Annotated in this window: 55 protein-coding genes and 4 tRNA genes (1 of these 59 only partly in view); 32 read left to right on the top strand and 27 right to left on the bottom strand. The window is 48.2% G+C overall.

Features of this window, described 5'->3' with window-relative positions; all coding sequences use genetic code 11:
* From EAO38_RS01700 to EAO38_RS01645, 11 genes are all read left to right on the top strand, one after another.
* Positions 1 to 1,945, top strand: partial view of an ATP-dependent helicase gene (locus EAO38_RS01700; protein WP_121020517.1) — the 3' portion only. Its footprint begins 35 nt before the window's first position; the window shows 1,945 of its 1,980 coding nt (coding positions 36-1,980); its start codon lies beyond the left edge, outside the window; its stop codon occupies positions 1,943 to 1,945.
* A 57-nt stretch (positions 1,946 to 2,002) separates the two neighbouring features.
* The gene (gene gabT / locus EAO38_RS01695; RefSeq protein WP_121020516.1) at positions 2,003 to 3,271 is read left to right on the top strand and encodes a 4-aminobutyrate--2-oxoglutarate transaminase; all 1,269 of its coding nucleotides are present in this window, start codon (positions 2,003 to 2,005) and stop codon (positions 3,269 to 3,271) included.
* Positions 3,268 to 4,698 carry an NAD-dependent succinate-semialdehyde dehydrogenase gene (locus EAO38_RS01690; protein ID WP_121020513.1) on the top strand — a complete coding sequence of 477 codons (1,431 nt, stop codon included), beginning with the start codon at positions 3,268 to 3,270 and terminating at the stop codon, positions 4,696 to 4,698. Before gabT ends, EAO38_RS01690 begins: the two co-directional genes overlap by 4 nt.
* A gap of 229 nt (positions 4,699 to 4,927) precedes the next feature.
* Positions 4,928 to 5,887, top strand: a complete 960-nt coding sequence (gene glaH, locus EAO38_RS01680) for a glutarate dioxygenase GlaH (protein ID WP_121020510.1) — start codon at positions 4,928 to 4,930, stop codon at positions 5,885 to 5,887.
* A complete protein-coding gene (lhgO, locus tag EAO38_RS01675; protein ID WP_268877806.1) occupies positions 5,887 to 7,089 on the top strand; it encodes an L-2-hydroxyglutarate oxidase in 1,203 nt (400 codons plus the stop codon). Before glaH ends, lhgO begins: the two co-directional genes overlap by 1 nt.
* A 69-nt stretch (positions 7,090 to 7,158) precedes the next feature.
* The gene (locus EAO38_RS01670) at positions 7,159 to 7,650 is read left to right on the top strand and encodes a PAS domain-containing protein (protein WP_121020508.1); all 492 of its coding nucleotides are present in this window, start codon (positions 7,159 to 7,161) and stop codon (positions 7,648 to 7,650) included.
* A gap of 9 nt (positions 7,651 to 7,659) precedes the next feature.
* Positions 7,660 to 8,799, top strand: a complete 1,140-nt coding sequence (locus tag EAO38_RS09405) for a methyl-accepting chemotaxis protein (protein ID WP_121020506.1) — start codon at positions 7,660 to 7,662, stop codon at positions 8,797 to 8,799.
* 21 nt (positions 8,800 to 8,820) lie between these two features.
* Complete coding sequence (locus tag EAO38_RS01660) at positions 8,821 to 9,537, top strand: hypothetical protein (RefSeq protein WP_205588320.1); 717 nt, start codon at positions 8,821 to 8,823, stop codon at positions 9,535 to 9,537.
* Positions 9,538 to 9,619: 82 nt separating this feature from the next.
* The gene (gene petA, locus EAO38_RS01655; RefSeq protein WP_121020503.1) at positions 9,620 to 10,123 is read left to right on the top strand and encodes a ubiquinol-cytochrome c reductase iron-sulfur subunit; all 504 of its coding nucleotides are present in this window, start codon (positions 9,620 to 9,622) and stop codon (positions 10,121 to 10,123) included.
* Positions 10,124 to 10,133: 10 nt separating this feature from the next.
* Complete coding sequence (locus tag EAO38_RS01650) at positions 10,134 to 11,363, top strand: cytochrome b (RefSeq protein WP_121020501.1); 1,230 nt, start codon at positions 10,134 to 10,136, stop codon at positions 11,361 to 11,363.
* Positions 11,363 to 12,220 carry a c-type cytochrome gene (locus EAO38_RS01645; protein WP_121020499.1) on the top strand — a complete coding sequence of 286 codons (858 nt, stop codon included), beginning with the start codon at positions 11,363 to 11,365 and terminating at the stop codon, positions 12,218 to 12,220. Before EAO38_RS01650 ends, EAO38_RS01645 begins: the two co-directional genes overlap by 1 nt.
* Positions 12,221 to 12,251: 31 nt before the next feature.
* On the opposite strand, the gene thrC is transcribed toward EAO38_RS01645, so the two are convergent.
* Positions 12,252 to 13,700: a threonine synthase gene (thrC, locus tag EAO38_RS01640; protein ID WP_407927405.1), complete on the bottom strand. Its 1,449-nt coding sequence runs from the start codon at positions 13,698 to 13,700 to the stop codon at positions 12,252 to 12,254.
* Positions 13,701 to 13,784: 84 nt separating this feature from the next.
* Between thrC and EAO38_RS01635 the strand changes: the two genes are divergently transcribed.
* Positions 13,785 to 15,485, top strand: a complete 1,701-nt coding sequence (locus EAO38_RS01635; RefSeq protein WP_121020495.1) for an MBL fold metallo-hydrolase — start codon at positions 13,785 to 13,787, stop codon at positions 15,483 to 15,485.
* A gap of 56 nt (positions 15,486 to 15,541) precedes the next feature.
* On the opposite strand, the gene EAO38_RS01630 is transcribed toward EAO38_RS01635, so the two are convergent.
* The 9 genes from EAO38_RS01630 to EAO38_RS01590 form a co-directional block, all read right to left on the bottom strand.
* The gene (locus EAO38_RS01630) at positions 15,542 to 16,354 is read right to left on the bottom strand and encodes an energy transducer TonB (protein WP_121020493.1); all 813 of its coding nucleotides are present in this window, start codon (positions 16,352 to 16,354) and stop codon (positions 15,542 to 15,544) included.
* A complete protein-coding gene (exbD, locus tag EAO38_RS01625) occupies positions 16,320 to 16,709 on the bottom strand; it encodes a TonB system transport protein ExbD (protein ID WP_121020491.1) in 390 nt (129 codons plus the stop codon). The genes EAO38_RS01630 and exbD overlap by 35 nt, the downstream gene beginning before the upstream one ends.
* The gene (gene exbB, locus EAO38_RS01620) at positions 16,706 to 17,161 is read right to left on the bottom strand and encodes a TonB-system energizer ExbB (RefSeq protein WP_121020489.1); all 456 of its coding nucleotides are present in this window, start codon (positions 17,159 to 17,161) and stop codon (positions 16,706 to 16,708) included. The genes exbD and exbB overlap by 4 nt, the downstream gene beginning before the upstream one ends.
* Before the next feature lie 85 nt (positions 17,162 to 17,246).
* A complete protein-coding gene (locus tag EAO38_RS01615) occupies positions 17,247 to 18,251 on the bottom strand; it encodes an outer membrane beta-barrel protein (RefSeq protein ID WP_121020488.1) in 1,005 nt (334 codons plus the stop codon).
* Positions 18,251 to 19,240, bottom strand: a complete 990-nt coding sequence (locus tag EAO38_RS01610) for a tRNA dihydrouridine synthase (RefSeq protein WP_162982650.1) — start codon at positions 19,238 to 19,240, stop codon at positions 18,251 to 18,253. The genes EAO38_RS01615 and EAO38_RS01610 overlap by 1 nt, the downstream gene beginning before the upstream one ends.
* Before the next feature lie 77 nt (positions 19,241 to 19,317).
* A complete protein-coding gene (locus EAO38_RS01605) occupies positions 19,318 to 20,268 on the bottom strand; it encodes a CobW family GTP-binding protein (RefSeq protein ID WP_121020486.1) in 951 nt (316 codons plus the stop codon).
* Entirely contained in the window at positions 20,261 to 20,584 is a 324-nt protein-coding gene (locus EAO38_RS01600) for a hypothetical protein (protein WP_121020485.1), read from the bottom strand. The genes EAO38_RS01605 and EAO38_RS01600 overlap by 8 nt, the downstream gene beginning before the upstream one ends.
* Positions 20,584 to 21,465 carry a polysaccharide deacetylase family protein gene (locus EAO38_RS01595; RefSeq protein WP_104752264.1) on the bottom strand — a complete coding sequence of 294 codons (882 nt, stop codon included), beginning with the start codon at positions 21,463 to 21,465 and terminating at the stop codon, positions 20,584 to 20,586. The genes EAO38_RS01600 and EAO38_RS01595 overlap by 1 nt, the downstream gene beginning before the upstream one ends.
* A gap of 10 nt (positions 21,466 to 21,475) precedes the next feature.
* Entirely contained in the window at positions 21,476 to 22,333 is an 858-nt protein-coding gene (locus EAO38_RS01590) for a carbon-nitrogen hydrolase family protein (RefSeq protein ID WP_121020484.1), read from the bottom strand.
* 182 nt (positions 22,334 to 22,515) lie between these two features.
* Between EAO38_RS01590 and EAO38_RS01585 the strand changes: the two genes are divergently transcribed.
* The 5 genes from EAO38_RS01585 to EAO38_RS01565 are packed head-to-tail and all read left to right on the top strand — an operon-like array spanning position 22,516 to position 27,496.
* Positions 22,516 to 23,007 carry a KdsC family phosphatase gene (locus EAO38_RS01585; RefSeq protein WP_121020483.1) on the top strand — a complete coding sequence of 164 codons (492 nt, stop codon included), beginning with the start codon at positions 22,516 to 22,518 and terminating at the stop codon, positions 23,005 to 23,007.
* Positions 23,004 to 24,230, top strand: coding sequence for a glycosyltransferase (locus tag EAO38_RS01580; protein ID WP_121020482.1), 1,227 nt, complete (start codon positions 23,004 to 23,006; stop codon positions 24,228 to 24,230). Before EAO38_RS01585 ends, EAO38_RS01580 begins: the two co-directional genes overlap by 4 nt.
* Positions 24,224 to 25,246: a glycosyltransferase gene (locus EAO38_RS01575; RefSeq protein WP_121020481.1), complete on the top strand. Its 1,023-nt coding sequence runs from the start codon at positions 24,224 to 24,226 to the stop codon at positions 25,244 to 25,246. Before EAO38_RS01580 ends, EAO38_RS01575 begins: the two co-directional genes overlap by 7 nt.
* Positions 25,243 to 25,983, top strand: coding sequence for a glycosyltransferase family 2 protein (locus EAO38_RS01570; protein ID WP_121020480.1), 741 nt, complete (start codon positions 25,243 to 25,245; stop codon positions 25,981 to 25,983). The genes EAO38_RS01575 and EAO38_RS01570 overlap by 4 nt, the downstream gene beginning before the upstream one ends.
* Positions 25,984 to 26,041: 58 nt before the next feature.
* The gene (locus EAO38_RS01565) at positions 26,042 to 27,496 is read left to right on the top strand and encodes a DASS family sodium-coupled anion symporter (RefSeq protein ID WP_121020479.1); all 1,455 of its coding nucleotides are present in this window, start codon (positions 26,042 to 26,044) and stop codon (positions 27,494 to 27,496) included.
* 88 nt (positions 27,497 to 27,584) lie between these two features.
* On the opposite strand, the gene EAO38_RS01560 is transcribed toward EAO38_RS01565, so the two are convergent.
* The 10 genes from EAO38_RS01560 to EAO38_RS01515 form a co-directional block, all read right to left on the bottom strand.
* Complete coding sequence (locus EAO38_RS01560) at positions 27,585 to 28,487, bottom strand: PDC sensor domain-containing protein (RefSeq protein WP_121020478.1); 903 nt, start codon at positions 28,485 to 28,487, stop codon at positions 27,585 to 27,587.
* Between the two features lie 2 nt (positions 28,488 to 28,489).
* A complete protein-coding gene (locus EAO38_RS01555; RefSeq protein ID WP_121020477.1) occupies positions 28,490 to 29,122 on the bottom strand; it encodes a hypothetical protein in 633 nt (210 codons plus the stop codon).
* Complete coding sequence (locus EAO38_RS01550) at positions 29,122 to 30,786, bottom strand: ABC transporter ATP-binding protein (RefSeq protein ID WP_121020476.1); 1,665 nt, start codon at positions 30,784 to 30,786, stop codon at positions 29,122 to 29,124. The genes EAO38_RS01555 and EAO38_RS01550 overlap by 1 nt, the downstream gene beginning before the upstream one ends.
* A gap of 3 nt (positions 30,787 to 30,789) precedes the next feature.
* Complete coding sequence (locus EAO38_RS01545) at positions 30,790 to 30,990, bottom strand: copper ion binding protein (protein WP_121020475.1); 201 nt, start codon at positions 30,988 to 30,990, stop codon at positions 30,790 to 30,792.
* Positions 30,980 to 33,157, bottom strand: coding sequence for a heavy metal translocating P-type ATPase (locus EAO38_RS01540; protein WP_121020586.1), 2,178 nt, complete (start codon positions 33,155 to 33,157; stop codon positions 30,980 to 30,982). The genes EAO38_RS01545 and EAO38_RS01540 overlap by 11 nt, the downstream gene beginning before the upstream one ends.
* Positions 33,157 to 33,855 carry a CDP-diacylglycerol--serine O-phosphatidyltransferase gene (gene pssA, locus EAO38_RS01535; RefSeq protein WP_121020474.1) on the bottom strand — a complete coding sequence of 233 codons (699 nt, stop codon included), beginning with the start codon at positions 33,853 to 33,855 and terminating at the stop codon, positions 33,157 to 33,159. The genes EAO38_RS01540 and pssA overlap by 1 nt, the downstream gene beginning before the upstream one ends.
* Positions 33,856 to 33,864: 9 nt before the next feature.
* Positions 33,865 to 35,772, bottom strand: a complete 1,908-nt coding sequence (gene ftsH, locus EAO38_RS01530; RefSeq protein WP_121020473.1) for an ATP-dependent zinc metalloprotease FtsH — start codon at positions 35,770 to 35,772, stop codon at positions 33,865 to 33,867.
* An 8-nt stretch (positions 35,773 to 35,780) separates the two neighbouring features.
* Positions 35,781 to 36,689 (bottom strand): 50S ribosomal protein L11 methyltransferase, encoded by a 909-nt coding sequence (locus EAO38_RS01525; protein ID WP_121020472.1) that lies wholly within the window; start codon positions 36,687 to 36,689, stop codon positions 35,781 to 35,783.
* A gap of 20 nt (positions 36,690 to 36,709) precedes the next feature.
* Positions 36,710 to 37,084 (bottom strand): chemotaxis response regulator CheY, encoded by a 375-nt coding sequence (locus EAO38_RS01520; protein ID WP_104695791.1) that lies wholly within the window; start codon positions 37,082 to 37,084, stop codon positions 36,710 to 36,712.
* 81 nt (positions 37,085 to 37,165) lie between these two features.
* Positions 37,166 to 37,780: an XRE family transcriptional regulator gene (locus EAO38_RS01515; RefSeq protein ID WP_121020471.1), complete on the bottom strand. Its 615-nt coding sequence runs from the start codon at positions 37,778 to 37,780 to the stop codon at positions 37,166 to 37,168.
* A 169-nt stretch (positions 37,781 to 37,949) separates the two neighbouring features.
* Between EAO38_RS01515 and EAO38_RS01510 the strand changes: the two genes are divergently transcribed.
* The 6 genes from EAO38_RS01510 to putP all read left to right on the top strand — a co-directional run bounded on the left by EAO38_RS01510 (position 37,950) and on the right by putP (position 43,423).
* Positions 37,950 to 38,026, top strand: a tRNA-Pro gene (locus EAO38_RS01510).
* Between the two features lie 21 nt (positions 38,027 to 38,047).
* Positions 38,048 to 38,124, top strand: a tRNA-His gene (locus EAO38_RS01505).
* Between the two features lie 26 nt (positions 38,125 to 38,150).
* Positions 38,151 to 38,227, top strand: a tRNA-Arg gene (locus EAO38_RS01500).
* A gap of 1 nt (position 38,228) precedes the next feature.
* Positions 38,229 to 38,305, top strand: a tRNA-Arg gene (locus EAO38_RS01495).
* 101 nt (positions 38,306 to 38,406) lie between these two features.
* Positions 38,407 to 41,958, top strand: a complete 3,552-nt coding sequence (locus tag EAO38_RS01490; RefSeq protein ID WP_121020470.1) for a proline dehydrogenase family protein — start codon at positions 38,407 to 38,409, stop codon at positions 41,956 to 41,958.
* A complete protein-coding gene (putP, locus tag EAO38_RS01485; RefSeq protein WP_121020469.1) occupies positions 41,948 to 43,423 on the top strand; it encodes a sodium/proline symporter PutP in 1,476 nt (491 codons plus the stop codon). Before EAO38_RS01490 ends, putP begins: the two co-directional genes overlap by 11 nt.
* A 193-nt stretch (positions 43,424 to 43,616) precedes the next feature.
* Here putP and EAO38_RS01480 read toward each other — a convergent pair whose 3' ends face one another.
* From EAO38_RS01480 to EAO38_RS01465, 4 genes are read right to left on the bottom strand one after another with little or no spacing between them, the layout of a single operon-like run.
* Positions 43,617 to 45,836, bottom strand: coding sequence for an endonuclease MutS2 (locus EAO38_RS01480; protein WP_121020468.1), 2,220 nt, complete (start codon positions 45,834 to 45,836; stop codon positions 43,617 to 43,619).
* Positions 45,833 to 46,180, bottom strand: coding sequence for a hypothetical protein (locus EAO38_RS01475; RefSeq protein ID WP_121020467.1), 348 nt, complete (start codon positions 46,178 to 46,180; stop codon positions 45,833 to 45,835). The genes EAO38_RS01480 and EAO38_RS01475 overlap by 4 nt, the downstream gene beginning before the upstream one ends.
* The gene (gene murC / locus EAO38_RS01470; protein WP_121020466.1) at positions 46,180 to 47,514 is read right to left on the bottom strand and encodes a UDP-N-acetylmuramate--L-alanine ligase; all 1,335 of its coding nucleotides are present in this window, start codon (positions 47,512 to 47,514) and stop codon (positions 46,180 to 46,182) included. Before murC ends, EAO38_RS01475 begins: the two co-directional genes overlap by 1 nt.
* A complete protein-coding gene (locus EAO38_RS01465; protein ID WP_121020465.1) occupies positions 47,508 to 48,635 on the bottom strand; it encodes a succinyldiaminopimelate transaminase in 1,128 nt (375 codons plus the stop codon). Before EAO38_RS01465 ends, murC begins: the two co-directional genes overlap by 7 nt.
* Positions 48,636 to 48,776: 141 nt before the next feature.
* Here EAO38_RS01465 and EAO38_RS01460 point away from each other — a divergent pair, with 141 nt between their 5' ends.
* From EAO38_RS01460 to miaA, 6 genes are read left to right on the top strand one after another with little or no spacing between them, the layout of a single operon-like run.
* On the top strand, positions 48,777 to 49,229 hold the full coding sequence (locus EAO38_RS01460; protein WP_121020464.1) for a hypothetical protein: 453 nt from the start codon (positions 48,777 to 48,779) through the stop codon (positions 49,227 to 49,229).
* On the top strand, positions 49,180 to 50,457 hold the full coding sequence (locus EAO38_RS01455; RefSeq protein ID WP_235852461.1) for a GIY-YIG nuclease family protein: 1,278 nt from the start codon (positions 49,180 to 49,182) through the stop codon (positions 50,455 to 50,457). Before EAO38_RS01460 ends, EAO38_RS01455 begins: the two co-directional genes overlap by 50 nt.
* Positions 50,458 to 50,508: 51 nt before the next feature.
* Positions 50,509 to 50,961, top strand: coding sequence for a nickel-responsive transcriptional regulator NikR (nikR, locus tag EAO38_RS01450; protein ID WP_121020462.1), 453 nt, complete (start codon positions 50,509 to 50,511; stop codon positions 50,959 to 50,961).
* Positions 50,945 to 51,532, top strand: a complete 588-nt coding sequence (nadD, locus tag EAO38_RS01445) for a nicotinate (nicotinamide) nucleotide adenylyltransferase (RefSeq protein ID WP_121020461.1) — start codon at positions 50,945 to 50,947, stop codon at positions 51,530 to 51,532. The genes nikR and nadD overlap by 17 nt, the downstream gene beginning before the upstream one ends.
* Positions 51,519 to 51,845: a ribosome silencing factor gene (gene rsfS / locus EAO38_RS01440; protein WP_121020460.1), complete on the top strand. Its 327-nt coding sequence runs from the start codon at positions 51,519 to 51,521 to the stop codon at positions 51,843 to 51,845. The genes nadD and rsfS overlap by 14 nt, the downstream gene beginning before the upstream one ends.
* Entirely contained in the window at positions 51,845 to 52,735 is an 891-nt protein-coding gene (gene miaA, locus EAO38_RS01435) for a tRNA (adenosine(37)-N6)-dimethylallyltransferase MiaA (RefSeq protein ID WP_121020459.1), read from the top strand. The genes rsfS and miaA overlap by 1 nt, the downstream gene beginning before the upstream one ends.
* On the opposite strand, the gene EAO38_RS01430 is transcribed toward miaA, so the two are convergent.
* Positions 52,736 to 53,266, bottom strand: a complete 531-nt coding sequence (locus EAO38_RS01430) for a glycosyltransferase (RefSeq protein WP_235852460.1) — start codon at positions 53,264 to 53,266, stop codon at positions 52,736 to 52,738.
* A 4-nt stretch (positions 53,267 to 53,270) separates the two neighbouring features.
* Positions 53,271 to 54,008, bottom strand: coding sequence for a glycosyltransferase family protein (locus EAO38_RS01425; RefSeq protein ID WP_121020458.1), 738 nt, complete (start codon positions 54,006 to 54,008; stop codon positions 53,271 to 53,273).
* Between the two features lie 73 nt (positions 54,009 to 54,081).
* Here EAO38_RS01425 and EAO38_RS01420 point away from each other — a divergent pair, with 73 nt between their 5' ends.
* The 3 genes from EAO38_RS01420 (at position 54,082) to EAO38_RS09085 (ending at position 56,455) form a co-directional block, all read left to right on the top strand.
* Entirely contained in the window at positions 54,082 to 55,383 is a 1,302-nt protein-coding gene (locus EAO38_RS01420) for a glycosyltransferase family protein (RefSeq protein ID WP_121020457.1), read from the top strand.
* Between the two features lie 278 nt (positions 55,384 to 55,661).
* Positions 55,662 to 56,030 (top strand): hypothetical protein, encoded by a 369-nt coding sequence (locus EAO38_RS09090; protein ID WP_235852459.1) that lies wholly within the window; start codon positions 55,662 to 55,664, stop codon positions 56,028 to 56,030.
* A gap of 5 nt (positions 56,031 to 56,035) precedes the next feature.
* A complete protein-coding gene (locus EAO38_RS09085) occupies positions 56,036 to 56,455 on the top strand; it encodes a DUF268 domain-containing protein (RefSeq protein WP_235852458.1) in 420 nt (139 codons plus the stop codon).
* A gap of 123 nt (positions 56,456 to 56,578) precedes the next feature.
* Here EAO38_RS09085 and EAO38_RS01405 read toward each other — a convergent pair.
* Positions 56,579 to 57,318 (bottom strand): FkbM family methyltransferase (locus EAO38_RS01405; protein ID WP_328588082.1); only part of this gene is annotated, 740 nt, incomplete at its 5' end.

Here is a 57,318-nt window from a genome sequence, read left to right as displayed (position 1 = left end):
AGCCCCTTTGGGGCATAATTTGGTGATCGCCTCTGCGGGCACGGGCAAGACCTCTAGCATTGTGGGGCGAATCTTACACCTCTTAGAGCAGGGCGTGCGCCCTCAAGAGATTTTGCTTTTGACTTTCACTAACAAGGCCAGTCTAGAGATGAAGGCGCGCCTCTCCCACTACACCCCACACGCCCAATACATCCAGGCGGGTACTTTCCATGCCATCGCGTATCGCCACCTTAAGGAGGTGTATCCGCACTTGGGACTCAAACAGCCCAGAGAATTAGGCGTTCTGCTTAGGAGTGTGTTAGAAACCAGCACAGCCAGTCATGAAAATCATTTTTATAGCGCGGGGCATCTATATGACTTGCATTCCTTGTATATCAACGCCCAAAGCCCGGAGAGTTTTGGGGAATGGCTGTGTGCGCGCGCGCCCAAACAAGAACCCCACGCATTGATCTATGAAGAAATGTTGGCGCGGTTCCACGCCCTCAAACAAGAACACCACTACGTGGACTACAACGATTTGCTCTTGCTCTATCGTCAAGACATCGCGCCCACCCAGCATTTTACAGAAGTGCTCTGCGATGAATATCAAGACACCAACCCTCTGCAAGATTCGATCTTAGATGCCCTCAAACCCCCAAGTCTCTTTTGCGTGGGGGATTATGATCAAAGTATCTATGCCTTCAATGGGGCAGACATTTCTATTATTGGCAATTTCACACGCAAATATCCCCACGCGCGCCTTTTCACTCTGAAGAAAAACTATCGATCCTCCCCAGCGATCTTAGAATTAGCCAGCCGTGTCATCGCCTATAACCCGCGCCTGTATCCTAAGAGTTTAGAGGTGTGCAAAACCACCAACCCCTCTTTGCCTACTTTGTTAGAATATGACGAATTGCTCGCCCAATACAAGGGGATCGCGCGCCACATCGCCCGCCACAAGGGGGGGTATGAGGAGGTGGCGGTACTCTTTAGGAATAACGCGAGCGCGGATGGTTGCGAAGCGTCTTTACGCCAATTGGGCATCCCTTCTAAGCGCAAGGGAAGCCTAAGCTTCTTTGAGAGCAAGGAAGTAAAATTAGCCTTAGATGTGTGCGCGTTTTTAAGCCACCCTAAGGACATGGTCGCCACGATAGAGATTTTCAATTATGCCCCGGGGGTGGGCGCGTCCTTAGGTCAAGAATTTTACCACGCCTTACAAGTTATGGGTGATGGAGATAGTTTAAAGGGCTTGATCGCTCCCAATGATCAAAAACCCTTTAAAAACCCCCAAATGGGTTTGTTTGCCGCGCAATTTAGCGCAGAGAACAGCGCGCGCTTTGAAGTACCTGTGGGCTTTAAAACCCATGCCTTGCTCAACCACCCTAAGATCACCCCTCCTATGGCGCGCTTCTTGGGCGCGTTCTTTAGCCTTTGTGCCAGCGCACACGCGCTCGAGCCCAGCCAAAGCATCGCCCAAATCGCCAAGTCTACATGGTGGGAGGCCATTTTAGAGAAACTGGGCGCGCAACGCGCTAAGAATAAGGATGGGAGTTTGGATTTGCAACGCGCTCAAGAAGTTAAGGCGCAGATTCAAGCCAAAATAGCCCTGCTGGCCAATCTTGCCAAACCTTACCACAGCCTAAAAGACTTTATGAATGCGATGGTTTTGGGGGCTAGAGAGGCCTCTAGTGGGGAGGGGGTACATTTACTCAGCGTACATGCCAGCAAGGGTTTAGAGTTTAAAGAGGTGTATGTGATTGATCTCATGCAGGGGCGTTTCCCCAACACTAAATTAGCCAAACAAAGCGGGAGTTTAGAGGAGGAGAGGCGTTTATTTTATGTCGCTACCACGCGGGCTAAAGATCATCTTTATCTCTCCTATGCCAAGCAGGATAAGCAAAGGCGTATTGCTTACGAGCCTTCTTGTTTCTTAAGAGAGGCTGGACTCATCGCCTCTAAGCCTTAACATCTAGTTAGATTAATTTTTATACAATGGTGTTATGATTTCATGCAAAGGATGGATATGGGCGATTTATGCAGCCGTAGGGTGGCAGCCACCCCTAGGGGCATTGGCATTGTGTGCGATTGGTTTGTACAAGAAGCGCAAAACGCTACGCTTAAAAGCACGGATGGGCGTACTTTTATAGACTTTGCGGCCGGTATTGCGGTGCTAAATGTGGGGCATAGACACCCGCGCGTGATCGAGGCGGTTAAGGCGCAATTAGAGAAGTTCACCCACACCGCCTACCAAGTGAGCCCCTATGAAAGCTATATAGAACTGGCTGAGAAGATCAACGATCTAGCTCCCATTAGCGGGGTTAAGAAGGCATGTTTTTTCACCACAGGGGGGGAGGCTACAGAGAACGCCATCAAAATCGCCAAGGTACACACAAAACGCTATGGGGTGATCGCCTTTGGGGGGTCTTTCCATGGGCGTACTTCTATGGCACTGAGCATGACAGGTAAGGTAGTACCCTATAAGGCAGAGCTAGGCGTGGGCCATCCAGGGGTTTATCATGCCTATTATCCTAACCCCTTGCATGGAATTAGTACCAAGGATGCGCTGGAGAGCTTGGAGCACATCTGTAAAACGTCTATCTCCCCTTTGGATGTGGCCGCGCTGATCTTTGAACCCGTGCAGGGTGAGGGGGGGTTTAACCCGGCACCCCTTGAATTTGTGGAGGGGTTGCGCGCCTTTTGTAACACGCATGGAATCGTACTGATCGCTGATGAGGTACAAACGGGCTTTGCACGCACGGGCAAGACTTTCGCGATGGAACACTTCAACACGGAGGTAGACCTCATTTGCATGGCTAAGAGTTTAGGCGGAGGGTTTCCTATCTCTGGAATTGTGGGCAAGGCGCAGATCATGGACGCGCCCAGCCCAGGGGGGCTAGGAGGTACTTATGCGGGCAATCCTTTGGCCACTATTGCAGCCCTAGAGGTATTGGCTATCATCAAAGAGGAAAAGCTCAATGAGAGGGCGCAACAATTAGGCGCGCAACTCCAAAGCACCCTGCAAGCACTCAAAGAAAAAGAGGGTATCCAAGAGATCGCCCAAGTACGCGCTTTGGGCTCTATGGTGGCAGTAGAGTTTTTCAAAGACAACCAACCCAGCGCGCCTTTGGCTAAGGCTGTGCAAAAAGAGGCGATGGATCAAGGCCTACTGCTTTTGACATGTGGGGCTTATGGGAATGTGATTCGTTTTCTCTATCCCTTAACCATCCCCCAAGATCAATTTGATCGCGCTTTAAATATCATCTCTCAATCCATTAGAAAGGTCGTAGCATGAATTTCCAATTGTTAAAACATCCCTTTGTCAGTCAAAGCCCCAAGGAGGGCTTTATAGCAGTGGTCAATCCGGCCACATTGCAAGAGATCGCCTATGTTAAAGATGTGGGGCAGGAAGAATTAGAGCAAATTATCGCCAAATCACAGCGCGCCCAAAAAGCGTGGGCAAGCAAGCTAGCCCTAGAGCGCGCCAATATTTTGCTCAAGTGGCGGGAGTTATTGCTAGAAAATCTAGAGGACTTGGCGCGTATTCTGACTCAAGAGATGGGTAAACCCCTCAAAGAAGCCCGTTCAGAAATTGTTTATGGGGCTAATTACCTGCGCTGGTTTGCTGAGGAGGCGCGGCGCGTGGAGGGGGATATTCTGCCCAGTGTGGTGGATCAACAAAAGATTTTAGTACTCAAACAGCCCATCGGGGTCTGCGGGGCGATCACCCCTTGGAACTTTCCTAGCGGGATGATCGCGCGCAAGGTTGCGCCGGCTTTGGCCTGTGGGTGTTCTATGATCGCCAAGCCGGCCACGCAAACCCCTTTAAGTGCCTACGCTTTGATGTTATTAGGCCACAAGGCAGGCGTGCCTGAGGAGGTGTTTAGCGTGGTGAGTGGGAAAGCTAGCCTCATTTCTAAAGTGCTGTGTGAAAGTGAGGCGGTGCGTAAAATCAGTTTCACCGGGTCTACAGAGGTGGGGCGGATCTTGATGGCGCAGAGCGCGCCAAGCATCAAAAAACTCTCTTTAGAGTTGGGAGGCAACGCGCCCTTTATTGTCTTTGAGGACGCTAATTTAGAACACGCCGCAGAAGGGATTTTGCTTTCTAAGTTTAGAAATAGCGGGCAAACCTGCGTGTGCGCCAACCGCATTTATGTGCAAAAGAGTGTGTATGAGCCATTAAGCCGCATACTCAAGACCAAAGTGGAGGGTTTGAAGCTGGGCAATGGCTTAGAGGAGCACACCACGCAAGGCCCCCTAATCGACTCCAAAGCCGTACAGAAAGTACAAGAGCATATCAGCGATGCCACCTCCAAGGGCGCGCAGATTCTTAGCGGGGGCAAGCCCAGCGCGTTGGGCGCGAGCTTTTTTGAACCCACCATCTTAACCGGGGTGGATCAAAATATGTTGGTGGCTAAAGAGGAGACTTTTGGTCCCCTAGCCCCCCTATTTAGCTTTGAGAGCGAGGAGGAAGTCGTGGCTAAGGCTAATGACACGCAATATGGCCTAGCGGCCTATTTTTACACCAAAAATCTGGCGCGTGTCTTTAGAGTGGGTGAGGCCTTGGAATACGGCATGGTGGGGGTGAATTCCGGACATGTGTCCACTGAAACCGCGCCCTTTGGAGGGGTCAAGCAGAGCGGGCTAGGCCGGGAAGGGTCTAAGTATGGCTTGGAGGACTATTTAGAGATCAAATACATGGGTGTCAATCTCAAGGAATGAGCGGTGCGCGCGTGTCTCAAGTTTGGGCTTTGGTGTTAAGTTTATTCCCAGTTTCGAGCTTGAAACGCCCTAGAGGCAACCAAGAGAAACACGCTGGTGGTGTTTGTGCTACAATCCCCACAGGCTGGCTAATGGGAAGCCCCGCGCGCCGCGATTTGCTAGCTAGCCGGCTTGATTTTAGAACACTGGCGCGTGTCTTGGGCTTTTAAATCTAACATAAGGAGAACAGATGGCCTATTCCATTCAAACAGACGCGTTTAGCGTAAAACCCACCGCTTATTCCCAACGGCTTTTACAAGTAACTTTGTCTCAAGACACCATTGAAGCTTTCCTTAAATCTGTCGCCATTTATCCCGTGCAGGCGTTGGAATACAAGTCTTTTCTGCGCTTTAGGGTGGCACAAATGTTAGACACGCTCTGCGATCACCAACTCAAACCCTTTTTAGAAAACGCGTTAGGAGATCGCCAAACAGGGGCTTTATTAGTCAACCCACAAGGAATCGATCGCGCCGAGCAGGGCGATGAGATGGTGAAAATCGCCACCGCCTTTGTACATCTGATTGGGCGTTCTAATTTCGATCTGATGACCGGGCAGTTTTATGCGCGCTGGGCTGTGCTCAATACAGACAATTCAGACAGCTACCTAAGAAAACCAGACAAACCCCTAGAGTTGCATAACGATGGCACTTTCGTCAACGAAGTTACCGACTATGTGCTGATGTATAAGATCGATGAACAGAACATGGAAGGGGGCGATTCACAGCTCTTGCATTTGGACGATTGGGAGGAGTTAGACAAGTTTTACAACCACCACATGGCCAAAAGGGTGATGCGCTGGTCAGCCCCCCCTAGCAAGAATGTTACTACCGATGTCTACCACCCCGTTTTTGAAGCGGACAGCCACGCCAAACCCGTCATGCTCTACATTGACCAATTCGCCCAACCTAAGGATTATGAAGAAGGCGTGTACTTGGCCGATTTGGGCGATTCTTTGGAGAATTCGAAGGCCAAATTGTCCTTCCCAGTACCTGTGGGGCAGTTCTTGCTGATCAACAATCTCTTTTGGTTGCATGGGCGGGATAAATTCCAACCCCATAAGGGTTTGCGCCGTGAATTGATGCGCCAGAGGGGCTATTTTTCTTTTAGCACCAACCCTTTCAGCCGTTACAAAGACTTCAAAAACTTCTAATGGCGCGCATTTACGATTGTATTGTCGTAGGGGGGGGGATTTTGGGGCATTCGGTCGCGATGCAATTGTTGCAAAAATATCCCGACTTCAAAGTGATCTTATTAGAAAAAGAACATGGGAGTGCCCTGCACCAAACCGGGCGCAATAGCGGGGTAATTCACGCTGGAGTGTATTACACCCCGGGTACTCTTAAGGCGCAATTTTGCTATGAAGGCAATAAGGCCACTAAGGCTTTTTGTGCAGAGAATGGGATCGCCTATGAGGAGTGCGGGAAATTATTGGTCGCAAGCGATGCATTGGAGCTAGAGCGCATGGAGGTGCTTTTAGAGCGCACAAAGGAAAATGGCCTTGAGCGCACCCGTTTAGATGCGCAGGAACTCAGAGAGATGGAAAAAAACATCGTGGGTTTGGGGGGGCTCTTTTTCCCCACTAGCGCCATTGTGAGTTACCCTGCAATAACCCAAGCGATGGGCGCGCGCTTTAAACAGCAGGGGGGGGAAGTGGTGTACAACGCCCAAGTGGTCGGTTTGAGCGAACACGCTAGAGGGGTGAAGATCGACACCACTAGCGGGGTGTTTGAAAGCAATTATCTCATCACCTGCGCGGGTTTGCACGCAGACAGGCTAGTCAAAATGCTAGGGATCACCCCGGATTTTACGATCTGTCCCTTTAGAGGGGAATATTTCAAACTCGCCAGCCGACACAACCACATCGTCAAGCATCTTATTTACCCCATCCCTGACCCCAGCATGCCTTTTTTGGGGGTACATCTGACGCGCATGATCGATGGAAGTGTTACCGTGGGGCCCAACGCGGTGTTAGCGCTCAAACGCGAGGGCTATTTAAAAAGCGATGTGAGTTTGAAAGACATTAAGGAGATGATCACCCATAAGGGTGTGCGCAAAGTCATCGCCAAGTATTTTAAGCCCGGGTTGGCTGAATTCAAACATTCCTTTTGTAAAAAAAGTTATTTGGCTTTGGTGCAAAAGTATTGCCCTAGCCTGTGTTTAGAGGACTTAACCCCCCACCCCGCTGGGGTGCGCGCCCAAGCGGTGAGCGCAGGTGGGGAACTCATAGAAGATTTTCTCTTTTCTAACACGCCTAGAAGTGTCAATGTGTGTAACGCGCCCAGCCCGGCGGCCACTTCGGCCCTGCCCATAGGGGGGCACATTTTGCAACAATTAGAGAAAATCTTACAATGAGGCGCATGTCTTTGGTACATTTTATCAAAATGCGCTAGAATGCTATGATCTTAGTTTGAAAGGGTTCTGGTGGAAAAGTTTGTGGATCGCAATTACTTTTTGGTAACCAAAACGAACACGAAGGGTGTCATCACGTATGCCAATAAGCCTTTTATTGACATTGTGGGAGGAAATGGCGAGAAGGATTTACTACACAAACCCCATAGCGTGGTGCGCCACCCGGACATGCCCAAGTTGATCTTCAAAATGATGTGGTCGGCTATCAAGCAAAAGCAAGAGATCTTTGCCTATGTCAAGAATAAAACCTTTGATGGGGACTTTTACTGGGTCTTTGCCAATGTAACCGCTTCCGTGGACGCAAAGGGCATGGTGGTGGGCTATTACTCCGTGCGGCGCGCGCCCAATAGGAAGGCCATCAGCATCGTGAGCTCTTTGTACCAGAAGCTACTGGAGGCTGAAAAGCGCGGAGGGTTACAGGCCAGTACCACCTTGCTAGAGGAGACACTCCAAGAAGAGGGCTACACTTACGACGCTTGGGTCAATAAACTACAAAGACTATAAGGATCATGCATGTTAGATTGGTTGACAAAGAGTAAGGACGACTCTCTGCAAAAAATTGCGGAGTGCGTGGGGGCCGTGCGAGATGGGCATCTAGAACACCGCATTACAGAAATTGATGAGAAAAGCCCTTATGCCGGCATTGCGCATGGCTTAAATGACCTGTTGGATCAAATTGAATCGGTCTTTAGAGAGATGGACGCATGCGTGAAAGCCGCGCATGAGGGCAAGGATTACCGCAATATTTTTCATGAAGGCTATCGGGGGGTGTTCAAGCAATACGCTGAACATGTAGATGAGAGCGTTGCGGGGATCATTGTGGCTAACAATAGTGAAATTGTCTTCAAATTAGCCGAAATGGACGGGGGCGCAAGGGGGATTAGAGATGTGCTTGCTGATTTGGATGAGCGAGTCAAGCAATGTGTGCACAATAAAGAGCTCATGCAATCCATTGAGGACGACTCGTTGAACACCCAAGATCAAATTGAAACCATCCATAAGGATTTGTTGCACTTCAATGACAATTGTAATAATGTCAATGTAGTCATGGATGACTTGCGCAATAAAATGGATTTTGTCATGCAAGTAACTAATGTCATCAGCGACATTGCCGATCAAACCAATTTGCTCTCTTTAAACGCGGCCATTGAAGCGGCGCGCAGTGGAGAGCATGGGCGGGGCTTTGCGGTGGTGGCCGATGAGATTCGCAAACTTGCCGAGAAGGTTACCAAAGAAGTCAGCAGCATTAAAACCAGTTTTAGCCATTTTCAAGAGGACATTGTCAAACTGGGTAAGGAGTTTGGTGAAGTGAGTTCTTTGAGTTCAGAGATTCAGGGGCATTTTGAAGAGTTTTTAAAAGTCTTACGCATGTTTGTGGCCAATAGCCACAAGAGTTCGGACAGTTCCAAAGAGCTAGAGACGGGCCTAGGGCATGTCAAACGCCACATTGAGTGGATCGTATTAAAAATGAATGTTTATAGAAATGTGATAACCAATAGGACGGGTGATTTGGAGTTAGAAAAGGCCGTTGGATCAGAGAGTTTGGTCTTGATCCAAGAGATTCTAGATCACATCAAGGGGCACTACAATACGGAGGAAATCGGGGCGATGGTGGAGCGTTTGGCTAAACTGGATGCCACAGAAGTCCCTTAAGAGAAAGTAAAAGGATTTAGTATGGTGTATGTAAAACTCGTGCTGGGCGTGGCGGTGGCTTTGGGGGTCTTTATAGGGGGGTTGGCGTTTGAACGTTTCGTGCTGGGCAAGCATTTTAGAGGGCAGGCACTCCAAGTCGCCCTAGAACTTCAAGAAAGCCAGCAAGTGCCGCCTAAAACCTATAACGCGCATTTGCTTTTTAGCAGCACTAACACGTTGTTAAACGCTCCTGAGCTGAGTGCTTCTCAAGAGGAGAGCTTAAAAGAGGCTTTCGCCCAGATCAACCGCTTGGCTAGGGAGAGCCAATTATGCCAAGAAACTAGCTATAGCGTACGCCCCAATTATAGCTTTGTGGATCACAAGCAAACTCTAAGCGGGCATCGACTCTATGCAAGCATGGCTTGTAAATTCGGTGTGGCCAAGATCGCAGAGTATGAACAATTGCGCGACAAGATTGCCAAGATCGCTGCGGACAACGAACTGTTTGTGTTGAACACGCCCGCCTTGCACTTGCAAGCAGATAGTCAAGACCGCACCAATCTACAAAACGCCTTAGTGAGCCAAGCCCAAGCCAAGCGCGATCTCTTTTCTAAAACTCTTAAGAAGCAATGCCACATTAAAAATCTTAGTTTCTACACCCATGAAGACAGCTTCATGCGCTTTGCAAGCGCTCATGAAAGCGCTCCCCGTTCTATGCAACTCAATCTAAACGCCCGCCTCATCTTGCGCTGTTTTTAGCCGCCCCTTAGGGGAAAAGGAGAGTATTAAACTTTTTCATGTAAAATCGCGTTTTGCAATCAAACTTAAGTTAGGAGCAATGATGGCGGAGATGAATCGGCGCGATTTTTTGAGCATGGCTTTAGCTGGGGTGGCGGGCGCGGGCGCGATCGCTAGCTTGGTGGCCATGAAAAAAACTTGGGACCCCTTGCCTAGCGTGGTGTCCGCAGGCTTTACAAGCGTGGATGTGAGCAATATGAAAGATGGGGAGTTTTCTAGCGTGGAGTGGCGGGGCAAGCCGGTTTACATCATCAAAAAAGACCCCAAGGACGCTTTTGATCCCAAGCGCGATTTCAAGATTCAAGGCGGGGTGTTCACCGTGGGGATTCAAATTTGCACCCATTTAGGTTGTATCCCCAATTTCCAATCCATCCAGCAAGGCTTTTTATGCCCCTGCCATGGGGGGCGTTTTACCAGTAACGGGGTGAATATCCCAGGCACCCCCCCGCCTCGCCCCTTTGAAATCCCCCCCTTTAAATTAGAGGGCTCTAAGATCACCTTTGGCGAAGTGGGTCCAGAGTATAAAACCATGGTCGCGCACGCGTAAAGGATAGAGAATGGCAGAAATAAAGAAAGCAACAGGGCTACTAGATTGGCTCGATCAACGCTTGGGGGTGAAGAAACTTACCAAAGTGTTGATGACAGAGTACTGGATTCCTAAAAACATTAACTTCTTATGGGCGATGGGGGTGATCTTGCTCACCCTCTTTACCTTGCTCGTGATCTCGGGCATTTTCTTGTTGATGTATTACAAGCCGGACGCTAAACTCGCCTATGACAGCGTGAATTTCACCATCATGCAAGAGGTCGCCTATGGATGGTTGTGGCGGCATATCCATGCCACGGCCGCTAGTATGATCTTTGTGATCCTCTACATCCATATGTTTGTGGCGATCTACTATGGCTCTTATAAAAAGGGTCGTGAGATGATTTGGATCAGCGGGATGCTCTTGTTTGTGATCTTTAGTGCAGAAGCCTTTAGCGGGTATATGTTGCCTTGGGGGCAGATGAGCTATTGGGCAGCCTCAGTGATCACGGAGTTATTTGGCAAAATCCCCGTCATTGGTCCGGATCTACTCGTGTGGATTCGGGGGAACTATGTCGTGGCAGACGCGACACTCACGCGCTTTTTCATGTTGCATGTCTTTTTATTGCCTGTGGTGATCCTAACCATCGTGGGCATGCACTTTTATTCTTTGCGCATCCCCCATGTCAATAACCAAGAGGGCGAAGTGCTGGACTTTGAAGCCGAAGAACAGAAGTTCAAAGAGGGCAAAAAGAAAGAATCTAAGGTCATCCCCTTTTGGCCCGTCTTTCTCTCTAAGGATATTTTTGTGGTCTGTGCCTTCATGGTCTTTTTCTTCTATTTGGTGTGCTATCACTACGAATTTGCCATGGATCCGATTAACTTTGAGCGCGCCAATAGCCTTAAAACCCCCCACCATATTTATCCCGAATGGTATTTTCTATGGAGTTATGAGGTCTTACGGGGCTTCTTCTTCAATGGCAATTTAGGGCTAGTCGCCTTTGGGGTGGCGCAAGTGATCTTCTTCCTCTTGCCCTTTTTGGACAATAGCCCTGTGGTCAAGCCCGCCCACCAACGCAAGGCCTTTCAGATTTGGTTCTGGGTGCTCGTGGTGGACATGGTGGTGCTCACCATCTATGGCAAGTTGCCCCCTGTGGGCAATAATAAATATGTGGGCTTTGTGGCTTCGATCGTCTTCTTGGCGCTCTTCTTTGTGGTGTTGCCCTTGATTGCGCGCGCTGAAAAGAAAAGGGGGGTGTAATGAAAGAGCTTAAAATCCTAGCGATTTTAATCGTGGTGATCGGGGTGCTTTATTGGGGGGTGGAGCCCTATGCCCATAGCGTGATGGAGCCCAAAGTAGCCCCGGCTGACTTTGCCTTTAAAGACTTAAAACCCATAGACTTGAGTAAAGGCGATGCGGCCAAGGGCAAGGATTTAGTAACCCAAAACTGCACCGCCTGCCATAGTATTGAGAGCCAGAAAATCCCTGCTCCTATGGATCATGCCAGCGCGGGGGCGAGCTTTGGGGTCGTGCCCCCCGATCTCTCTCATGTGGGCAGTGTGCTAAACCCCCAATTTTTAGCCCACTTCATCAAAGACCCCGTCAAAACGGCAAAACTCGCCCACAAATACAAGGACGACAATCCCTATCCCATGCCCGCTTTTGCCCAATTTAGCGATCAGGATTTATCTGACATTGTGGCTTACCTAGTTTCTATCGCGCCTAAGAAATTAGAGGATAAAGAAGTCTTTGCGCAAGCCTGCCAGCGTTGCCATGACATCAAGTACGACAAAATGCACGCGCTCAGCGATCCTAAAGACTTACACCGCTACTTGGGCGCAGAAGTCCCCGATCTCTCTATGATGATTCGCTCACTAGGGCGCGAAAAGCTAGAAGTCTTTATCAACGACCCTCAAAAACTCCTCCCCGGGACAGCCATGCCTAGAGTGGGCTTGAGCAAAGAGTCTCAAGAACAAATCATCAATTATCTAGAAAAAGTGGGGGATAGCAAGAAACACCAAAGAGATGAGATCGGGTTTAAGATCATGATCTTCTTTGCGGTGATGACCTTGCTCGCCTACGCGTGGAAACAAAAGGTGTGGCGCGAAGTCCATTAGCAAACAAGGAGGGGTTAGTGCGCAACGCGCGCTAAAAATTTTCCAACCACGCTTTGATGTAATGCTGTAGATCACTCACCCCCACGCGATCCTTATGCACAAGGGGCTTACTTAAGAGCTCTTGCACGCTGGTTGGGGGGGTGATTCCCTCTTTAGCTAAAACTTGTAAAGCCTCTTGATCGTTTTTGGCTTGTTTTCCTAGAGCTAGGGCAGTGGTGTGGGCGAATTTGCTCCAAGAGGCAGTGGAGACCACCACGCAGGGCAGGCGACTCTCAAGGCACTCATAAGCATAAAGCGCGGTGGCGGTGTGGGGGTCTATTAAATAGTGGCGATCGTGATAAACACGCGCGATCGTCTCCAAGCAATGCGCATCGTCGCAGCTAAAGGCTTCAAAATGCGCGCGCACGCTCTGCAATTCGCTAGAGGTGAGGGTGTAGTGCTTGTGATCTTGGAGCTCTTGCATGCACGCTTTAGTGCGTGTGTGCCCAAAGAGGGCAAAAAGCAGGCGTTCCACATTGGAGCTCACTAAAATATCCATCGCGGGGGAGAGGCTTTTTTGCAGGTGGCGCGCTTTTAAATCGTAGACCCCCGTGTTAAAAAACTCTGTGAGCACATCGTTCACATTGGACACCACGCCAATTTTTTCTACCGGTAAGCCCATTTGCTTGGCATAGAACGCCCCCAAAGCGTTGCCAAAATTCCCACTAGGCACGAGAATCTTAACCAAATCGCCATACTGGATCGCTCCTGTGCGCACCAAATCCAAATACCCCCAAATGTGATAGACCATTTGAAACACAATGCGCCCAAAATTGATCGAATTAGCCACGCTCAAACGCAAATCTTTTTGGGCTAAATGTGTTTGAAAGTCTTCATCGTGCAAAAGGGCTTTGAGCGCGCTTTGTGCGTCATCAAAATTTCCCTTTAAACCTAGCACCTTGAGATTGGGCGCGTCCATGCTCTGCATTTGTAAAGCTTGAATCAAGCTTGTGCCCTTAGCCGGATATAAACAACAAACGCAGGTATTGGGCAGATTGGCAAAGCTAGCCAAGGTGGCTGGACCGGTGTCCCCACTGGTAGCTACCATGATCAAATACTTTTCTTGGTGCTGTTGGGCTAGCCCTGAGAGCAAAACCCCAAAAGGTTGTAAAGCCATGTCTTTAAAGGCTAGAGTGGGACCATGAAAAAGTTCTTGGACATATAGGGGAGTTTTAAAGCCCTGCAAGGCATGCAGGGGGGCGATGGCATTAAATTTAGAATAGCGCGCTAGCGCGCGCGCTAAGAGGGTATTTTGTAAACCAAGCTCCAATGTTTCAAAGAGGGTATGAGTGGCTTGGGCGTAACTCAAGGGCAGGTAGGTAGAAAAATCCACTTGGGGGAGGTTTTGGGGTACACACAAGCCTTGCATAGAGCTAGGGTTAAGCAAGGCGCGCTCAAAGCTCTCTATGGCTACACCACTTCTACTATCTACAAATAACACCATGCCATGTCCTTAATGGAGGATTGGGGTTTTTGTTGAGAATTTTAGTATAATACGCCTTTATTTTTAGCCTACGGAGTGCCCATGTCTGCTTTGCCCCCTAAGAAAGATTCCCCTGCACCTACGCCCATCAAATTACGCCGTGTAGGGCTATTTGAAACCAATACTAATACCCAGAGTCTCTCTGTGCGAGGGTTATTAGAGGGAATCAACGACATGGGGGAATTCATCGTTAAAATGAAAAAGCATGTCAAAATGGGCGAAAAACCAGAGGTGGATTGGATCATTGATACTATCTGCGATCACAAGGGGGATAAGCTTTTGCATAAAAAGGGCATTGCTTCCTGTCCGCATTGCGCTTGGAATTTGTATTTGAACAGTTTGAGCTATGACAATGGGCGCAAAAAGCAACCCTTGAAATACCATTTAGAAGGGCGCACTTTACAAATAGAGACCTCTACGGATTTAGTCAACCCCTATCAATCCAGTTTTAAGGGGGATTTTAAAATCCGCTATTTCAACCATGCTTGTTTGTATATTGAAGCAGGTGGGATCAAATTCATCACCGATCCATGGCTGTTGGGCCCCGCCTTTTTAGGGGCTAGCTATTTAGAAAAGGCAAGTTGTAAGGAGGCGTTGCATTGCTTGGTGCAGGCAGATTTTATTTTCATTTCCTCCAACCGCTCTAGTTGTTTGCACCCCCAAACTCTAGCCTTTGTGCCCAAAAGTAGACCCTTCATCGTGGGTAATTTCGCGTCTAAAAGCATCGAGCGCGCGCTTAAAAACTTAGGTTTTTCTAATATTTTCCCCCTAGAATTTCAAGAAATCTATGAGTTTAGCTCCTTTTTCCAATTCAGTGTTTTTAAGGCTGGGGATGGTTCAGAGGAGAGCGGGCTTTATTTGTGTCTATGTGGGCATGACGTACTCATTAATCCTTATGCTAGCTATATTAACCGCTTTAATTTGCCCAGTGGCCTCACTTTGCTTTGTAACGCCTTTTTTGGGGAAACTTCAGGCTTCCCCTTTTGTGTAGATAATTACAATGGGCAGGAAAAAAAGGCGTTACATACCGCCCACCTAGAGGGGCAAAAACAGCAATTAGAAAAGCTCATTGATCTTACTAAACCGGCCTATGTCCTACCCATCGCCACCCCCTATATACAAGAGAGCACTAGAGATGCGATCATCAAGCGCATCAACGTCCATCACGACATTTTAGAATGCAGCAAAATCTGTGATCAGTACAGCCGTACACATAGAGAAACCCCCGTAAAATGCCTAACTCCTGACGATGCGATCACCTTAGAGTTTAAGACGACAGACTTGGTCCAATGGCAAGAAGAAACCCACACCCTTAAAAAAGACTTGCCTCTCAAATACACACAATTTTACACCAAGGCTTTCACCTACGACCCCCATAAGCTCATGGGCTTTTTAAAGCTCTCTGCTTATAAAGCTTACCAGATTGTGAATTTTATCCCCACTAATGACAATTTTGATCAAGTCGTCGCGCCTATTGTAGAAGCCAATTTCGCCACCCAAAGCTTTAAAATTGTTACAGAAGATGCGCTGGTTTCTACCCAACAAGGCTATCGCGTGATGCAGCTCAAAGTGCGTCAAGAAATTCTAGCCTGCATTGTAGAGAACCATTTGCCTTTTGAAGAGATGTTAAGGGGCTTTCATTGTCGTATCAAACGCAATCCAAATGCCTACGAAGCGAGCTTTTGGTATCACTTTAGCCATCTTTATAGCGCGCCTAAAGCCTATAGCATAAAACTAGATTAATGGCTAGCCTCTCTTAGGGTGTTGCAAGCCCCACCCCTCTGTTACCCCCTCTGTGCTCATTCTTCCTTAATCGTGTAGGCAATGGGGATTTTCAAGTGGACGGTCTGCTTGGGCGCAGGGAACAAGCTCGAAGCTTCTTTCACCGCTTGCATGGCCGCGCGATCTAAAATATCAGAACCCGAACTCTTGCCTACCTTAATATCTGTCGTGCTACCATCCACATTGAGCGTAAACTCTACCAAGACTTCTCCCTCAATCCCACGCACCATCGCCATTCTAGGGTATCTGTTCTTAGAAGAGATCGCCATCTGAATTTTTAGTAAGAATTCATTGCTCACCCCAGGGTTATAAGCTTGAGCACTCATTTCTGCACCCTCGGATTTTTGGTTGGACTCCTCGCGTTTTTGTTGCTTGGGGGTGGGCTCTTGGCTGGGTTTGCTTTCTTGGGCTTTTTCTTCAGGGGGCTGTTTTACAGGCTCAGGTTTAGGCTCAGGTTTAGGCTCAGGTTTAGGCTCAGGTTTAGGTTTTGGAGTGGGCTTTGGCTCTGGCTTTGGTTTGGGTTTGGGGATGGGCTTTGGCTCAGGTTTGGGTTTGTGGTGGAGTTTGTGGTGGAGATTATGATGGGGTTTGGGCTTTTCTTGGGGGGGAGTCTGAGGGGCTTGTTGGGCGTGTTGGAGCTGGCTAGAGTGGGTGTTGATACTGGCCAAGCTCATCGTAAGAGTTTTTGTACCCGACTGGGCAAGACTCTCCATTTTTTCAAAACTGGCAAAGGCTAGCCACAACCCAAGGGCATAGACCGCCGTGGCGATTACAAAGCCTACTCTCGTAGAAAATTTACTTTGTTTCTGTAGAGATGGAGAAGTTTTCATGGTTTTGGGCTTTGAGAATATCCATAATCTCAACGAAAGTACCAAATTTGGAATCCTTATCGCTGCGCAAATCCACCAGAGTTTTGGGATTGGTTTTAGCAATCAAGGCCTTGAGATCATCTAAACTTTGGGGCTTGTCATCGACATAAATCCCATCGGATTTATCCACCACGATCGTAACTTTCTTTTCTGGTTGTTCCATTTTTTGCGCGCTGGACGCGCTGGGCAAATTGACCTTGATCTTGCCCTCAGCGATGAAAGTAGAAACACTCAGTACCAAGGCCAGCAACACTAACATGACATCAATAAAAGGCACGATATTTAGACCATCCCCCCGGCGTAGCCTAACTTTCATGGTTGCGCCTTTTTAGAACGCAACTTAAACTGCTCAGAGAGTACATCTACTTTACGCAAAAACATGTTGTAAACCATTAAAGTAGGGATGGCAACCACCAAACCAAAAGCCGTTGCTTTCAGGGCTAGGGAAAGCCCTAAGGTGATCGCCTTAGCGTCTAGACCGGTGGCGCTGGTACTCATGTCATAAAAGGTTACCATCACCCCTAAAATCGTACCCAACAACCCCACATAGGGCGCGTTGGAAAAGATAATATAGAGCATGGTGAGATTTTTGGTGAGATCCAAATCTAGTCTATCAGGATCGCTATAGAGATTAAAATCAATCCGCGCGTAAAAAACAATGCGCTCGACGGTGAACCATAACGCTAAAAACCCCATCAACCCCAACACGCTAAACACCCCAATATCCACATACTCCCCAATGAGTTTAATAGTAGAACCCTCGCCCATACCAAGCCTTTAATGTAGTCTAAAGGGTGTTGATTGTATTGATTTTGTAATAAAAAGTCAAGCTAAAAACCCTTTAATGTGTGCCTTAAAATAAATAAGCATAGCCCACATAAAACTCACTATGAGGCACGATACTTAAGCTTTGCTTGAGAGTCTGTTGGGTGCCCACATTGGTATTTCCATAGTTATACCAATTTTGCGCGCTGAGTTTGTAATAGGGGAATTTCCACCCCAAAATGACGCGGTTGTGTTTGCCCACATACACCTGCGTACCCACGTTCACAAAAAACCCGCTCCCAGCTGCAAAAAAACGTGTCTTACGCCCTAGAACTTGATTCACAAAGCGATCGCTCCAAAACATTGTGTACTCCACCCCTCCGCCCACAAACAAACCCACTTTAAAAAAGAACATTTTAGAGTAAATCTTTTTGATCCAGAAATCCAAAGGGAGATTTAAAAACACATCCACATTGAGCCCAAAACTCAAGGCATGCGCGCTGTGTTGTAAGAGATTTGTTTGTGGGCTGGGCGTGGGGCAGATACCCAGGGGGTTATTGGCACTCAAAGGCGCACAGGGTGAGCTATAGCCACTGGGCACGGCTAAATTCCCTCCCACGTTTTTAAACCCGTTAGGCACATTGCCATTGTTAATGGTTTGGGGAATCACCTCTCCTGTAGAAGAATCAATAGCCTTGATGTATTTGGGGTTGTAGTTTTGCCCCCCTTGATTGGCAGTTTTGTTCAATTTGCCCAAATTCGCACTAATGTACTCTAACGTACCATAGACACGCAGTCCACTAATGGCTAATCTATCAAAAAAAATCTCATCACCTAGGGTGTAGGTAAAAGCAAAATTCGCGTTTCTATCCATGCCATAAGTGCCCTTGATCAAATCACCCTGACAAAAATTTTGGGGGCATGCAGGCGCGCCATTGGGCAGGGTGCTAGGGTTATGCATGCTCGCTTGCTGGCTAAAGGTACTAGAAGCCCCCTGGGCTGATCCCAAGCGCACCCCCGTATAGACATGGTTTTTCACCGCCCCTAACACCTGCATGCCCAATGCTAAGAAAATGACAATTCTACAACGCATCAACAACTCTGGTTATTTAAAGTGATAATCTGAGGGAGATCGTGCAAGTCCTGCGCATGGCTAAAAAACTCTTCTATCTGCATGCGTGCGACCTGTGGATCGCTCATGCCATTGACCAACTCTTTAAACGCGCCCGCGCCCGCATGTCCTTTGGCATACGCGTGTAAATTCTTACGAAAGAGCACCACCCCCCTAGCTCCATAAAACTCTATCATCTTATCGAAGTGCTCCAAGACCAAATCTTTTTTGAGCACGGGGGGCAATTCCTGCGTGTTGTGTTTGATCTGCCAAAAAATCCAAGGTTTAATTAAACTCGCGCGCCCAATCATCACCCCCTGCGCCCCTGTGTACGCGCGTACTTCTTGGGCTTTAGCCACGCTATCGATCTCCCCATTGACGATCAAAGGTTTGTCTAAAATCTGGCGCATCAAGCGCACGCTCTCATAGTCAATTCTCTCTTTTTTATAGCGATCTGCGCGTGTACGTGCATGTACCACTACAAAATCCACCGGCGCGTCATTGAGTGCGTGGGCGATCTCTGTAGGGATTTTGCGCTCAAAGCCCAAGCGGACTTTAACGCTGGTATAAGTTTTCTGGCTGTGCTCGCGCACTACACCCAAGAGCTTAATCAAGTGTTTTAAATCCTTGAGTAATCCGCTTCCATTGCCATGGTTGGCCACTTTAGGGGCAGGGCAACCACAATTGAAATCTACAATATCAATACCTTCCACTCCATTGAGCAATTCCACCGCTTTTTGCACGATTTCCACTTTGGAGCCGGCGATTTGCACGCTAAAGGGGGTTTCATCGGGGGATTTTTCTAGCATTTTGGCGTTTTTCTCAAAGGCATACACGAGTGCATGGGAGCTGATCATCTCACTCACGGTAACATCGACCCCAAAGCGTTTCACAACGCTTCTAAAGGGCAAATCCGTATAACCTGCCAAGGGGGCCAGAAATAATAAATTATCGAACTGGAGTTTAGACATGTAGCCTATTCTAACGAATTTTCTCTTAACACGCGGTATTAGCGCAAAATAGCCCCGCGCTTGTGTACCCTACTCGCTCAACTCCAATGCCTTTGAGGATGCCATGCAATGCCCAGAGCGTTGAACAAGGTTGTTAAAGAAGTGTAGATAGCTTGGGGGTCTAAATCCTTGAGGATGAAGACTAATTGGGATAGGTGCTCTTGTGTGGGGTGTAAATGGGTGGGGGGGTAGATGATGTGCTGTACACCATTGAGCGCGATACAGGCTTGCTCTGTGCGGATAAGACCCTTTGTGCGCAAAATGCGATCCCCATATCTGTAGAGCAAGAAACTCAGCCACAACGCAAAAGCGCTCCAGTCTATGCGCTCTTCAAACTCCAAACACAGGGTTTTAAAGCGTTGGTGTGCGTGGCTAGGGGGAGGTGGGGGGATGGGATTGGGGGGGCGCTCTTGGAGCAAACACGCGATGTCCATATGCGCTTTGTTATAAATAGTGGCGGTGGGGTTGGTACTTGCAACCAGGGCAGCAAGCGGGGCAAAAGAATCTTGCAGGTCTGTTTTGGTGATCACCACCACATTAGAGGCGACAATTTGGTTTTGCGCCTCTATATTTTCTCTAAGGTGCACCAAGCCATGCATCCCATCTAAACAGCTAATGAGATTGTGGGGGGTGAAATGTTGGCTTAAAAAGACATCATGCAAAAGGCTAAAGAGAATGGGCGCGGGGTTGGCGATCCCGCTTGTTTCAATCAGGACATGATCTAGGCGATCTGCTAAGATCAACTCCTTGAGCGTCTCTATTAAATCTTGGCGCTGCACACAACACGCACACCCCCCCTGTAGCAGGCGCATCTTCTCTGGGACATAGTGCAGATGGGCGAGTGTTTGCGTGTCCAAACCCACCTGCCCGCACTCATTCACCACCACCGCGATCGCGCAATTAGCATGGCATTCTAAAATTTGGGCTAAGAGTGTGGTTTTGCCACTGCCCAAAAAGCCCGTCAAAATGCTTACAGGGATCTTAGCCACGCTTTAAGAAATCTAGCAATTTAGGGTCTAAAATGTCTAGGGGTTTGGGGCTCAAACTTTGGGCTTTGTGGCACAGATCGCCCAAATCCTTAACCAACTCCTTGCGCCCCTTTTGATCTTCTAAGAGAAATTGACTCCCCCACACGCGCAACTGCAAACCATAGAACTTCAAGATTTTATTAGCCGCCTTGAGTTTTTGTATCCTAGCGCGCACGCGCTCCCCCTGCAAAGCCCCCACCACTAAATCCGCCCCCATAGGCGCGCTCACATCGCTCCAATGCAAGGCGGTGTTCAAATCCGCGCACAGCACACACATTATTTTTTTCTAGGACAACGGCGCATGAAGTCATCGGCGATGGTGTTGAAATTGACCCAATGCACGCCCTTGTGGCGGTTGATGTATTGGATAATGCGCTCGTGCATGCGCAACACTTGGGGGCGACCGCTCACATCCGGGTGGATGGTCATGCAAAAGACCGCATAATCCATTTCGTGATAAACCCAGTCAAATTGTTCTAACCAAAGCTCTTCAATATGGCGAGGGGGGATGAAGCCAAAGCTATTAGGGGCTTTTTTGATAAACATCATGGGGGGTAGATCGTCTAAGTACCAACTCCCCGGGATTTCTACCAAATCGGTTTCTGTGCCCCGTACTAGGGGTTTCATCCAATCTTTTGCCTCTAGGCTGTAGTCAATCTTGGTCCACGAATCGCCCACGCGCACATAGTAGGGTGTGAAATCGCGGTGCATTAAGGAGTGATCGTACTTCACGCCATGCTTTAGGAGCAATTCATTAGTAACGCTAGAAAACTCCCACCATGGTGCCACATAACCGGTAGGGTTCTGCCCGGTTAGATTTTTAATCAGCCCGATGGTTTTGAGCAGTACATCTTCTTCTTGTTTGGGAGTCATCGCGATGGGGTTTTCATGCGAATAGCCATGCAAGCCAATTTCATGCCCGGCCTCTACGATCATCTTCACCTGATCGGGGAAGGTCTCAATGGAGTGCCCGGGGATAAACCAAGTGGCAGGGATATGGTATTTTTTAAAGAGGTTTAACAGCCTAGGGACCCCCACCTCGCCCGCAAAAATCCCCCTTGAAATGTCATCAGGGGAGTCCTCACCCCCATAGCTCCCAATCCAACCCGCCACCGCGTCAATGTCCACTCCATACGCCACGAAAATTTCTTTTGCCATGTTTGCTCCTTTAAGATAGATTCACACACTGGATGTTTTTTAGAGTTTTTTGATTTAATTCCAAGTCCAAATCCCGTAGATAGGGGATGTTCTGCCTTTGGGCTTTTATTGCGTCCAAATCTAACACCCCCACTAGAACGCCCTCCTGATCGTCCAACTGCTCTACAATCTCCCCTTTTGGGTTGACGATTTTAGAGTGCCCACAAAACGTCAGCTCCTTATGAGTGAGCTTGGAGATCTCACTCCCGCAACGATTGGCTGCCAAGACAAAGAGCCCATTCTCTAGGGCCCGCGCTTGGCCTCCCAAATCCCACGCATAACTGCGTATCTTAGAAAATGCTGCGCAAAAACATAGGAGCTCTGCTCCCTGCAAGGCTAAAAACCTGCTCCCCTCGCTAAACCCCACTTCATAGCAGATTTGTAAGCCCACTTTGAGGGTAAGGCCCTCTAAGGGCAATTCAAAGACAGGATATCCCTGCCCTCTAGAAAATCTTTGTTTCTCATCTCCCCATAGATAAACCTTTTGGTACGTCCCCACTACTCCCCTTTCACCCACGATGTAGACACTATTGAACAACGCCCCTTGTTTTTGTTCAATGCTCCCGGCAATCAAGTAGGCCTTGTATTCCCCAGCCAGTGCCTTTAGACCCGCAATCGTGGGCTGTGTGGGATCGCTAAGATCAATGCCGAATTCTTTATCGCGATCCTCCGTGCAGTAACCGCTGTCAAACAACTCTGGCAAGAGTACGATCTTAGCCCCGCTAGCAAGGGCTTTACGCGCCAAATTCATGGCATGCTCAAGATTTGCCTCTACAGCATAAGACTGGGGGGAAAACTGCACCGCCGCCACTTTAATCTGTCTTTTCATCATCGTGCCCTTCTGTTTTGGCTTATTCTAATGCACTTTAGACGCGCTAGGGTAAATGTGGAGGCTTCTATCGGGGACATCTGTGGATTCCTTAAGAGCGCATGGTCTCAAAAAAACGCTTGAAGATTTTTTAATCTTTGCTTGCTGTGCTAGAATACCTCTTATTCTCTAAAAGGGGCGGTATGATCAAAATTAAAGCCTTTTTGTGCGATTGTGATGGCACTTTGACAGATGGGGGGATGTACTATTTGGAAGACGGGCAGCAGTTTAAGAAATTCAGTGTGGCCGATGGGATTGGCTTTGAATTGCTCAAAGCAGCCGGCATTAAAACGGGTATCCTCACCGGAGAAGTTACCCCCATTGTGGAGCACCGCGCCAAAAAACTCAAGGTGGATTATTTGTATCAAGGCTGTAGCCCGCAGGGCAAATTAGAAGCCGCGCGTGAAATTTGCGCCAAAGAAAACATTAGCTTAGAACAAGTGGCGTATGTGGGCGATGACATCAACGATTTGCCTCTTTTAGAGCAAGTGGGTTTAAAGGCTTGCGTACAAAACGCCCAAGAGAGTTTAAAAACACTGCCCGGGATCCTTGTTTTGAACAAACAGGGGGGACAGGGCGCGCTCAGAGAATTGATCAACTTAATCCTAGGACATCCTAGAGAACTTAAGAAATGAAAGTCCTCCACCTCAACGCCACGCTCACTGGGGGGGCGGCGCGCGCGTGTTTGCGCCTACACACAGCCCTTTTAAAAGAGGGGGTTGAGAGCTTTGTATGGGTGCAAGATGGGCGGGGGGCAAATTTAGAGTCAAATGTCTTAAGCCCAAAGACTCGCCTAGCCAAAGCGTGGGCGTTTGTGCGCCCTTATTTGGACAAAGCCCCGATCTTGCTCTACCCCAAGCGCAAAAAAGGTACTTTTAATTTGGGCTGGTTGCCCTTTAGTTTGCCCCTAAGTGCGATCGATGCTTTAAAACCCGACATTGTGCATTTACACTGGCTAGGGCGGGGGGTCTTACCCTTAAGGGATTTGCCTAAAATCCCTGCCCCTTTGGTGTGGAGTTTGCATGACATGTGGGCTTTTACTGGGGGCGATCATTGCTATTATGATGAAAGAGAGCATACCTACAAGCATTCTTGTATTTTAAATAGCCCCTTTGAATGCGACCTAGCCACACTGGGTTTTTCTATGAAAAAACGCGCCTATACTAAAATTTCTCACTTAAGCGTGGTGGGGGTGAGTTCTTGGATTTCTAGACTCGCCAAGCAAAGCGCGCTTTTACAAGACAAGCCCCACCTAGTGATCCCAAACCCCATAGACACCCATCAATACAAGCCTCTAGATAAAGCCTTTTGCCGCCAACTTTTAGGGCTGCCCTTGTCTAAAAAATTGGTGGGTTTTGGGGCAATGGATATTGGCGATCCTAATAAAGGTTATGATCTCTTGCTAGAGGCTTTGTCTAAGCTAGAGTTAGCAGATATAGAATTAGTGGTGTTTGGCGCGCACACACACATGCCCAACTTACCTTTTAAAACCCGCTATCTAGGTGTGCTTAAAGACAATGCGAGCCTAGTTGCCCTCTACAATGCCCTAGATGTGGTGGTGGTGCCTAGCCGTCAAGAGAATTTAAGCAATGTGATTTTAGAGAGTTTGGCGTGTGGCACGCCGGTTGTGGGCTTTGACATTGGGGGCAATGGCGATCTAATCAAACACCAAGAAAATGGCTATCTAGCCCGCCCCTTTGATGTTTTGGATTTAAAAAAGGGGATAGAGTGGGTGTTAAACACAGCGCATTACCCTAAGCTGTGCGATCGCGCGCGTGCGCATGTTTTGGAGTGTTTCAGTGAGGCGGTGGTTGCCAAGCAATACCGCGCCCTTTATGAAAAAATCAAAGCATGTTAGACTACCTCATCATCACTCCCCTGCCCGTTTTTTATAAAATCCATCTCTACAACGCCCTAGCCCAGCGTTTAAAAATCTTTGTGGTGTTTTTGGCTAGGGACACCAAAGAAACCCGCGCCAAGGATTTTAGCACCTTAGAGAAGGCGCAATTTGCCCATGAAGTGTTGTTTCAGGGGGCATTGCAAGAGCGCCCTACTTGGCAAAATACACGCAAACTCTTTAAAATCTTGAGAAAACACCCCTATAAACGCTTGCTGCTGGGAGGGTGGGATTGTGTGGAGTTTTGGGCGGGGTGGGCTTTGAGCGTGAAATCTAAAAATGCTGTGGTCGTGGAGTCGAGCATTCAAGAGAGTACAACCAGCGGGCTAAAGGCTAGCTTGAAACGGCTGTTTTTAAGACGAATCTCTGTTGCCTTTGTGTGTGGGGATTGGCACTCTCAACTCTTAGAGGTTTTGGGCTTTAAGGGGGTGATTAAAACCACGCACGGGGTGGGGATCATCACCCCCCCTAAGTTGCAAAGAGAGCCACGCCCCTACTCTAAAAAGTTTATCTGCATCGCCCGCTTAACCCCCGTGAAAAATTTAGAGTTTTTGCTAAAGGTCTTTAAAGAGTTGCCCCAAATGTCTTTAAGCCTTGTGGGCACAGGGGAGCTAGAAGCCACATTAAAGGGCATGGCAAGTGCTAATGTTGCCTTTTTGGGGGCTGTGGCAAATCGCCAAATCGCCGCCCTGCTTTGCGCCCATGACGCGTTGATCCTGCCAAGCATTGCCGAACCTTGGGGCTTGGTGGTAGAAGAAGCCTTAGGGGTGGGTTTGCCGGTGTTGGTGAGCCGTGCGTGCGGGGCGCAGGTTTTAGTAGAAAATGGGCTCAACGGCTTTGTGTTTGACCCTAAAGATGAGGGGGCTTTAAAAGGGCTTTTGCAGAGTTTAAAAGACTCTTACCCCACGCTTTTAAAGGGGGCTAGTACATGGGATTTGGCGCGCAAAGATAGGGAGCAAATAAGGGCGTATGTGTGAAAATCTCTCTTATTACCCCCGTTTTTAATGGAGCTACAACCATTAAAGCCACTCTTGAATCTGTAGCAAGCCAAAGTATTGCCCCCTTAGAGCATTGGATCATGGATGGGGGGAGCATAGATGGCACGCTAGAGATTTTGCAAGGCTACCCCCATTTGCAAGTCTTTAGCGCGCCCGATCAAGGGCTTTATGATGCCATGAATAAGGGCATTGCGCGCGCGCAAGGGGAGGTTGTGGGGATCATTAATAGCGATGATAGTTACGCGCATAGTGGCGTTTTGGCGCAAGTGCTAGAAGCGTTTAAAACGCACCCACAAGCGGACATGGTCTATGCGGATTTGGTCTATGTCAAGGGCGATCGCATTGTGCGCTATTATAAGAGCGGGGCATTTAGCAAAAAGGGCTTTTTTTATGGCAAAGTGCCCGCGCACCCGACCCTCTTTGTGCGCAAAGAAGTCTATGATCGCTTTGGGGGCTACAAAATTGATTATAAAATCTCCGCGGATTACGAGTTTTTACTACGCACTTTGTATGTGGCAGGCTTAAAGGCGGTGTATGTGCCAGAGGTGTGGGTGAAAATGGGCGTGGGGGGGGTGAGCACGCGGGGGCTCAAAAGTCTATGGCTATCCAATAAAGAGAATCTACGGGCTTGTAGAGAAAATGGGATCAAAGCGCATTGGGGGACGATGTTGTTGAAGTATCCTTATAAAATCTTGGGGTTATTCAAAAAGTCTTAAAATTAAGATTCTAAACATTGAGTAGACTACAATACATTTGAATCTCCTAGGAGTGTGGATGGCAAAAATTTTATCCCTTTGGCGTTATTTCTTGCCCGTGATTGTGGCTGTTGGGCTGTGGCTCTTGCCCACACCTGAGGGTTTAAGTCCGCTATCTTGGCTGTATTTTAGTATCTTTATAGGCATGGTTTTAGGTCTCATCATTGAGCCCGTGCCTGCCTCTTTTGTAGCCGTGATTGGGGTGGTGCTGTGTGTGCTCTTGCGCATTGGTCCTAGCCCCCAACAGGTCAGCCCGGGGGAGGCGATTAACTGGGGCTTAAGCGGTTTTGCCAATAAAACCGTGTGGTTAGTGTTCATCGCCTTCATGTTAGGTTTAGGTTATGAAAAAAGCGGATTAGGTAAGCGCATTGCCCTATGGCTCATCGCCTTGTTGGGTAAAACCACTTTAGGGCTAGGCTATGCGGTCGCCCTAGCGGATTTACTTCTAGCTCCTTTTATCCCCTCCAACTCGGCGCGCTCTGGGGGGATTGTTTATCCCATTGTAGCCAATATCCCCCCCTTAGTGGGGAGTTTACCCGACAAAGAACCCCAAAAACTGGGCACTTATTTGATATGGGTGGGGATTGCCACCACCTGTATCACCTCTTCTATGTTTTTCACCGCCCTAGCCCCTAACTTGCTAGCGATGGAAACGGCTCTTAAGAGTAATGTGCCTGAAATCTCTTGGCTAGGCTGGTTTTTAGCCTTTTTGCCCGCAGGGATGGTGCTCTTTTTGCTCACCCCCTATTTGGCTTATTACCTCTGTAAGCCCACACTCAAAGGCTCTAAAGAAGCCTGTTTATGGGCTAGAGAAGAATTAAAGAAGATGGGCAAAATGCAATCCAAGGAGCTCTTGATGTGCGCATTGAGTCTACTGACCTTAGCTTTATGGATTGGAGGTAAAACCCTGGAGGTGCAAGCCACCACTACGGCTTTAGTGGCGATGGTGCTTATGGGACTTAGCAGAATTATTAGCTGGAAAGACATCATTTCTAATAGCGCGGCTTACAATATCTTCTTTCTCTTTGGGGGTTTGATCACTCTAGCTAGCGGGCTTAAGAGTGTCGGCTTTTTGCAGTATCTAGAGAACTTGACTCAAAGCTTTATGACGCATCTAGGCTTTTCTAGCACAGCTATGGTGTGTATGTTGGTGGCCGGCTTTTATCTCTTACATTATTTCTTTGCTAGCTCCACCGCCCATGTGAGCGCGCTTTTAACGCTTTTTATTAGTATTGGGGCTGGTATCTCTGGAATCAATGTGCAAGAATTAGCCTTATTTTTAATGTTGAGTTTAGGACTGATGGGCATTCTAACCCCCTATGGCACGGGACCCTCTTTAGTGTGGTATAGTAGCCATTATATCCAAGGCGCGCAATTTTGGAAGTTAGGATTGATCTTTGGATTGCTAAATTTAACCGCTCTCTTGGTGCTGTGTGTGCCGTGGGTGGAGTTGGTGGCGCACCGCTGGTTTTAGTCGTGCCAACTTGTCATGTAAGCACCCTTTGGTTGTCTTTGAAAAATCATAAAAAGACGCGGGACTATCCGTATGCAGTCTCTGAACCTTAATTTTTATTGCTTGAGGCCGCCCCATAGGCAAATTTGACATAGATGGCTAGACTGATGAGCAAGAGCGCGACCCCTCCGGTCAAATAAACGGCATAAAGAAGTTTATTGGGCTCACTGATACTAAACTTGAGTACCAACATCAGGGCCTCAATGGCTAGGGCGATGATGATCGAGCCTAAAAAGCGAATCATGGTGCGATGGATGGCATGGTGGTTGTCTCCGCTGTTCTTGCCCAGCACCTCTTCTTCAAAGATCACTTTCACAAGATCGATGGTGGCTAGGGCGAGCGTGAGCAAGACAATGGGGTGAAACACCTCTTTGACATCAAAATTATTGAAGTGGATGAGCGCGTCATAGAGGGTAGAAATGCTCTTGACAAAGAGCAATAGGGCGACTAAACCTAGCATGAACGAAATAGAAAAATACATCACCACACTGCCCTCAGCAAAGACCTTGTAATGCTTAGAAGAAGAACTCAAAGCGATGGCAACTTTAATGGGGATATGCATGCACACCACACAGAATAACTCATCTTGAGCGTTGTAAATGGGATAGGCCGCTGTAACCACCAAGCTACGATTATGGCGGGTGGGGTAGGGATTGGTTAAAATGCAACGCCGTTCGTTGATCGCCTCGTGAAAATAGCCATATTCGGGCGAATTTTCGGCAAAACTGCTCTTGATCATACCCACTTCATCGATCAAATTCCCATTCACATCTAGTACAAAGAGATTTTCTTTGATGCGTACCTCTTGTTTGATGCGCTCCATGGCAATGTGGATGTATTTGAGTGTGGGTTTTTTAAGATAGTTCTTGATATTTTGGGTTAAAAGATAGGACACATAGGCATAGAGCTCGTTTTTGACCTTGATATATTCGCTGACATCTTTAGATAGCATCATCACTCTTTTTTGGGGTGGATTTGGGCTTCTAGGGCGTGTAGGCTTTGTTGGTATAGCTTGTTGAGCGTTTCTATAAGGGTGGTGTTATAGCGTTGCGCGTCTGTGGCTTGGACATTGGGGTCGCTATCTAGGGGGTTAGCCCGCCATATGGGCTCTAGCACCTGTACGCGCACCTGTACCCCACAGGGGAAGCCAATTTGTTGGGTACATTGCAGAGTTAAAGTACTCTGAGCGCGCAACATGCGCAAGACACGCGCTGGATCGACATATTCATTCCCGCTAGCCTTGAGCATGGCCTTTGTTTCTTTGAGCGTGGGGGGGGTGGGCTCAAAGGCTAGATGTACTTGCCCTTTTAAAAACGCGCTGGGGGCGTGGGGGGCGGGGGGGTAGCCCAAATGGGCTAGGAGGGTTGTGCCGTCTTTTTGCAGGGCTTGGGCGTATTTACGCTGGTAATAATGGGGGATAAAATCCTGTAAAAAGGTGATCTGCGGGGCTTGCAAGAGGAGATTTTTTTGAAGGGCCACTTGGGGCAAAGCGCTTTGATAGTGCAAGCGCAAAGAGGGGCGGCTAAAAACCCCATGGGTACAACCCCCATACAGCATGGCACACAGCACAATCCAAATAAGGCGCATCACTCCTCCTGGGGTGTGGGGTTATATTCTTGCAAGCGGCCATTTTCTAAAGCATAGACATGGCTAGCAATTCTCAAACTCTCATAATTATGCGAAATCATAATGACCATGCGATTTTCTCTAAGTTCTGTGATAGTTTGGTAAATGCCCGCTTGGGTGTGGCTATCTAGGGCTGAAGTGGCTTCATCAAAGATGAGCACACGCGCATCGCGATAAAGGGCGCGCGCGATGGCGATTCTTTGGCGTTGCCCCCCGCTCAAATTCGCCCCAAATTCTTCTAATTGCGCTTGCAGACCCCCCATGGCTTGTACGAAATCTAGCGCCTGCGCGCGTTGCAAACAAGTACGCACGCGCTGGGGCTCAATCTCTAGCCCATAGGCGACATTCTCAGCCACGCTCCCGCTAAAAATGAACACCTTTTGGGTTACGATCCCAATTTGATGGCGCAAGCTCTTTTGTTGCAAAGAGGCAATGGGCATGCCATTGATGGTGATCTCCCCGCTGGTAGGCTCATAAAGCCGCAAGATCAAGTTCACTAGCGAGCTTTTTCCGCTCCCACTCTTGCCCTTGAGCGCGATAATTTGGTTAGTGCGCCATTCTAGGCAAATATCTTGCAGGGCCAGGGGCGCGTTTTGGTCGTAGGTAAAATGGACATGCCTAAAGGCGATGTGTTCAATGGGTTTTTCTAATATGTGTGTACCCTCTACAAGGGGGCTAACCCTCTCTAGGATCTCGTGGATGCGCTCACCGGCCACAAGGGCTTCTTGAAAACTGGCCATAATGCGCACCAAGCGTTTTAAAGGCGTGTACAGCATAAACAAGGCCGTGATGAAAGAAAAAAACGCCCCCACGCTCATGTGCCCAGAGATCACTTCTCTGCCCCCCGAATAGATCACCAAGGCGATCAGCAAAGACCCTAAAAACTCCATCAAAGGCGAAGAAATCTCGGCGTATTTGATGCTCTTCAAACTCACTTGAAAAAAAGCCTCATTTTCTTTTTGAAAAGCCTGCAATTCTAAGGCCTCTCCATTAGAGGTTTTGATCACCTCTATGCTGTGAAAGATCTCTGACAAGCGGGCGGTCATGCGCGCATTGGTTTCTTGATTTTCTTTGGAGAGTTTCTTAACTTTTTTGAGAATCTTGCTCAAGGGGATGGCCGCAAAGAGCAAGAGTACGATCCAAAAGGCAAGTTTAGGGCTTTGGTAAATCACCACACCGATCAACCCGATAATGGTCAAACCCTCGCGAATGGATTCGGCCAAGTAATTAGACAAACTGGCGCGCACTAAAGCGATGTCATTGGTGATGCGCGCGATGAGCTCACCCTTTTTAGTGCGGTTGAAAAACCCCAACTCCATTTGGAGTAGGTGTTCTAGCATGCGCTTGCGTAATTGTTGGATAATGTCTAGCCCGATGTAATTGGTCAGGTAGGTTTGGATATAAATCCCCCCGCTTTTGCCCAAATATGCCAAAATCACCAAAAAAGGCAAGATAGCGAGCATGCGCACATCTTTTTGGATGAAGATGTCATCTAGGGTCGGTTTGACTAGATAAGTACCCCACGCCGTGCTCAAGGCCACCACTAAGGAGGCGATCAGCACCAGTACAAAACGCCCGTAATGCCCCTTTAAATAGGGGGCAAAGCGCCTAAAAAAGAGTTTCAAGCCCTAGCCTAGTGTGTAGCCCGCATCTAAAATAGCCTCGCCAATCGCCTCTGGACTTGCCGGGGGCTCAAATTCTACACACACTTGCTTAGTACCCACATCAACCTCAATACGCTTGACTCCCTCTAGCTCCCCGACAAAACGCTCGATTTTATCCACGCAGTGATCGCATGTGATCTCTGGGACTAACCATTTAGCTTCCATAATTTGCCTTGATTTTGAGATGGATTCCTCTGAGTCTTTGGGCGTTGAGTACCACGCTCAAACTGCTCAAACTCATTGCCAAACTAGCCAACATGGGGCTTAACATGATGCCAGCCTTAAAGGCCACGCCACAGGCTAAAGGGATGGCGATGCTATTGTAGCCAAAAGCCCAAAAGAGATTTTGCTTGATGTTTTGGATCGTGGCTTGGCTCAATCTAATGGCGTTCTCCACGGCCACAATTTCATTATTAAAACTCACCACATCGGCCACTTCTAGGCTCGCATCGCTCCCACTGGCCATCACAACCGCCACATCGCTACGCGCCAAACAGGGCGCATCGTTCAAGCCATCGCCCACCATCATCACCACCTCCCCCTGCGCTTTGAGCGCTTCAATTGTGGACAGCTTGATCTGGGGGCTGGCTAAAGCGGTGTGTGCGTCCATGTTGAGTTCTTTGGCTAAAAGCTGTACATTTTCTTGCGTGTCGCCACTTAGCAACATGCTTTTTAGCCCCAGAGTTTTTAGGCGTGCCAAATCCTCTTTGGCATGCGCTTTGGGTCGATCCTGCAAGATCAGCGCGCCTAAGATGTGATCAACTTGCCCTTCTATGCCCACAAACACCCAAGTACCCGGCACATTCTGCACAAAGGGGCTAGGAGTGTTGAAAAACTCCAAGCTCCCTACCTTGATGATCGCCCCCTCCACGCACGCGCGCATGCCCTGTCCTAACACCGCATGCCCCTGTGTGGCTTCTTTGAGTACCACCCCTTGGGCTTGGGCATAGGCCACAATGCCTTGGGCTAAGACATGCTCGCTTAAAGCCTCCACACTTGCCCCCAAGATCAACACTTCTGTGGCTGAAATCTCTGGGATCGCCACCACTTGTTGTACTTGGGGTTTGCCCTGTGTGATCGTGCCTGTTTTGTCAAAAACGACATAGCTCACCAAGCGCGCCTTTTCTAACGCCTGCGCGTCCTTGAAAAACAGGCCTAAATGACTCGCCTCCTTGTGTGCCACTAACAAAGACATGGGCGTGGCCAACCCCAAAGCACAAGGGCAAGAGATCACCAAGACAGCGATAAAGACCTCTAGGGCGCGCGCAAAATCCCCTAAGGCTAGCCACACGATAAAGGCAAGGCTGGCAATGGCAATCACGGCGGGTACAAAAACCCTAGCGACCTTGTCGGCTAATCTGGCGATTTGTGCCTTAGAACCTTGTGCGTTACGCACCTGCTTGGTGATCTGCTGCAAAGCACTCTGCATGCTAGTGTGGGTGGCCTTGATACAAAAGGTACTCGTGGTGTTGAGCGTGCCTGAGAACACATGCGCGCCTTTAGCCTTGTAAACGGGCACACTCTCCCCTGTGAGCGTGGATTCATCTACCTCCCCCTCCCCCTCTATGACTATGCCATCTACAGGGATCACGCTCCCGGGCAAAATTTGCAAGACATCGCCTGCGCGCACGCGCTCGATCAACACCTCCACTACGCCCCCCTCCTCTACCCTCAATGCGCTCTGGGGTTGTTGGCCTAGTAGCCCCTCCATCGCCTCTAGAGCCTTATTCTTAGAACCCTCTTCTAGGCGTTTGCCCAACATCACAAAGACCAAGATCACACATGCGCTTTCAAAGTAATACCCAGTGTGCACGCCCAAAAACGCCTTAAATAATAAAAAGAGGCTATAGAGAAATGCGCTGCTTGTACCCAGCGCGATCAGAGTGTCCATGTTGGGCTGACGCTCCCATAGGGCTTTAAAACCCCTGCGATAAAAACCCCTACCTACACACATCACCCATAGGGTGAGCAAGGCCTGTAAAAAGCCACTTATGAAGGGATCAAGCAAGACATTTGGGAGTAAAAAAGGCAGGTGTCCAGCCACCATAGAGAGATAGAGCACGCCCAAAGTCGCCACAATGGCGATCCACAAATGGGATTTTTTAGCCTTTGGGGGGGGGAGACTCTCTTTGGGGGTGTAGCCTAGCTTGGTGATGATCTTAAAGACATCTTCAAGATTGGCCTGTGCGCTGTCATAAACCACTACCGCGCTTTTAGAGAGCAAATCCACGCGCACTTCTTGGATAAAACTTTTGCGCTCTAAGGCGCGCTCAATCCCACTTGAACACGCGCTACAAGTCATGCCCTCAATGTAGAAGCGCGCTTGTTGCATTACTTGCGTTTCCATAAGATTTTACCCATCACAAAGAGCCAGCGCACAATGCCATAGCACAGATAAGAAAACATAAAAGCGCTGAGTACTTCAAGTGGTTTGATGAAGAGGAGCAATAAGAACAGCAAGAGGAGCACGAAGAGTTTTAAATTCCAGCACACTTTTTTAAAATTAGGGTAGCGGATATTGCTCACCATCATCACGCCCAAGAACACGATATAGGCCAACATCAAATGCCCGTGTTGGGCTTTAAAAAGTGTGTATTTGTGATCTAAAAGAATGGCTAAAACCACCAACACTGCCCCGGTGGGGATGGGAATGCCGATGAAAGAATAGGGATCTGTGGTTTGGGTGGTTACATTAAAACGCGCCAAACGAATCGCCCCAAAGATCACAAATAGGGCACAAGCTGCCATGCCCACACGCCCATAAGTATGCCCGATGTAAAAATAGGCGATGGTGCTAGGGGCCGCCCCAAAGGCGACCACATCGGCTAGAGAATCAAACTCTAGGCCAAACTTGCTCGTGGTGTTGGTCAGACGCGCCACACGCCCATCTAGACCATCTAGTACCAAACACACCACCACAAACCAACATGCTGTAACAAAGCTCCCCCTAGAGGCGTAAAAAACCCCCATCATCCCTAAAAAGATACTGCTAGCGGTGAACAGATTGGGGAAGAGATAGAGGGGTTTGATAGAAGATCCTTAACTGGCGTGTTCTTCTAAAGGCACGAGGCGGCTTTGCAATTTGTTAGCAACTTCGTACTCAGCGATGATCTCTCTAACCCGCTCACCCGTGATCACTTCTTTTTCAAAGAGTTCGCCCACCATCACCTCAATGGCATCCTTATAATCGCTCAAGGTCTGTTTGACATGGCTATAGCGTTCTTCTAGCAGGTTTTTAATGAAGCTGTCCATCTCTTCGGCCATCTTTTCGCTAAATTCGCGCCCGCTCCCAAAGCCCCCCCCTAAAAAGGAATTGCGCTGTTTTTCTAGTACCATCAGCCCGCTCACATCGCTCATCCCATAGTAACTCACCATGCCCTTGATGATGTCCGTGGCGCGTTCTAAATCATTGCTCGCCCCCGTGGAGATCTCTTGTAAAAACACCTCTTCAGCCGCCCGCCCCCCCAGCAACACATCAATTTCCGCGATCAGCTCGTGCTTTTGCATGAGATATTTATTTTCTTCTGGGGTGTTGAGCGTATAGCCTAGGGCTGCCATCCCTCTTGGGATGATGGAAACCTTATTGACGCGTGCCGAGCCCTTGGTCATCTCCGAGATGACTGCATGCCCGCTTTCGTGATAGGCGACAATCTTTTTTTCTTTGGGCGAAATGCGCCGACTCTTTTTCTCTAGCCCCGCAATGCCCCGCTCTACCGCCTCTTTTAAGTGCTGTTGTTTGACTTCTTTTTGGTTGTTGCGCCCAGCCAACAAGGCGGCTTCGTTGATGATATTGGCCAAATCCGCCCCGGCTAATCCGGCGGTGAGCTTGGCGATCTCTTGCAAATCCACATCATTAGCCAATTTAACGGGCTTGATATGCACCTTTAAAATCTCCACCCGTCCGTTAAAATCCGGTTTATCCACCAACACTTGGCGATCAAAGCGCCCGGGTCTTAAGAGGGCGGGGTCTAAAATTTCGGGGCGGTTTGTGGCGGCTAGCACAATCACGGGCGCGTTTTCTGAACCAAAGCCATCCATTTCGGCTAAAAGCTGGTTAAGGGTTTGCTCTCTTTCATCATTCCCACTCACCATACCCCCCGCCGCGCGGCTCTTGCCAATAGCATCGATCTCATCAATGAAGATAATACTGGGGGCTTCTTTTTTGGCGATGTCAAAGAGATCGCGCACCCGACTAGCCCCTAGACCTACAAACATTTCAATGAAGCTACTCCCCCCCATAGAAAAAAAAGGCACGCTCGCCTCTCCGGCCACCGCTTTAGCTAAGAGAGTTTTACCCGTGCCAGGGGGTCCCACTAACAACACGCCCTTAGGGATTTTTGCCCCCAAAGAAGCGTAGCGATCGGGATATTTTAAGAAATCTACGATTTCTACAACCTCCTCTTTAGCCTCCTCATTGCCCGCCATGTCGTTAAAGCGCACTTTGGGCTTTTCGGCGTTGATGAGTTTCTTAGAACTCCCCATGCCAAAAATCCCCCCGCCCATGTTCTTTTGCATGCGGCTTGCCATAAACATCCATAGCCCTAAGATCACCAACACAGGTAAGAGCCAGCCTAAGATGTCTGTAAAGAAATTAGACTCACTGAAACCGGAATAATTGATTTTTTGCGCGTCCAAGAGGGGCACTAAAGAGAGATCGGGCACGCGTTTGGCGACATAGATGATCTTGCTATTGCCCTCTTTGCTAGTGGCCTTGATGAGGGTTTGCCCAATGCTCACGCTATCGACTTCTTTTTTCTCAATGAGTTCTTTCATCTCGTGATAGCTGACATTTTTGGTACTAGTGGATAAAAAGCGATCCCCAAAACCCCCCTCTGTGCCCATCATGCGCACCGCCACAATGGCGATGATCACAAAGATCAGTACAAGCACCAGGGGATTTTGGAGCAAAGGCTTTTTAGGATTGGGGTTTTGTGAACGATTATCCATTTATGTCCTTATGAATTAAAATGCCTACGTAAAGTCAAGCACACCCATTCGTTTTCTTGAGCTCTATGCACGAGGGCGAAATCCTGAGAATAGGCGTTTAAAACTGCGCCCTCATGGGCATCTAAAATGCCTGAGAGCAGTAGCAAACTCCCCTCCTTGCTCACTTTCACTACATCCGGGCACATCTGTACAATTACATCGGCGATGATATTGATCATAATGAGATCATAGCGCGCGTTGGGGGGAGCATTGTGGATAGAGCCCTCCCAGAGCCGTGCGTACTCTAGCCCATTGTGCGCAAAATTCGCTTGGGTCTGGGCGGTGGCCTGCGTGTCTGTGTCACAGACATGTACGATGCCTCCCTTTTTGGCCAAAGCTAAACTCAAAATCCCGCTTCCACAACCCACATCTAAGCTCAATTTGCCCTGCACTTCCAGGCACGAAATTTCTTGCAAGAGCAGGCGCGTACTCTCATGCCTGCCCGTACCAAAGGCTAAACTCGGATCGAGCACTAAGGGGATCAAGCCCCCATGCATTTGAGAATTCCAACTGGGCGTGATGTAGAACTGCCCACATGCAAGGGGTTCCACACTCTGTTGGTAAGCTTGTACCCAGTCTAAATTAGGGTGGGCACTGCTGTGGTGGTAAAACCCGATATTCTCCTGCAAACGCGCGCCTAAAAGACAACACACGCCTTTGAGATGATCCAAAAGGGCTTCGCAAGATTCCTTAGAATAGATCACAAAACCCGCACTAGGGGGAGCTAAAGGAGTGTTGCCAAAGTAGTGGTAATCAAGAGCAGGGGGAGAGTCGATCTCTTCAATGGCCTCCTTGGTAAACTCTAACAGATAGTGGGCAAATAAATCGGGGCGATGTGTGGGGAGAATAAAGGTTTTAAAATAGAAATCTTGGCACACGCGCGCTACAATCCTCTATCTCAATCATTAGTCCCTAGAACCACCTCTAACTTTTCCTTGAGTACCTGCGGGGTGAAGGGCTTCACGATGTAGTTGTTTACACCGGCCTTGAGCGCGGTGATCACCTCTGCCTTACCCCCTTCTGTGGTGATCATAATGATGGGCAAATCCTTAAAGCGCCCATCTGAGCGCACCTTCTTTACCAAATCCAAACCGTTCATCTCTGGCATGTTCCAATCTGTGATAAGCACACCAGTGGTGTCATTGCTATCTAGCTTTCCCCACGCCTCCACCCCGTGTTCGGCTTCCATGATGTCCTCATAACCCAAGCGCTGCAAGGTGTTTTTAATGATCCTTCGCATGGTGGAACTATCATCTACAACTAAAATTTTCAATCTCGCTCCTTGGTCGGCTTAGTTGCACAAATACCCGCGCATGTTAGCATGTTTATTGTGCGCCTATCTTTAAAGCGCGCTTTAAAGACTGCGGGTATGCAACACCCCCACCACACGCCCTAAAATAGCGACATCTTCCAGGCTTTGCAAGGGAATGGGCTTGTAGATGGGGTTATCGCTGAGCAAAGACACCTCTGGACGCTTGCTCAGACGTTTGACATAGTATTCCCCATCCAAATTCACCACATAGATCGCCCCTTCATAGCAACTGCCATCGTTTTGGAAGAGCAACAAGTCGCCTTCTTTGATAAGGGGCTCCATGGAATTGCCCGCAGCCTGCAATAGCCCCAAATGATCCGTAGAGGTGATTCCAAAATGCCTTTTGAGAAAGGTTTTACTTTGGGGCAAAAACACCACCCCCTCATCTTGGTTTCTGTTCCTAATGGCATGCACCTTGATATCCTTAATATAGGGTACCATCACCACATCTTCTACTTCTTTATGTGTAGATGTGAAAAAATGCAAATCGGTGTTAAGGGCGTTGGCAAGTTTTTCTAAGGTGTCTAAAGTGATATTGCTCCTCTGCTCGCTTTCATAACGCTTGATACTTTGCAAACTCACCCCGCATTTGAGCGCGAGCTCTTCTTGGGTCAGATTGTTGGCGCTACGCAACTGCTTGAGTTTTTCTTTAAGCATGTGGGCTCCTTATATAAAAATGTTTAGGTAAGAATCCTATACAATACTAGGGTTAAAATGTGCTTAAGTTTTAAGAGTAATTCTTGTTAAATGTCCTAAAGGTTTCATTAGGCAAAATGTCTTGACAAGAGCTTAAAATTTATGCTATAGTGCCAATTTGTCAAAACTTCGGGGCGTAGCGCAGCCTGGTAGCGCACTTGGTTTGGGACCAAGGGGTCGAAGGTTCAAATCCTTTCGCCCCGACCATTGTGTCGCTTTTGGCTTGTGGTGGGTGTAGCTCAGTTGGTTAGAGCACCAGATTGTGGTCCTGGGGGTCGTGGGTTCAAGCCCCATCACCCACCCCATTTTTCAAAACTCCGTTTTTGGCTTGGCGTTTGTAGCTCAATTGGATAGAGCACCAGACTTCGGATCTGGGGGTTAGGGGTTCGACTCCCTTCAGGCGCACCACGCGCTTGTAGCTCAGCTGGATAGAGCAACGGCCTTCTAAGCCGTAGGCCGCAGGTTCAAGTCCTGCCAAGCGTACCATGTTACCAATTGCTATCTATACGCGTTCTCATTCCCACTTAGCGTGCTATATTAACTCAAGTGTCCTATACTACGGGGTTGATTATCAATTTGGAGTGATCATGGAACAACCCCCCAAAGACTTAGTACAGTCTGCCTTGAACCTAGCCGCTACCTTGCAAACAAAAATTAGCGAACACTTAGACCACCAAGAGAAGAGCTTTCATAACAAAATGCAAAAGCTCTTGGATAACCCACAAAACAAAGTCATGCTCATTGAGTTGCTAGATCGTTCTTTTCGCTGTCAAGACAACCATGCCCGCTTTGAACTCATCGAGTACACCCTAAACAAGTATGGGATCGCAGACTTCTTTAGCGCGTTTGAAAAATTCCTCTTGATGGGCTTTTTGCATGTGGGCAAGCTCGCTCCTTCGTTGAGTGTGCCCTTTTTCGTGGACAAGGTGCGCGCTAATACAAAGGCAATGGTGCTAGACGAGAATAGCCATGCCCTCAAAAACCTCATCGCACAACGCCAAGCCGATCAGATCGTGCTCAATGTCAATTTGATCGGGGAAGAGGTGTTGGGCGAATCTGAGGCGGCTTACCGCCTGCATAAATACCAAGATGTGATCCGATCGGATTACATCCAATACATCTCCATCAAGATCACCACTATTTTTTCTCAGATCCAGCCTTTGGATTTTGAGTATTCTAAAGCGGAGGTGGTCAAACGTCTAGACACCCTCTATGCCCTAGCTCTCGAACAAAAAGAGCAAAATGGCGTAGATAAGTTCATCAACCTAGACATGGAAGAATTCAAGGATTTAGAGCTCACCATCGCCGCCTTTATGGAGTCCATTGCCAAATTCCCCATTAGCGCGGGGATCGTGTTGCAGGCCTATATTCCAGACTCCTACCACCACCTAAAAACCTTGATCGCCTTCTCCAAAGAACGGGTGCTCAACGATCTTCCCCCCATTAAGATTCGTTTCGTCAAGGGCGCGAACATGGAAAACGAAGAGACCATCGCCTCTATCAAAGGTTGGGAATTGCCCACTTTTTCAAGCAAACAGGACACCGACTCCAATTACAACAAAATGCTAGAATACGTCTTGAGCGATGAGAATTATAAGTATATCCATATTGGCATCGCCTCGCATAATATCTTTGAAATTGCCTACGCCTACACCCGTATCCACGCGCTCAACGATCCATGCGCCCTAGAGCATTTTAGCTTTGAGATGTTGGAGGGGATGAGTGTACAAGCTAGCAGAGAGTTGCGGCAAATGCACCGCTTGATTCTCTATGCCCCCGTGTGCGATGACCAACACTTCAACAACGCCATTGCCTATTTAGTGCGCCGCTTAGATGAAAACACTGCCCCGGACAACTTCATGAAAGCCTTTTTCAATCTGCAGGTGGGGTCGCAGGCGTGGCAAGATCAAGAAGAACGCTTTTTAAAAAGTTTAGCAGGCATGGAGACGCTTGACACCGCCCCTAGGCGCGCTCAAGATCGCAACCAACCCCCCGTAGGCAAAAGCACATATCCAGATCAGCCCTTTATCAATGAAAGCGACACGGATTTCACCCTGCGCGCCAATAGAGAATGGGCGCAAAGAATCGTAGACAAAATGCGCAATATCCCCCCCATCGAGCTCTCCCCAGTGGTGGGCAAAGCATGCGCCTTTGAGGGCCTCAAACGCCTAGATGTCTTTGATAAAATTGAATGCAAAAAGGTTGCCTCGGTGTTTTTAGCCGATGAAGCCATCATGCAAGAGGCGTTGCATCTGGCCCAGCAAAGTCAATTCCCCCAGCGCCATTTAGCAGAAATCCATGCCATCTTAAGCCAAGTGGCCCAAAAGTTTAGAGAGAGAAGAGGTGATCTCATCGGTTTGAGCGCGCTAGAAGTGGGTAAAACTTTTATGGAAAGCGATGCAGAAGTGAGCGAAGCCATCGACTTTTTAGAGTTTTACCCCCATAGTTTGCAAACCCTGTTAAAGAAACACCCCCATGTCCACTTCAAACCTAAAGGGGTGGGGGTGGTGGTCGCCCCATGGAATTTCCCCATTGGCATTTCTGTAGGGAGTATTGCTAGCGCGCTGGCTGGGGGTAATGTGGTGATCTACAAGCCCTCTAGCATGAGCATGGTAGTGGGTTACCGCCTGTGTGAATGCTTTTGGGATGCAGGGGTGCCTAGGGACGCGCTCATTTACCTACCCTGTCGGGGGATTGAACTTAGCGCGCATCTGCTGGCTAGCCCTCTAGTACGCTTTGCCATTTTGACCGGTTCAGAAGAGACAGCCTACCAAATGCTCAAGGCCAATCCCTTATTGCATTTGAGCGCAGAAACGGGGGGGAAGAACGCCACCATTGTTACCAAAATGGCGGATAGAGAACAGGCTGTTAAAAACATTGTCCATTCTGCTTTTAGCAATTCCGGACAAAAGTGTTCGGCGACTTCCTTGCTCATTTTGGAAGAAGAGGTTTACGAAGATCAGAATTTTAAAAAAATGCTGGTGGATGCGACACAGTCCATGAGCGTGGGCGATCCCTTGCAACTGCGCCATAAAATCGGCACTTTGGCAAGCACGCCTAGCCCCAAGGTGCAAAAAGCCTTACACAATGTAGAGGCCCATGAAGAATGGGTATTGAAACCCGAATTCTTGCAAGATAATTCTTACCTAATGCGCCCTTGTATCAAGTATGGTACGCAAAAAGGGGACTACACCTACAGCACCGAACTCTTCGTACCCCTGCTCTCAGTGATGAAAGCTAAGGACCTTAAAGAGGCCTTAGACTTAGCCAATGGTACGGGCTATGGCCTGACTGCCGGACTCGAGTCGCTTGATGAGCGCGAATGGGAATATTTCATTGAGCGTATCGAGGTGGGCAATGTCTATATCAACAAGCCCACCACGGGTGCGATTGTTTTGCGCCAGCCCTTTGGGGGGGTCAAAAAATCTGCGGTGGGCTTGGGGCGCAAGGTGGGTAGTTACAATTACGCCTTGCAATTTGTGCATGTTGTGGAAGATACCTCCCTCCCCGTCCATCACGATGCGCATTTACCCTTTATCCAAGCCCTAGAAGCTTTCAACGCCCACCACAACCATGCCTTTGAAGAAATCCTGACTCTAGCGCGCGACTACGCCCACCACGCCCAGCACACCTTCAGTACCCCCGTGGAGTTTATCCGTGTGCGTGGGGAAGAAAATTATTTTAGTTATACCAAAGTCTCGAGCGTGGGTTATCGCGTGAGTGATAATGATGGGCTTTTAGAACTCTTTAGCGTGGTCTTGGCTTGTGCCGTGTGTGGGATTCCCTTGAGTATCAGCGTGGACAATGTCCCCACTAATGCGCATTTTAATCTCCTCTTGGAGTGTTTGGATGGCTTGCAACACCATTTCAAACCCGCGATCTTCTATGAGAGTTTGGAAGAGTTTAGCCAAAAGATCAGTGAATTTGGACGTGTGCGCTACTTCACCCAAACTCTAGACACGCTCTACACAGAAAGCGCGCAAGCGGGCATTGTCCTAGCCAATGCCAAGCCCTTAAGGTGTGGGCGTCTTGAATTGCTCAATTACCACTTAGAAAAGTCTGTGAGCATCTCTTACCATCGCTATGGCAACTTGGGGGCACGGGGTTTAGCCCAGGGGGAGGGTCGCCATGCACATTAGTTACCAAATTTTAATCGTGTTCGTGCTTTACTCGGTCTTGATGCTCTACATTGGGTTTTACTTCTATCGCAAAAATGAAACGACAGAGGATTATTTTTTAGGGGATCGCTCCATGGGGCCTGTGATTAGCGCGCTAAGTGCCGGGGCGAGCGATATGAGCGGGTGGCTCTTGATGGGTTTGCCCGGGGCCTTGTATGTGGGGGGGTTGGTCAATAGCCATATTGCCATCGGGCTGACCATCGGGGCGTTTATCAATTGGTCTTTAGTGGCTAAACGTTTGCGGGTCTATACCAGCGTGATCGCCAACTCTATCACTATCCCCGACTACTTTGAAACCCGCTTCAGCGATGACAAGCATATTTTGCGACTCATTTCAGCCATTGTGATTCTGATTTTCTTTACCTTTTATGTTTCTTCGGGTTTGGTAAGTGGGGCGAAACTCTTTGAAGCCACCTTTGGGGTGCAATACAGTTACGCGTTGATTGTGGGTACGTGCATCATCGTTACATACACCTTTTTGGGGGGCTATAAGGCGGTGTGCTGGACAGACCTCATCCAAGGGCTCTTGATGATGGGCGCGTTAGTGGCCGTCCCTTGCATGATGCTCTACCACTTGGGGGGCTTTAGCGCGAGTTTTGAAAGCATTGCCAGTGTCAAACCGGAGAATCTTGCCTTTTTAAAGGGCACTTCTTTTGTGGCGGTGATCTCGAGCTTGGCTTGGGGTTTTGGCTATTTTGGACAACCTCATATTTTGGTGCGCTTCATGTCCATTCGATCGATTCAAGAAATTCCTAAAGCGACTGCTATTGGGATTGGCTGGATGGGCATTAGTTTGCTGGGTTCATGCTTGATTGGGTTATTGGGCGTGGCTTATGTGGCAAAATTTCATCTCAGCCTAGCTGACCCTGAGAAAATCTTCATCCACATGAGCGCTACCTTGTTTAACCCTTGGGTGAGCGGAGTGCTTTTAAGCGCAATTTTAGCAGCCGTGATGAGCACAGCCAGTTCACAGCTCTTAGTGAGCTCCTCTACCATTGCTGAGGATTTTTACGCCAAAGTGTTCAATAAAGAGGCTCCCGTACAAACCGTCATGCTAGTTAGCCGCGCGTCTGTACTAGCCGTGGCTTGTGTGGCGTTTTTTATCTCTATGGATCGCAACGCCAGTGTGTTGAAGATCGTCTCTTATGCGTGGGCAGGTTTTGGCGCAAGTTTTGGCACAGTGATTCTCTTCTCTCTCTTTTGGGAACGCATGACCAGATTAGGGGCAATCATGGGCATGATCTTTGGGGCGAGCACGGTGATCTTGTATGACAAATTTGGCAAGAGTTTTTTAGATATTTATGAGATTGTGCCCGGTTTTATTGCTAGCTCTATTGCTATTGTGGTTTTCAGTCTTCTAAGTTCGGTGCGCCCGGGCACCAAGGACGCGTTCAACCAGATGTTGCGCGAAATCCAGAAAGGCTAGTATGGGGGCATGCAAGTATTGCTAACAAAGCGAAGGGGGGGAAATGCGCATTGTGCATTTACGAGTTTTCGCGTGCCCTTTGCTAAGATTGTTGCCACCACATCAAGATGGCTTTAGTATCCACAAGGATGGTACAAACCCCAAACCCCAAATGTTTGTCAATCTTGAACGCCTAACAAGAAGGTTGCAAAAATTAAATTTTTACCACCTGCGCGCCTGAACCGCCCAAATTATAAGGCGCGTCTTCAAAAGAGAGTACCTTAGGGTGGCTTTTAAGCCATTCTCGAATCGCTTGGCGTAAAATCCCCTTGCCTTTGCCATGCACAATCAACACTTCTTCAAAGCCCGCTAAAAGCGCGTTAGCTAAGAAGTCTTGGGCTTCTTGTAGGGCTTCTAACACTTCTAAGGCGCGCACATCTAGGCGCATGCGTGCTTGGGCTTTGGGTTTGCGCTCTAGCTTGACTTGGGGGGGAGTTTGGGGGGGAGTGGCGGGGGTGAGCTCTTGGGCGCGCACTTTGATCTTCAAGCCATTGTCCAAAGCCACCATGCAAGTACTGTGATTCAGGCTAAGTAACGTGCCTAGTTGGTTTTTATAGCGCACACATGCGCCCTGAGTGAGCGTACGGGGGGGTGGGGGTGGATTTTCAGGGCGGCTTTGAGGGGTTAGGCTTGTCTTGATCGCTTGGATTTGCTGGTGGGCATGACTCTTGTTTTGGCTGCGTTCAAATTCCTTGAGCGCGTCTTGCAAGGCTCTTAAAGCTTGTTGGTAGCTTTGCTCTAGCGCGTTTTGTTTAGTCTGCTGGGCTTGGGCCTGGACTTGGATTTGCTCTAGGCGCGCTTGGACTTGTTTGATATGGGTGTCTTTGGCTATTTCAAGTTGGACGCGTTGTTCTCTTAGCTCTTGCTCTAGCGCGCTGGTGCGCTCGATCAAAGCGTTTAAGTTCTCTTGCTCTACACCATAAAGCGCGCGGGCTTGATCTATGAGTTCTGGGGATAAACCATAACGCAACGCGCTTTCGAAGGCATAGCTCTTGCCAATGAGTCCGGGGCTAAAGGTGTAGGTGGGGAGTTGTGCTTGGGGGTCAAAGTGAGCCGCTAGCAATTGGACAGCACTATTTTTGGCTAGAAGTAAGGCTAAATGCTTGTGGTGGGTGGTAACTACAATCTTGGCTCCCTGTGCGATCAGTCTTTCCAACAACACCTTGTACAAACAGCTTGCTTCAGACGCATCTGTGCCCAATTCAATCTCATCGACACCCAGTAGGAGATGGGGCGTACTTAAGGCGCGCTGGAAATCCAACATACGCCCTGCAAAGGTCGAGATGTCATTTTGGCTATTTTGGGGGTCGTTGATGATGGCTTGGATATTTTCTATAAAGGGGATGTGAGAAGTGGGGGCGTGGATTTTAAAGGGCAAGAAGTGCTTGGCTAGAAACACCGCGCTCAAAATGGATTTGAGCAACATCGTCTTACCCCCCGTATTCACCCCCGTAATGAGCAAGAGGGATTGATCAAAGTGTAAGGAAATGGGCTTGGGGTTATTGAGGTTGGGGTGGGCAAAATGCTTGAGCGTGAAATTTCCACGATCATTGGGTTTAACAAAACTCAAATCTGCGCTTTTGGCAAAGGACACCCGCGCGATCAAGTGATCCAAGTAGTCAAACTCGTGATTGATGAAACGCAAAAACAAAAAATAGGGGCGCAGATTCCCACACCATTGCGCGCAAATGCGGGCTAAATGCTCTTCAATCCGATTTTGTATTTCTTGGATTTTACGGCCTAAATCGCGCGCTTCCAAAGGTTCTATGTAAAATTGCCCCGTGTGGGAGCGTTGGATCACCTGCCCCTTGATCGCCACACTAAAACCCGGCTTGACCAATAGGCTTTCTATGCCGTTGACAAAGTGTATCTGTCTGTCCACAAGATAGGGCTGCAAGCTGGCTTTGTTTAAAATTTGGCTAAAGAGTTTCTTTTGCTGGACTTGCAAACGCGCTAAACTCTCTAACAACGCGTCCAAATCGGGGTAAATCCCGCTTTTAAGCGTGGGAGTGTCTTGCATGTGCGCGCTCAACTCTAAAAGCGCTTGGGGGAAGTGGATATTTTCTAAGTAGGCCAATAAATAGGGGTGTTGCTTGGGACGCAGGCATGTTTTTAAGTAGAGAAAATAGCGCGCGATTTGCACAAAGGCAAAGAGGGTTTCTAAACGCCATACCCCCCCTTTTTTAAAGGACTTGAGCGCGTCCTTAAGACAGGGAAGGGCAGGTGGGGGGGTGCAATCTACGTGTTCTAATTCTTGCAAATGTTCCCAAAGATTAGGGCGTTGGGGCAGGGCAAAGTCTTTAGGACGGGCTAGAAATGTGTTAAAATGTTCTAAGAAGCGTGTTAAATCTAATTGGGCAGCTAGAGTGTTCAAGGGGTTTTTTTCTGGCAGGATTGCAGGTCTATCAAGGTGTCTTTCATGGGGCCATTGGGCTTGCCTAAAAAACTCAGCGTGCCCGTAACGAGATTGAAATTTTTATTATCCACACTGACATGGTTTTGGCACACCAGGGTCTCCCCGCGTAAAAACGCGCGCTGTAAATCTACTTGGGTTTGGTTAGCGCGATCTTGTCTATATGTGTAGAGGCCCACTAACCCTCCCAAGAGCAACAACACCCCCGCGCTAAAGAGTTTTTGTTTCAAGCGCCATAAGCCAAAATCCTGCAACACGATCCACAATAAGATAGACACCAAGGACAAGACAATCCACGCGCCCATTAGACCTCCCCCCTTAGTTGGGTGGTGATATCCCCTGCTCCAAAGCCCACCACAAGCCCGCGCTGTAAAGTGCGAATTTTCACGTCTTGTACAAAGAGTTCTAGGCCCTGCTGTGTGCGCCACAGGCGATCGATGAAGGTGGGTTGCAAGTGTTGGAAAAGAGCGTGCATGTCAATGTCTTGATGGGGTTCTCCTGCTCTATAAACGGGCAGGATATAGAGTTCTTGAACAATGGGGTGTTTAAAACAACGCTGGAAAGCTTCTAAATTATCTAGCAGTCTTGAATACTTATGGGGTTGCCAAATGATAGTGCTTTGGGAAACGCCCTTTAACTGGGCATAGGTTTGCAGGGCTTGCAAAGTGGCGCAAATTTCTGTGGGGTGGTGGGCGTAGTCGTCAATGAGAATCAGCGCGTCTTTTTGCAGAATGTCAAAGCGTTTTTTAATGCCCTTGAATTGGGCTAAATTGGCCCGTAAAGTCTCTAAAGGCAATTCGCCCAAAGCAGCCAAGATTGCTAGCGCGGCGTTGCTAGCCGTGTGCACGCCCAACCCCCACACTTCAAAAAAGCCATAATCCCTCAATTTAAAACGGGTGTAGGGTTCATCGTCTTTCAAAAAGTAAGAGATGTCGCTAATGTCCTTATGGGGATCCAAACGCTGCGCTTCTATGTCTAAACTGTGTAAGAAGGGGTCTTGGACATTGATGACACGCTTTTGGGCTAAGAGCAAGAAGTCTTGATAAGCCTTGTAAAAGGCTTGTAGGTCGTAGTCATAGCCCTCCAAATGTTCCACTTCAGCATTTGTAACAAGGGAACAATAGGGGTTGGAGTGTAAAAAACTCTGATCGGATTCATCAGCTTCAAAGACAAGGCTAGGGCTATTGCTTTCGCGCACATTGGAGTTAAAATCCTTGCTGGTCGCCCCGATGATCGCCCCAAAATGGGGTAAGAGCGCGCTCAACATCGCGCTGGTGCTGCTCTTGCCATGCGCCCCACACACACTAAAGACGCGCTTATCGCCCAAAATATAGGTCAAAGCGCGTTTGCGCGAGAGAATCACGCAATTTTTTTCCATCGCCGCGACAATTTCCACATTGTCCACTTTGATGATCGCTGAGTGGATCACCACTTCGTGATCTGTAAGCGCGCTGGGGTCATGGGGGATGGTGATGGGGATGCCCAAGTGCTCTAAATAATCTGTAATGGGGCTTTGCACGAGATCTGAACCGCTCACCTGAGCGCCCTGTGCCTTGAGATATTTGGCCAATCCAGAAATCCCAATCCCGCCAATGCCAATAAAATGAATTTTATAAGTATGAATTGGGCGATCTAGCATGCCAAACTCTTTGTATAAGCTTGGTAGGCTGCTTTGAGTGTTTCTAGGATGTCTTGCATGTGTTCATAAACCAGAGCCACGCGCACAAAACGCGCCGTGTGGGGGCTACTCAAGGGGCTTAAGAAATCTCCGGGTAAGACTTTAATCCCGGTATGCGCGTAGAGATAACGCGCAAATTCTTGTCCCTTGTGCACGTCCCACCATACATAAAAGCTTGTGGGCGCGATGGGTACGTCTAGAATTGTTTGGGCTAAGGCTAGATTGGTGGCATAGAGTTGGCGGATCTCCTCTTGGGCTTTGAAGTCCAACCACCCTAACGCGCTAGCATGTTGCAAGGGCAAGGGGATCGCACACCCGCTATAACTTCTAAAAACTTGGTAGGCTTGTAAGACTTGCGCATCTCCAGCGATGTAGCCACTTCTAAGTCCGGGTGCGCTTAAGCTCTTGGATAAAGAGTTGATCGCCAACACATTTTTAAAACATGTGTTGCCTACCCGCAAGCAGGCTTGCAAGATAGAAGGGGGAGGGGTGTCGCTGTAAATATTGCTGTAGCATTCGTCATTAATGATCAGGAAATGCGCGTCTAAAGCCCTTTTGACCCAGTCGCTCAACTCATCTAGGCTCAAGGTGCGCCCGGTGGGATTGTTGGGGGAATTTAAGATCACTAGGTGGGGTTTGGACTGGGAATCTAATTTGGGAGTGAAGTGGTTAGCTGGACTTAGGGGCATGAAGAGAGGTTGGGCTTTGGCCACTTGTGCGCTGCCCAAGTAAACTTGATAAAGAGGGTCTGGCATGGCCATTTTGGGTTGGGATTTATCATGCAAATAGAAAATAGGGAAATTAAAGAGCGCTTCTTTAGAGCCTAAAGTAGGGCAAATTTGCTCGAAGGCCAAAGCCACTCCAAAACGCTTTTGAATAAAGTCTATTTGGGCTTGTTTTAAAAAAGACTCCCCCCCACTTTTAGGATAAAAGCGCAAAGTAGCGGTGTGGTCCTTGAGGGCGTTTTGGATGGAAGCAGGGGTAGGAAATTGGGGTTCCCCAATGCTAAGATCAATGATCTTAGAGGGGTTAATGCCTTGTAGCAGCGCGCTCAGGCGCTCAAAGGGATAGGGCGCAAACATGCAAATCCTTCAAGGAGAGTGTTCTTGGATACTGTGATCAGGGCCGGGCATTTGGGCCTTGGGGTAGGGCGAAGGCTTGGCTTTATAAAAGGGCGCGGCCTTATACCCACAACCCACGCATAAACATGCTACAATGCCAACATGAAACACTCTCAAGATGTACTTAAATCCGTCTTGCAAAACAATCCCTCATTGAAACCCCTAGAAATGCGTCTCAAACTCCGCACCCTCAAACGCTTTCTACCTCTTAGCATTAGAGAATCTCTAGAGGGCATTATAATCAAAAACTCTAAACTCTTGCTTGCTTTTGATCACCCCAGCGCGCACACGTATTTTTGCAAGCACGCGCAAGAATTTGGCCAAATCCTGCATAGAGAAGTGAAAAATTTAGGCTTGGAAACCTCTAGTCCACTTGCGATCAGGGCCTATGTCTCCACAAGGGCTAGGGCTAGATTCGTTAGAAACCCCCCCAAAATCTACTATCTAGAGTGCGCCAAGGGAACTTTTCACAACCACGCCAAAGACCCCCAGATCAAAGCCGCCTTTGAGCGCATCCGTGCCTGTATCCAAGCCCATGACCGCGCAAACTCTTGAGAATTTGCCGGAGAGTTGTGGAGTCTATGTTTATTTGGATCGCGCGCGCCAGATTCTCTACATTGGTAAAGCCAAGAATCTCAAAAAACGCGTTTTAAGCTATTTTTACCTCCAAGAAGGGCAAACCACCCCCAACCCTAAGAACAGCGCGCGCGTGCGCGATATGGTGGCCAAGATCGCCTCTATTGAATGGCATATCACTCCCAATGAACACGAAGCGTTGCTCTTAGAGGATCGCTTGATCAAGCAACACCAACCCCGTTATAACATTCTGCTCAAAGACGCTAAGACCTATCCCTATATTTGCGTGGACATGGACTTGCCCTATCCGGTCTTGCACCTGCAACGCCAACCTAAAGAAGGTTTGCGCTGTTTTGGCCCCTTTAGTTGTGGGGCTAAAGAGATTTTACAAAGCGTGCTAGAGAGAATCCCCTTGGCCCAAAGTCTTTCCTGTGTGCGCGCCACACGCGCCTGTATCTTTTATCAAATCCAGCGCTGTAAAGCCCCCTGTGAAAACAAAATTAGCCCTCAAGATTACGCGTCCATGCTACAAGAAGCTCTAGACTTGCTAGAAAACTTGCCCTTGCTAGGCGCGTTACTCAAAGAGCGCATGCGCACCCTAGCCCAACAAGAGCGTTTTGAAGAAGCAGCGATCTATCGCGATCGTCTTGCTAAAATTCAAGAACTCTTAGGGCGTTTGCAAGACTCCACCCCCATGCGCGCCTTGCAAATGCACTTAGGTTTGAGCGCGCCTTTAGAGCGCATTGAGATCTTTGATGTAAGCCACCATGCCCAAAGCCATTGTGTGGGTGCGATGGTAGTTTTTGAAAAGGGCAAATGGCTTAAAAATGCCTATAGACGTTACATACTTGAGAGTAAGAACGAGTATGATCAAATGCAAGAACTCTTGCAAAGGCGTCTCAAACGTCTAAATCGCCCTCCTGATCTATGGCTTTTAGATGGGGGTAAAGCCCAAGTGCGCCTAGCTCAAAAGATTTTAGCGCGCGCGTGCTTGTGTATCCACGTACTAGGGATTGCTAAGGCTAAAAGAGGGGGGAGAGTGTGCCGCTCTATGGGCGATGTCCCCGATGTCCTCTACACTGTGGATCGCGCTTTGCGCCTTAAAGCTAAGGATCCCTGTTTGCAATTCGTGCAACAATTGCGCGATGAAGCACACCGCTACGCGATAGCCTTCCACCGCTATAGATCACGCGCCCAAATTGTGTAATAAGCCAAATTAAGTTAGAATTGCAGAATTTTTTCCATCATAGGGGTTATCATGGAACATAAGGACGATTCGATCATCAGGTTTTCCGTGTCTTTGCAACAGAATTTGCTAGACGAATTAGACAACCGCATTATCAAGAATGGTTATTCTTCTCGATCGGAGTTGGTGCGCGATATGATTCGCGAGAAACTCGTGGAGGACAATTGGTCCAATGCAGAGAACCTAGAACACGATAAAAGCGGGCTGACCGTGGCGGTCTTAGTGATTATTTACGACCACCACCAACGCGAACTCAACCAAAAGATCATTGATATTCAGCACGAAAGCCATATTAGCATCATGTGTACCACCCATGTGCACCTCAACCCCAATAACTGCCTAGAAACCATTATTTTAAAAGGCAAGCCCTCTGAAATCATGCACCTGCACCTAGAAATCGGGGGGTTAAAGGGCGTGAAATTCTCTAAGCTCACCAAGGCCTCTAGTTTTGGACAAAACACCTAAAATCGCCCTGTATGGGGGGAGTTTTGACCCCCCCCACATCGCCCATTTGGCTGTGATCTACCAAGCCTTAGAGTGCTTGGACATCGATCGCCTTATTATTTTAGTGGCCTACCAAAATCCCTTCAAGGGTGCGCCTTGTTTTAGCCCAGCGCAACGCTATGCATGGATGCAAGGGCTTTTAAAGGGGTTGCCCAAAGTGCAGGTGAGCGATTTTGAAATCCGTGCCCAACGCCCCGTGCCCAGTATAGAGAGCGTGCTGCATTTCTCCCACACCTTAAAGCCCAGCAAGCTGTATTTTATTCTGGGGGCAGATAATATGGCGCATTTGCCCCAGTGGGAGGGCTATGCCCTCATGCAAGAGCTAGTAGAGTTTGTGGTGGTGCAAAGACAGGGCTATACCTTAACCTCCCCCCATTCCTGTATCTACATGCCCTTGCCCCAAATCACACACAGTATTTCTTCTAGCCAAATTAGAACGCTATTAGCCCAACATAAAATCCCCGCACATCTCCCTCCTACTTTGCAAATGGGGGTGTTAAAAAGCTTCAAGGAAACCCATGCCCGATCCTAGAATCGCCAGAATCGTAGAACTATTGGAAGATAAAAAAGCCCTAGACATCGTGGTCTTTGATCTGAGCACACAAAACTATATCACCCAAAAAGTGGTCATCGCTACTGCACTGGCTGGCAAGCACGCGTTAGCCCTGCTCGATCATCTCAAAACCACCCTTAAACCTTTGGGGGAGCAATTTTACGCCATTGACGCGCATAATGAAGAGTGGATCGTGATAGATTTGGGGGACATGATGGTGCATTTGTTTACCCAAGAAGTCCGTGCGCGTTTTGATTTAGACGGCTTTTTACGCACGTATAAAAACCCCTAGTGCCCCTTCTTATCGCTATTTTGGGCGCGAGTGGGAGTGGAAAAAGCGCGTTGGCACTAGAGCTTGCTTGCGCATTGGACGCGCAGATTCTCTCCTTAGATTCGCTGAGTATTTACAAAGGTTTTGACATTTCTGCGGCCAAACCCAGCCCCCAAGAGTTAGCCCAAATCAAGCACTATGGGATCGATGTGTTAGAGATTTGGCAAGCATGCCATGCCCCCATCTTTTTACAAGAATTGCAAAAAGCCCTAGCCCAAAGCCAGACATCGGTCTTATTGCTGGTGGGAGGGAGTGGGTTTTACCTCAAGGCGATCTTAGAGGGTTTGAGCCCCCAGCCTGTGATGAGCGCGGCTATACGCGCCCAAGCGGCTAGCTTCCCAAAGCCCTATGAAGCCCTTCAAAACATCGACCCTTTCTATGCCCAACAACTCCACCCTAAGGACACCTACCGCATCCAAAGGGCTTTAGAGATTTTCCTAGCCACAAACACCCCCCCCAGCCTTTACTTTAAAAACCACCCTAAAACCCCTTTCCCATTCCCTATCAAACTCTACGCCCTCACTTTGCCCAGGGATATCTTGCGCGCGCGCATTGCTGCGCGTACCAAGCGCATGCTAGATCAAGGCATCATCGCCGAAGTGCAAAATTTAGCCCATCAATATGGCAACACACACCAACCCTTTAAGGCCATAGGTCCTAAAGAGTGTTTGGCGTACTTGGCAGGGCAATACAACATGATACAACTCCAAGAAGCCATCACCACCCACACCCACCAATTAGCCAAAAGGCAAACCACCTTTAATAAAACCCAATTTAAAGACATCACCCATCTAGAACCGCGCGCGCTCTATAGGGCGATCCTAGACTATGTCCGGGTCCAGCGCCCTTAATCACAATAACGCCTCTAGTGTGCCTATGATCCTCTCATAGGTGTATTCTTGGATTGTGCGGTGCAGGGTTTGAGATATTTGGGCGTAATAGCGCGCATCGCCCAATAGCGTGTTGATTTTATGCGCCATCTCTAGGGGTGTGTGGATCACCAGCTCCGCACATAAATTCTTGACAACACCAATATCCGTACAGACAAAGGGAGTACCAAATTGCATGCTCTCTAAGATCACCAAACCAAAGGATTCATAGGGGGCGAAACTCCCATGTACAAGCAAAGTGGCTTTTTTGAATAAGTCTAACACCCAATCTCTCTTTAGATCACGAAAGAAATACACCTCTTTAAAGCCATGTTCGTCATCTAGTTGGGTTTTAAGACACTTGAGAGATTCTAAGGTGTCTTGAGTGTTTAAAGAACCCACAAAGATCAGAGGGATATGTGCTTGGCTGAGGTAGTAAGCCCTTAGCACGAAATCCTGCCCCTTTTCTTTGTAGTAATTGGAGACATTCAAAATATAGGGCGCGTTGCTCAAGCGCTCAAGCGGCTTTGGGTTGGGTGTTGGGTGTTGGGTGTTGGGTTAAACACGCCCCGGGCAAGCTCTTTGGCGGGAGTATATCCTTAGCAAACACCCCATTGGGCAAAATACCCACACTTGTACAATAGGGCTTGAGATAATGATAGCCATGACTGCGCGCATGCAAGAAAAAAACGCGATCGTAATGCTTTAGAGATGTTTTGAGTTTGGCGCGCAACCAAGGGATATAAGCACTTGATTTATAGCGCTCAGGACTATAGAGAACTTTCTTGATTCGATCCTTGAGGGCCTGTTTGATTCCCCGTGGTCCTGCGCACATGAGATCGTACTCCCCATGGAGTCTTAAGACTTTCTTTTTTGCCACGCATTGGGGGAGGACATCCAAGATATAATCGCTAGTCCATGTCAAAATTGCAGAGGTGATGAGTAGATCGCACTCAAAATGGCGCACAAAATCTTGATAAGCCTTGATCTCACCCTGCCAACCCTTTTCATAGTAGATATGAAACTCCAACACAAATAAGTTAGGTGCGATTTCTATGGCTTGTCTGCGCATGTCCGCACTAAGAGTCATGTGTAATTTGCCCTCCCTGTGCAACCTCTGTGTCCTATAGATGTCAGCGCTGATCACATAGACAACATGCCCGGCCTTAGCCAATGCGTGAGTGAGTCCATAGTCCGCACTGGCCAACCCAGTTTGCAAGGGGTAATACTGCTCGGTACTCAGTAAAATAGTCATGAAAATTCCTCATTGAGATTTGTGATACTAACTAAACTTAGCTAAAATCGATCATCCCACACATAGGAAGTGTATGCGTTTAAACCAATTTAAGGCCAAAATTAGAGAGTTGTCTGAAAAAAACCCCCTCACCCACAAATTCTACCGCGCGTGTGTGCGAGCGTACCAACGGCGTTTTTCTGTGTTGGATAGCTATTTGGATCAATATTTAGAGCAACGTTTGTACGGGAGCAACACGACTGAAGAAAGCGCGTTTTACGCGCATTTCCCCATCCCACCCCTTCCCCCCTATTCTAGCTGGCAGGAGGTGGATTACGATCATTACACCCAAATTCTCTTAGAGAAAAAGGGTTTCAACCAAGCCTTTAAAGACAAATTCAAGGGCAGAAAGCCCGTTGTACTCTTTGCGGGCAATGATGAACATCAGGACAAGAGTGGGTTTATCCAAGATTTGCAAAAAGTGTGTGAAAAACTCTATTTGTTTCACAAGGACGATGGGAGTTACGGGACCGCGCACTATGGCTACACGAACGGGCGCAACCGCTTTTCTTTTTATCAAGAGGCCAATTCGTATGTGAACACCGCCATAATATGCGACATCATCGATCGCGCGCGCGTCAAACCCGATCTGCTCATTATCCAAGCTTGGGGGTGGAATTACACCCCTAGGGATTTGCTCAAAATCAAACACCGTTACAAAGATTTAAAGATTCTCAATTTGCAGATGGACGATCGCGCTTGTTACAATTTAAATAGATCCTTGGGCACGCATGCGATTTTGCCCTTTATTGATCTGGCTTTAAGCACCGCACCCGAGCGCGTGGAATGGATCTTAAAAGAGGGCACCCCCGCTTTTTACATGCCCTTGGCGAGCTCTTTGGATTTTTACCACCCCTTAGAAGGGGTGGAGAAAATCTATGACATCGGGTTTGTGGGGGCCAATCAGGGCATTAGAGGCCAGATTATCCAAGCCCTAGAGAGAGAAAATTTTAAGGTCAAAGCCTATGGGTATGGCTTTGGAGGCCGCTTGCCCCTAGAGCAAACCAATGCCTTTTTTAACCAGTGCGAATTGGTATTAGGCTGTGGGAATATCGGATCGCTAGATTTTATCAACATGAAATTGCGCGATTTTGATGCGCCCATGAGCGGGGCGGCCTACATCACCACTTACAATCCGGATTTGCAAGCCCTCTTTGATAAGGATTGTATGATCTTTTATAAGGACATTGCTGAGCTCATCTCTAAGGCGCGCTATTACTTGGAGCATAAAGAGGCGTTGCAAGCCATAAGAGAAAAGGCGTTTTTTAAGGCCTCTAGCCAGCACACCTATGAACAACGCTTTTTAGAGATATTTGAGAGGATTCTCCTCCACTGATAAAGGAGCATAGATTGACAGACCCCTTGCCTTATGTGCTCAAGCTCCTAAGTTTGAACTAGGCGGATTGAGGCGCTTCTGTGCTATAATGATTTGCCGCACAGATGGAGCTCATTTTAACCCCCTAAGCTTAAAGCGATGGGGAGTGTTGGTAATTTTGCTAAAAAGGTGGGAATCTAGTGAACGCAATGCTAAGAAAAATACTCAAGACCGTCATGCCTGAAAAGATTAGAAGTTTGCCTATGGTACAGTGGTGTAAGAATTATATGGAATGCCGCATGAGCATGTCAGAAATACGAAGTGATAAGAGACTATACCAATCTTTAAATACAGATGCTTGTTTTATGCTCAATGAAGAAAATGATTATTTATGTTTGTATGACAAATATAGTAAAAATAGCACAATTGGGGGGAGTTACTATGTTCAAGACATTTGGGGAGCTAGAAAAGTTTTAGAATCCAGACCGCAGATCCATTATGATGTTGGAAGTTCTATCCAAGGTTTTATCGCGCATTTGTTGGTGTTCTGTCAGAAAGTTGTCTTGATTGACATTAGAGAACAGGACAATGCAAGTTTAAATACGAGTTTTCTAAATGCGGGGGGGGGGGGGGGGTTACTTATATATGTTCAGATGCAACACATCTAAATAATGTGGACGATCAGTCTGTAGAATCTTTGTCCGCTCTATGCAGTGTAGAGCATTTTGGACTAGGGAGATATGGAGATCCAATAGATCCAGATGGTTGGAGGAAGGCTTTAAAGTCGTTTCAAAGGGTTTTAAAGCCGGGCGGAAAGCTCTATCTTAGTGTTCCTGTTGGCAAAGAAAATAGAGTTTGTTTCAATGCCCATAGGATTTTTCACCCCTCTACAATCATAGAAACCTTAGATCAGATGCAGATAAAAGAGATGAGCTATATCTCTGGCCTTTCTGAAACGACTTTCTGCATTGTAGAAAAATTAGATGCAAAGACCAATAAAATGTATGTAGATTATGATAATGAAAAATTAAATAATATTAAAAGTAATAAATTGGATCCATTCACAGGGCTTTTTGAACTTGTTAAAAGATAAAAGGCCTCTATTGTCGCCCTAGAAGCTAAGAAACAACGACCCTTGTAGATGAGATTGGTATCTGCTTGCCTTTAGTGGAGAAGCCACAACCTGCACAAACCCTAGGGCATGGGTTTAAGGAGGTTATGCAAAAATAATAGGAATATTAGGGAGACGTTCTTCATTAGGATAATCCAAACCCTTAATATTCCCACAGGCATTGCGCAAAGGGGGGAGAAAGGGCAATAAATCCCGTCTTAAATAGCTCACCTCTAGCAAATCGCCAAAGAAACGATCTTGTACGTAGTAACATCTTCCACATGAATTAAAATGCAAGTGGATTGGCTGGAAAACGCGCTGCAGGCGTTCTAGGATTTCAAACTTTTTGTGGGCTTGCAGGATCGCACAAGGATTGCACGCATGGAACTCTACGATCACTTGTGCAAAATGCTTTTCAAGGATTTTAAAATCTAGTTTCTCAAAAATCTCCCACTCCACCCCTTCAATATCCATTTGCAAAATATTATGTGCCTTAGGGTCAAAGGAATAATCTAGCAGGATCTGTTCTAAGGTAGTGGTCTGGGGATCGCACCTTGTACCCACAAACTTTTTATGAAAAATGATATTTGGGTGGGCATCTGGAGCTTGCTCGATGCTTGCATCGTATTGCAAGACCAAATAACCCATCTGCGCCATTTCTAGGTCCCAGGGCGAATCAATAGAAACCCCTAGAGAAAGGGCTTTGGGCCGCGCGGGGTTTGATTGGGGGGGGGGGGGGGGGTACATTACATACCCTCCATCCGTATTGCCCCCCACACGGATCAAACGCTCAAGCGCTACGGGACGCACAAACTTCAAATAAGCGTCCACCATTTTGGCACATT

It is taken from the genome of Helicobacter vulpis (assembly GCF_003660395.1).
GTDB classification, from domain to species: Bacteria; Campylobacterota; Campylobacteria; order Campylobacterales; family Helicobacteraceae; genus Helicobacter; species Helicobacter vulpis.
The sequence above is the reverse complement of the archived record's forward strand: the minus strand, read 5'-3'. Positions and strand labels throughout refer to the sequence as shown.

What these genes read in the sequence shown, in the direction of transcription:
- rsfS (WP_121020460.1), top strand. Translation starts at nt 51,519, where the DNA reads ATGCCCGATCCTAGAATCGCCAGAATCGTAGAACTATTGGAAGATAAA.
- EAO38_RS01690 (WP_121020513.1), top strand. Translation starts at nt 3,268, where the DNA reads ATGAATTTCCAATTGTTAAAACATCCCTTTGTCAGTCAAAGCCCCAAG.
- EAO38_RS01475 (WP_121020467.1), bottom strand. Translation starts at nt 46,180, where the DNA reads ATGGGCGCGTGGATTGTCTTGTCCTTGGTGTCTATCTTATTGTGGATC.
- EAO38_RS01590 (WP_121020484.1), bottom strand. Translation starts at nt 22,333, where the DNA reads ATGAAAAGACAGATTAAAGTGGCGGCGGTGCAGTTTTCCCCCCAGTCT.
- lhgO (WP_268877806.1), top strand. Translation starts at nt 5,887, where the DNA reads ATGGCGCGCATTTACGATTGTATTGTCGTAGGGGGGGGGATTTTGGGG.
- EAO38_RS01565 (WP_121020479.1), top strand. Translation starts at nt 26,042, where the DNA reads ATGGCAAAAATTTTATCCCTTTGGCGTTATTTCTTGCCCGTGATTGTG.
- EAO38_RS01580 (WP_121020482.1), top strand. Translation starts at nt 23,004, where the DNA reads ATGAAAGTCCTCCACCTCAACGCCACGCTCACTGGGGGGGCGGCGCGC.
- EAO38_RS01540 (WP_121020586.1), bottom strand. Translation starts at nt 33,157, where the DNA reads ATGCAACAAGCGCGCTTCTACATTGAGGGCATGACTTGTAGCGCGTGT.
- murC (WP_121020466.1), bottom strand. Translation starts at nt 47,514, where the DNA reads ATGCTAGATCGCCCAATTCATACTTATAAAATTCATTTTATTGGCATT.
- EAO38_RS01635 (WP_121020495.1), top strand. Translation starts at nt 13,785, where the DNA reads ATGTCTGCTTTGCCCCCTAAGAAAGATTCCCCTGCACCTACGCCCATC.
- EAO38_RS01465 (WP_121020465.1), bottom strand. Translation starts at nt 48,635, where the DNA reads ATGTTTGCGCCCTATCCCTTTGAGCGCCTGAGCGCGCTGCTACAAGGC.
- EAO38_RS01585 (WP_121020483.1), top strand. Translation starts at nt 22,516, where the DNA reads ATGATCAAAATTAAAGCCTTTTTGTGCGATTGTGATGGCACTTTGACA.
- EAO38_RS01515 (WP_121020471.1), bottom strand. Translation starts at nt 37,780, where the DNA reads ATGCTTAAAGAAAAACTCAAGCAGTTGCGTAGCGCCAACAATCTGACC.
- exbB (WP_121020489.1), bottom strand. Translation starts at nt 17,161, where the DNA reads ATGGGCGAGGGTTCTACTATTAAACTCATTGGGGAGTATGTGGATATT.
- ftsH (WP_121020473.1), bottom strand. Translation starts at nt 35,772, where the DNA reads ATGGATAATCGTTCACAAAACCCCAATCCTAAAAAGCCTTTGCTCCAA.
- EAO38_RS01650 (WP_121020501.1), top strand. Translation starts at nt 10,134, where the DNA reads ATGGCAGAAATAAAGAAAGCAACAGGGCTACTAGATTGGCTCGATCAA.
- nikR (WP_121020462.1), top strand. Translation starts at nt 50,509, where the DNA reads ATGGAACATAAGGACGATTCGATCATCAGGTTTTCCGTGTCTTTGCAA.
- EAO38_RS01600 (WP_121020485.1), bottom strand. Translation starts at nt 20,584, where the DNA reads ATGTGTGTGCTGTGCGCGGATTTGAACACCGCCTTGCATTGGAGCGAT.
- EAO38_RS01490 (WP_121020470.1), top strand. Translation starts at nt 38,407, where the DNA reads ATGGAACAACCCCCCAAAGACTTAGTACAGTCTGCCTTGAACCTAGCC.
- EAO38_RS01575 (WP_121020481.1), top strand. Translation starts at nt 24,224, where the DNA reads ATGTTAGACTACCTCATCATCACTCCCCTGCCCGTTTTTTATAAAATC.
- petA (WP_121020503.1), top strand. Translation starts at nt 9,620, where the DNA reads ATGGCGGAGATGAATCGGCGCGATTTTTTGAGCATGGCTTTAGCTGGG.
- gabT (WP_121020516.1), top strand. Translation starts at nt 2,003, where the DNA reads ATGGGCGATTTATGCAGCCGTAGGGTGGCAGCCACCCCTAGGGGCATT.
- glaH (WP_121020510.1), top strand. Translation starts at nt 4,928, where the DNA reads ATGGCCTATTCCATTCAAACAGACGCGTTTAGCGTAAAACCCACCGCT.
- putP (WP_121020469.1), top strand. Translation starts at nt 41,948, where the DNA reads ATGCACATTAGTTACCAAATTTTAATCGTGTTCGTGCTTTACTCGGTC.
- EAO38_RS01555 (WP_121020477.1), bottom strand. Translation starts at nt 29,122, where the DNA reads ATGCGCCTTATTTGGATTGTGCTGTGTGCCATGCTGTATGGGGGTTGT.
- EAO38_RS01610 (WP_162982650.1), bottom strand. Translation starts at nt 19,240, where the DNA reads ATGTCTAAACTCCAGTTCGATAATTTATTATTTCTGGCCCCCTTGGCA.
- EAO38_RS01545 (WP_121020475.1), bottom strand. Translation starts at nt 30,990, where the DNA reads ATGGAAGCTAAATGGTTAGTCCCAGAGATCACATGCGATCACTGCGTG.
- exbD (WP_121020491.1), bottom strand. Translation starts at nt 16,709, where the DNA reads ATGAAAGTTAGGCTACGCCGGGGGGATGGTCTAAATATCGTGCCTTTT.
- EAO38_RS01420 (WP_121020457.1), top strand. Translation starts at nt 54,082, where the DNA reads ATGCGTTTAAACCAATTTAAGGCCAAAATTAGAGAGTTGTCTGAAAAA.
- EAO38_RS09090 (WP_235852459.1), top strand. Translation starts at nt 55,662, where the DNA reads ATGAGCATGTCAGAAATACGAAGTGATAAGAGACTATACCAATCTTTA.
- EAO38_RS01615 (WP_121020488.1), bottom strand. Translation starts at nt 18,251, where the DNA reads ATGCGTTGTAGAATTGTCATTTTCTTAGCATTGGGCATGCAGGTGTTA.
- EAO38_RS01645 (WP_121020499.1), top strand. Translation starts at nt 11,363, where the DNA reads ATGAAAGAGCTTAAAATCCTAGCGATTTTAATCGTGGTGATCGGGGTG.
- EAO38_RS01425 (WP_121020458.1), bottom strand. Translation starts at nt 54,008, where the DNA reads ATGACTATTTTACTGAGTACCGAGCAGTATTACCCCTTGCAAACTGGG.
- EAO38_RS01460 (WP_121020464.1), top strand. Translation starts at nt 48,777, where the DNA reads ATGAAACACTCTCAAGATGTACTTAAATCCGTCTTGCAAAACAATCCC.
- EAO38_RS09405 (WP_121020506.1), top strand. Translation starts at nt 7,660, where the DNA reads ATGTTAGATTGGTTGACAAAGAGTAAGGACGACTCTCTGCAAAAAATT.
- EAO38_RS01660 (WP_205588320.1), top strand. Translation starts at nt 8,821, where the DNA reads ATGGTGTATGTAAAACTCGTGCTGGGCGTGGCGGTGGCTTTGGGGGTC.
- EAO38_RS01630 (WP_121020493.1), bottom strand. Translation starts at nt 16,354, where the DNA reads ATGAAAACTTCTCCATCTCTACAGAAACAAAGTAAATTTTCTACGAGA.
- EAO38_RS01560 (WP_121020478.1), bottom strand. Translation starts at nt 28,487, where the DNA reads ATGCTATCTAAAGATGTCAGCGAATATATCAAGGTCAAAAACGAGCTC.
- EAO38_RS01595 (WP_104752264.1), bottom strand. Translation starts at nt 21,465, where the DNA reads ATGGCAAAAGAAATTTTCGTGGCGTATGGAGTGGACATTGACGCGGTG.